This window comes from Bradyrhizobium sp. USDA 3315, assembly GCF_054056795.1.
Genome location: NZ_JBSRYP010000001.1, coordinates 2,428,067 through 2,485,737, shown reverse-complemented (window position 1 = coordinate 2,485,737; position 57,671 = coordinate 2,428,067). Strand labels below are relative to the sequence as shown.

Below are 57,671 nucleotides of genomic sequence, written 5' to 3'. Positions count from 1 at the left end.
GGCCATGGCTGGTTCGTCGATTCGACACCGTTTGACAATTTTGAGTTCCCCCACGCGCTCAATGCTTCCGGCTCCGATCTGCAGACCGATTCGTCGACGGCCGCAGCCGGTCATCTCGATCTATTGACCGCCGTGGTCCATGAGTTGGGACACGTGCTCGGCCTCCCCGACCTGACGTCGTCATCCGATGCCAACGACCTGATGTATATCAGTCTCACCGACGGCGAGCGGCGGCTCCCAACCGCCGCGGATGTCACGCAGGCCAACGTGGGATCGGCGAAGGCGATGCCCATGCAGAGCAACACATCCTCGACTCTGAACCGCGACGGCTTCGACTTCTCGTCGTTCACCCAGACGCCGTCGCAGGCCAGCACGAGCCACGCGGACCTGGCCGCGAACACCCAGACCTGGTCCGATCTGTTCAGCGGGCACGCCAATGCCGGCACCCCATGGTGGGTCGGCCATGAGGCGACGTTTGCCGCCATGGGCGGCACGCCGACCGACAACCACGCCCAGCTGCACCATGACCTGATCGTCTGACCGGGCACCGTATCGACTACACAACGCCTGCCGAAGCGTTCCGGCAGGCTTGCCTCAGATGGATGGGATCCGCGCTTCCGTCGACCCGGCAAACTTCAATCGCCTCATGATGTCCGCTTGGACATGTCCGATTCGTGACAACGGTCCCGTCAGCAGCGATACCGTCTCGTCGCGAACTGCGAATGGCTCGCGCGGCCGCGGAATCGAAAAAATCGCGGAAACCAGACAATCGTTGAGGTTGCACTAGCCGAAAAACACGTTATCGTGCAGACGTTGCACACGCAGCATCATTGCTTCGAATTTTTCACAAATCGTACGACGTATTCGCGGAGGACCGATGGCCGATCCGTTTCTTTCCGAAGTCCGCATGATGTCGTTCGGCTTTGCGCCCAAGGGTTGGGCATTTTGCAACGGCCAACTGCTTCCCATCGCTCAGAATCAGGCACTGTTCTCGTTGCTAGGTACGACCTATGGCGGGGACGGGCGCGTCACTTTTGGCCTGCCCGACCTTCGAGGTCGGGTGCCGATCAGTATGGGCCCCGGCTATACGCTCGGCCAACGCGGCGGCGAGGAGAGCCACACGCTCACGATCAACGAGATGGCGCAGCACAATCATTTGGCCAACGCCACCAACAGCAACGGTAGCCAGCCGCTCGATTCGGGGGCCTATCTCGGTGCCTTCAACAACGGCTACAGCACGTCGACGACCGACATCACCCCGCTCAATCCATTGACCGTGGGCAATGCCGGCGGCAGCCAGGCCCATCAGAACATGCAACCGTTCCTGACGATCAATTTCAGCATTGCCCTCCAGGGCATTTTCCCCTCGCAGAATTGACGAGAAGCGCCGATGTCAGAATCCTATTTAGGCGAAATCCGTATGTTCGGCGGCAGCTTTGCCCCGGTCGGATGGAATTTCTGTGACGGCAGCCTGTTGGCGATCTCCCAGTACGACGCGCTGTTCAATCTGATCGGCACCACCTATGGCGGCGATGGCCAATCCACCTTCGCGGTCCCCGATCTGCGCGGCCGTGTGCCAATCCACACGGGCACCGCCAGCAGCGGCACGACCTATGCCATGGGGCAGACTGGCGGCGTCGAAAACGTAACACTCACGACGCAGACGATCCCGCAGCATTCGCACGCCTTCATCGCCGCGAAGCAGACCGGCACCGCGTCGAACCCGCAGGGAAATATTCTCGATCAGACGACCGGCACAATCGCGATGTATATCGACGGCCAGCCGCCCGACGGGCCCATGGCAGGCGGAATGCTGACGAATACCGGCGGAAACCTGCCGCACAGCAATTTGCAGCCGCTGCTTTGCGTCACCTTCATCATTTCGCTGTCCGGCATTTTCCCGAGCCAGGGTTAGGAGCGCGACACCATGGCCGACCCCTTCGTCGCCGAAATCCGCATCTTTCCGTTCAACTTCGCTCCCAAGGGCTGGGCCTTCTGCAGCGGCCAGATCCTGCCGATCTCGCAGAACACGGCGCTGTTTTCGCTGCTCGGCGTCACCTATGGCGGCAACGGCACCTCGAATTTCGCGCTTCCCAACATGCAGGGCAACGCGCCGCTGGCGCCCGGACAGGGCCCGGGGCTGTCGCTGTATGACCTCGGCGAGACCATCGGCTCCCCCAATGTAACGCTGCTGCAAAACCAGATACCGCAGCACAACCACCCCGTGAACGTCGGTACGCAGGACACGGCCGACGTTCAAGTCCCGAGCCCGACCCGCATCCTCGGCAAATCGGCCAACGCGTTCGCCTACGTGCCCGGGAGCCCGGCGCCAACACTGACGCAGATGAACGCCACCATGATCGGCATGACGGGCGGCAACCTTCCGCACAACAACATGCAACCTTACCTCACGCTGAACTTCTGCATCGCACTGCAGGGCGTCTTCCCGGCGCGAGGCTGAGCTCGTTTTGGCTCTCGACGCGCCAGGCACCATCACGCCCGCCTTCGGCTGGGCGCGCGCGGCCGAAGTCGGTTGCGGCTTTCGCCGCCTGTCGGAGGCGGACCTGCCGTTCCTCGGCCGCCTTTATGCCTCGACGCGCGCCGAGGAACTTGCGCCGGTGCCGTGGAGCGAGGCCGACAAGGCTGCCTTTCTCGAGCAGCAATTCCGCGCCCAGCACGCGCACTACCAGCAGCACTATCCGAACGCCGATTGGCTGGTGATCGCGCGCCAGGGTGAAGACGTCGGCCGGTTCTATCTCGAACGCTGGCCGAGCCAGCACCGCATCATCGACATCGCCTTCCTGCCCGAGCATCGCGGCAGGGGCTACGGCGAAGCGTTGCTGCGCGACGCGATCGACGAGGCGAAGGCCGCCGGCAAGGACGTCTCGATCCACGTCGAGAAGCTCAACCTGGCGATGCGGCTCTACCGGCGGCTCGGCTTCATCACCGAGGAAGACAAGGGCGTTTACGACCTGATGCGCTGGCGGGCGGCAGAGCGTCAGGTGAAGATCGCTTGATAACCATTGCCGTCCGCGACCGGACCGATCGGCACCAGGAACATCTCCATCACGCCCAATGCCGGATGGCGCACCGGATAGATCGCCTGCGGCAGCCACGCGCCCTTCGGCGCCGTGAACAGCAGCGAGAATGCGCCACCCGGCCGGCCGCTGTTGCCCGCGGGCTCGACCTTGGCGAGCTTCAGCGGCACGACGCGATCCCTCTCCGCCTGCATCTCGAACTCCGCTTCCTGATGCGGCGTGAAGTCGTCAATATGCAGTTTCGCGAGATCGACGGTCGATGTCATGCGCACGTCCCTGTTGCTTTCGAGGTGTAACACACGCCGCGATGTTGCCGTCAAGATTTCTGTCGGTCATCCGATTTCGACCTGAAGCTTTCACCGTCATTCCGGGGCGCCCTCTGCTTCCAGGGGGAGGCAAGTAAACGCAAGACTCGGATGCAGCGCGCCGCGAGGATGCGGATGTATGACTCACGCGAGCGCCACATATTCGATGTCGTCCCGGGCAAGCCAACGGGTCGGCGCGAAGCGCCGCCCGATGACAGGCTCCGCGCGACCCGAGACCCATAACCACCGATGCCAATTGTTTAGCCAGCGCTCGGGCCACGGCTCACTTCAACAACGCAACCCTGTGGTTATGGGTCCCTGCTTTCGTGTTCGGTCCCGTGTGATTGGCGAGGGCCTGGATTGGCGCCAGGTAGCCGAGGCATTTGAGGCGGGTCCGATTGTAGTCGTGGACGAACTTGGCGATGAAGGCGTCGCGGTCGGCGTGGTTGACAAAGGTACGGCGCGCGCTGCCCCGTTTGTGTTCGCGGCCGATGGCTTCAGCGATGCGCCGGTTGAAGCGTTCGACGAGGCCGTTGGTTTGCGGGTGGTAGGGCTTGGTCAGGCGATGCTCGATTGCGCGCTGCTTGCAGAGCCGATCAAAGGGGTGGTCGCCGGAAGGCTTCCCGACCGGTTTGTTCTTCTTGTCGACGGCGAAGCGGTCGGTGAACTCGGCTCCGTTGTCGGTCAGGATGGTGTGAACACCGTGCGGAAAGTCGGCCAGGAAGCGTTCGAGGAAGCCGGTCGCGGTCGTTCCGTCTCGCCTGGAATGGATCTCGACGAAGAGGTATCGGGTGGCGCGATCGATCGCGACAAAGGCATAACTGGTGCGGCGTTGCAGCGCGGGCAGATACTTCACGTCGATATGAATGAAGCCGATGTTGGCGCTTTCGAAGACGCCGGCCCTGGGCTTGTCAGGCTTGGCAAGCCGGCTGATGCCGTTGCGCTGCAGGCAGCGGTGGATCGCGCTGCGGGACAGCTTGGCATTGATGCACCGCTGCATCACCTCGACGATATCGTCCAGCGGCAGCTGCAGCGATGTCCGCAGCTCACACACTGCCCGTTCCTCAAGGGCGGACAGGCTGGTCGTGAGGTGCTTCGGCCGATGCGAGCGATCCTCGACCGTGCTGCGACCGCGCCAGCGATAGATTGTGGTCTCGCTGACCCCCAGCTCGGCCGCCAATTGGGCGACCGACTTCCTGCTGCGCTGGATGTAGGCACGCGTCTTCGGTGTCGTCGTGGCGTTCGCATGCAGGCTCAGTTCCATGACGCGAAGCGCTCCATGATAAAAGCCACGCCTCGTTCTACACCGATTCCATCCAACCAATCAGCAGGGACCAAACACTTTCGCAGGGACGACAGCGGAATGGGCGGCGCGACCGTATCAAACCACCGGCCCAGAGCCCTGATGACGGCCCCGATTTCCTCCGCTAACCTCGCCGCAAAGGTCCGCCAGCAAGGCGGACCGTGTTGAGGGAGGACAGGCGCTTGCATCAAGGCCGTGTCGTATTCGGTGCCATGGACGAGGTCGTGTTCGGGCGGCCCGCGCGTGAGGCCATCATCGAGCAGCTGGACCGGATTGGCGCCGAGCGCGCCTTTCTGATGGTGTCGGGCACGCTGAACCGCGAGACCGATGAGATCGAGAAGGTTCGCGCGGCGCTTGGGCGCCGCTGCGTCGGCACCTTCGACAAGATGCCGGCGCATACGCCGCGCGCCGCGGTGATCGCGGCGGCGGAGCAGGCGCGCGGCGCGAAAGCGGATTTGATCGTCACGATCGGCGGCGGCTCGATCACCGACGGCGCCAAGGCGGTGCAGCTTTGCCTCGCCAACAATGTCACGACGTCCGACGGCATCGAGGCGATCCGCACCCATGGTGGCGTCTCGCCCGCGATGAACCCACCGACCGTGCGCCAGATCAGCGTGCCGACCACCATCGCCGGCGGCGAGTTCTCGTCGATCGCCGGCGTCACCAACGAGGCCAAGCGGCAGAAGGAGATGCTGCGCCATCCGCTGGTGATGCCGCGCGCCACCATCCTCGATCCGGAACTGTCGGTGCACACGCCGGAATGGCTGTTCCTGTCGACCGGCATCCGCGCCGTCGACCATTGCGTCGAAGGCATCTGCTCGCGCGAGGCGCATCCTTACGGCGACGCGCAGGCGCTGAAGGGGCTCGAGATGCTGGCAGCCGGCCTGCCGCGGGTGAAGGCCAACCCGAAGGATGTTTCGGCGCGAATGGATTGCCAGATCGGTACCTGGCTATCGACCGGCCCGCTCGCCTCGGGCGTGCCGATGGGTGCGAGCCACGGCATCGGCTACGTGCTCGGCGCCGAGTTCGACGTGCCGCACGGCTATACCTCGTGCGTGATGCTGCCCGCGGTGATGCGCTGGAACAAGCGCGACAATGCCGACCGGCAGGCGCTGGTCGCGGCCGCGATGGGGCAACCCGGCGCGGACGCCGGCGACGTGCTTGACCGCTTCATCCGCGACCTCGGCATGCCGCGCAGCCTGCAGGAGGTCCACGTCGGCCCCGAGCATTTCGACCGGATCGCAAAGCAAGCGATGCGAACGCCCTGGGTGCCGCGCAATCCGCGCAAGATCGACGATCCATCCCAGGTTCGCGAGATTCTGGAGATGGCTGCATAGAGCGCTTTCGAGCGAAGTGGGTACCGGTTCGCGTGAAGAAAACGCGTCAAACAAGAACAAGCACGATCAAGGGGGATCTGGAGTTCGATGTATACCGGCAAGCATGCTTACCTGCGCCCGCTGCAACCCGCCTTCATCATGGCCGGGACCGGCGAGACCGTCACCTATCGTGAGCTCGAGGCGCGCTCCAACCGGCTCGCGCATCTGTTCCGCAAGCAGGGCCTGCGTCGGCTCGATCATTATTCGATCTTCATGGAGAACAACAACCGCTACCTCGAGGCCTGCGGCGCCGGCGAGCGCGCCGGGCTCTACTTCACCTGCGTCAACTCCTACCTCACCGCGGGCGAACTCGCCTACATCCTGACCAACAGCCAGTCGCGGATCCTGATCACCTCGAAGCTGAAGCTCGACATCGCGCGCGAGGCGCTGAAGCAGTGTCCGCAGGTCGAGCTCTGCATCGTGGTCGACGGCGAAAGCGAGAGCGATCGCATTGTCGGACTGCGAGAGGCTACCGCAGGCCTACCGGCAACGCCGATCGCGGACGAATTTGCCGGCACCGCGATGCTGTATTCCTCCGGCACGACCGGCCGGCCCAAGGGTATCGTGCGGCCGCTGCCGGAGCAGCCGCCGTCGCAGAACCTGCCGCTGTTCGATTTCCTGACCAAGCTCTGGCACTACCGCGAGGGCATGGTCTACCTCTCGCCGGCGCCGCTCTACCACTCGGCGCCGCAAGCCGCGGTCAATCTCACTATCCGGATGGGCGGCACGGTCGTCATCATGGAGAGCTTCGATCCGGAGCGCTATCTGCAGCTGGTCGAGAAATGGGGCATCACCCACAGCCAGCTGGTGCCGACCATGTTCTCGCGTCTGCTGAAGCTGCCCGAGGAGGTTCGCGCCCGCTACGATCTGTCGACCCTCGAGATCGCGATCCATGCCGCCGCGCCTTGCCCGGCGCTGGTCAAGGACGACATGATCAAGTGGTGGGGTCCCATCATCCACGAATATTACGGCGCGACCGAGGGGCTCGGCTTCACCGCCTGCAACAGCGAGGAGTGGCTCGCGCATCGTGGCACCGTCGGCAGGGTCCTGCTCGGCGATCTGCACATCCTCGACGAGAACATGCAGCCCTGCCCCAGGGGAACGCCGGGCACGGTGTGGTTCAAGACCGCCACGCCATTCGAATATTTCAACGACCCCGCCAAGACCAGCGAGGCGCGCTCGGCCGACGGCAGCATGAGCACGGTCGGCGACGTCGGCTATGTCGACGACGACAACTTCCTCTATCTCACCGATCGCGCCACCTTCATGATCATCTCCGGCGGCGTGAACATCTACCCGCAGGAATGCGAGAATCTCCTGATCACCCATCCCAAGGTCGCCGACGCCGCGGTGTTCGGCGTGCCCAATGTCGATCTCGGCGAGGAGGTGAAGGCGGTGGTGCAGCCGGTCGAAGGCATCGCGCCGGGGCCGGAGCTTGCCGAGGAACTGATCGCGTTCTGCGCCGGCTCGCTGTCGCGCCAGAAGGTGCCGCGCTCGGTGGATTTCGAGGCCGAGCTGCCGCGGCTGCCGACCGGAAAGCTCTACAAGCGCCTGCTGCGCGACCGCTATTGGGGCAACAAGACCTCGCGGATCGTGTGAACGGGGCGATGCGTCGGGCCGAGCGAATGCAGCCGGAAGCGCTGGACAGCGCAACGGACTCGCCCGTCGCGCAGATTTCGCGCTATGCTCAACGATCGCAAGCCAGCTTCGCCGGAGGCCGTCATGCCGTCGCCCCAGCCGCGCGAGCCGGAGCCGGTACAGGCCGGAAGGCTCGAATTCACCGCCGCCGAGATCGGTGCGCTCGCCCACCTCTATCGCGGCGAGATCTACCGCAGTACGGTCTGGCGCACCCGCCTCGACAGCTCGACCAATTGGGCGGTGGTGACGACCGGGATCGCGCTGTCGGCGACCTACAGCAGTGCGGAGGCTTCGCCCTTGCCGATGGTGCTGGTCGGCCTGCTGGTGACGGTATTCCTGTTGTTCGAGGCGCGGCGCTACCGCTACTTCAACGTCTGGCGCGCCCGCGCACGGTTGCTCGAAACCGATTTCTATGCGCCGATGATCCGGGGCGAAGGTCCCTCGCCGAACTCGGCCTGGACCGAGCTGCTCGCCAACGACTACCGCAACCCGAGCTACCATATCAGCTATGTCCGGGCGATAGGCCGGCGGCTGCGCCGAACCTATGGCTGGATTTTCGCGATCCAGGCCATCGCCTATTACGGCAAGCTCGCGATCCATCCGCTGCCACTGACCACGATGAGCGAGATCTGGGACCGCGCCTCGATCGGCCCGATTCCCGGAGCCATCGTGGTTCTGGCCGGCGTCGCATTCCACTCCAGCTGGGCGCTGTTCGCGTTCGTCACCCATCGCATCGAGATCGCCGATCGGCGCACACGGCGCAATCTGATCGCAATGGGATGAGGCGGCGCGAGCCGCGTTGCCGGTGGCGGGCTTTTCCCCTAACCTCACCCCAACAAGAAAAGTCAGGGAGGACTTGCCGATGGAAGTGATCCCACTGCGTCAGGGCTTCGGCGCCGAACTGCGCGGCGTCACGCTGTCGGATGTTGCCGCCAGCGATGCCGCCTATGCGGCGGCGCGCGCGGCGTTCGAGGAACATTCGGTGCTGGTGTTCCGCGGCCAGGAGGTCAGCGACGACATCCAGCTCGCCTTCTCGCGCCGCTTCGGTCCGCCTGAGGTGACCAAGGTCGGCTCGATGGGCACCGGCTCGCATTTCGTGATCCTCTCGACCTTCGGACCCGACGGCAAGGTGGTTCCGTCTGACCATCGTCAGCAGCTGCGCGCCAGGGCCAACCAGCTCTGGCACACCGACTCTTCCTTCAAGCAGGTGCCGGCGCTGACCTCGATCCTGTCGGCGCGCATCATTCCTGAACATGGCGGCGAGACCGAATTCGTCTCGATGCGGCTTGCCTTCGAGCGGCTCGACAAGGACGCGGCAAGTCGGCTGGAGAACACGTTCGCCTGGCACTCCTACGCGCATTCGCGCAGCAAGGTGGCCACCGGCCTCGCAACGACTGAAGAAGTCAACGCGCTGCCGCCGGTATGCTGGCGGATGGTCTGGCGCAATCCCGTCAACGGCCGCGGCGCGCTGTATCTTGCCTCCCATGCCTATGGCGTCGAGGGCATGGATACCGAGGCCGGCAGGGCGCTGATCGAGCAATTGACCGAAGCCGCGACCGCGCCCGGCGTCAGCTATCTGCATCAATGGAAGCAGGGCGACGTCGTGATGTGGGACAACCGCGCCACCATGCATCGCGGCCGCCCCTGGCCGGCGCATGAGGGCCGTCTGATGATCCGCACCACGATCTCGGCGACCGAGGCCGATGGCGTCGCCAACATGCACCTGTCCTCGCCGCAAGCGGCGGAGTGAGCGTGATGTGGCACCAGTCATACCGTCATCCTGAGGAGCCGCGAAGCGGCGTCTCGAAGGATGAACGGCCCGGCTGGTGGCCGTGCATCCTTCGAGGCTCGCTCCGCTCGCACCTCAGGATGACGGAAGAAGAAATTGTGCGACACGTCGGCGACATACTGTCGCTGATTGCAGCCCGCTTCACGCCGCACACATCGGCATCGGCAACCGAATTCAAACGGAGTTTCGCCGCTGCATAGCAAAACAACCCGGGTTCCCCGCAATCACAGCCATTATTCCCGATCCGTGGAAATTTTAATGTTGTGGGGTCATCCGAATTGCCAATCCCCGCGCGATCCTCGCTGGTTGCCCGACAGCCTCACCGTGGTATCGTCGATGCCAATCGGCCATTGAGACCGAAATGTGGGAGGGGACCATGCGGAGCGTGCAAGCGCTGGCCGTCGCGGTGTTGTCTGTGCTGGTCATCAGCGACGTTTCACGCGCAGCCGAGCCGAAACCGGGCGGTATCTTCAGGATCTATCACCGCGACAGCCCCGGCAGCGCCTCGATCCACGAGGGCGCGACCTATTCGCTGAACGTTCCGTTCATGCCGATCTTCAACAATCTCGTCATCTTCGACCAGCACATCGCCCAGAACAGCACCAGCACGATCCGGCCCGAGCTTGCGGAGAGCTGGGCCTGGAGCGGCGACAACAAGACGCTGACCTTCAAGCTGCGCAAGGACGTGAAATGGCACGACGGCAAGCCGTTCACCGCAGCCGACGTCAAATGCACCTTCGACATGCTGATGGGCAAGTCGCAGCAGAAGTTCCGGCAGAACCCGCGCAAGTCCTGGTACGAGCAAGTCGAGGAGGTCACGACCAACGGCGACCATGAGGCGTCGTTCAAGCTGAAGCGGCCGCAGCCGGCGCTGCTGTCGCTGCTCGCCTCGGGCTACTCGCCGGTCTATCCCTGCCATGTGTCGCCGGCCGAGATGCGCACCAAGCCGGTCGGCACCGGCCCGTTCAAGTTCGTCGAGTTCAAGGCCAATGAGTCGATCAAGCTCACCAAGAACCCGGACTACTTCAAGAAGGGCCTGCCTTATCTTGACGGTATCGAGTTCACCATCATCCCGAACCGCTCGACCGCGATCCTCGGCTTCGTCTCCGGCAAGTTCGACATGACGTTCCCGACCGAGGTCTCGATCCCGCTGCTCAAGGACGTCAAGTCGCAGGCGCCCAATGCGGTCTGCGTGGTGGAACCGAACAACGTCTCCACCAACATCATCATCAATTCGACCGCGCCGCCGTTCGACAATCTCGACATCCGCCGCGCGCTGGCGCTGGCGCTCGACCGCAAGGCGTTCATCCAGATCATGTTCGAAGGCCAGGGCGACATCGGCGGTACCATGGAGCCGGCGCCGGACGGGCTGTGGGCGATGCCGAAGGAGATGCTGGAGCAGATCCCCGGCTACGGTCCCGACATCGAGAAGAACCGCGAGGAAGCCCGCAAGCTGATGCAGAAGGCGGGCTATGGCCCGGACAAGCACCTGCAGATCAAGGTCTCGACCCGCAACATCGCGGTCTATCGCGATCCCGCGATCATCCTGATCGACCAGATCAAGAGCATCTACATCGACGCCGAGCTCGACGTCGTCGACACCGCGCAATGGTTCCCGAAGATCGCCCGCAAGGACTATTCGCTCGGTCTCAACCTCACCGGCAATGCCGTCGACGAGCCCGACCAGTCGTTCTACGAGAACTACGCCTGCGGCTCGGAGCGGAACTACACCAACTATTGCAACAAGGAGATCGAGAAGCTGTTCGACCAGCAGTCGGAAGAGACCAACACCGACAAGCGCAAGAAGCTGGTCTGGGAGATCGACAAGAAGCTGCAGGAAGACGTCGCGCGTCCGATCATCTTCCATGCCCGCACCGGCACCTGCTGGCAGCCTTACGTGAAGAATGTCACGATCATGTCCAACAGCTCCTATAACGGCTATCGTTACGAAGACGTCTGGCTGGACAAGTAGGCGTAGCGTTTTCGGGCGAAGTGGATACCGGTTCGCGCAAAGAAAGCGCGTCGGAAGACAAGACACAGGCGGGATCAAGGAGAGAGCCAGGGTGTTTGCCTATATCGTGCGGCGGCTGTTCCTGATGCTGGTGACCCTGTTCGGGATCTCGGTCATCATCTTCGTGCTGCTGCGCGTCGTTCCCGGCAACATCGTCGACATCCTGTTCGACGCCGCGGGCTTCGTCGATCCCGCCGACAAGGCCAATCTCGAGCGCGAGCTTGGCCTCAGCCAGCCGATCGTGATCCAGTATCTGCACTGGATCGGCGGCCTGCTGCACGGCGATCTCGGCTATTCCTACGTCTCGGAAAAGCCGGCGCTGGAGGAAATCCTGCCGCGGATTCCGATCACGGCGCGGCTTGCCGGGTTGGCGCTATTGTTCTCCGCCTCGATCGGTATTCCGCTCGGTGTCATCAGCGCCGTCCACCAGGGCTCACGGCTCGATTATGCGCTGCGCGTCGTCAGCCTCAGCGGCCTGTCGCTGCCGTCATTCTGGCTCGGCCTCTTGATCCTGATGGCCTCGGTCTCGCTGTTCGGCACCATGCCGATCTTCAATCCGAACCCGAAGACCTGGCTCGAGGCGCTGACCATCTATGCCGTGCCGGCGATCGCGGTGGGCTTCCGCAGCGCGGCACTCACCATGCGCATCACCCGCTCCTCGATGCTGGAGATCCTGCGCCAGGACTATATCCGCACCGCGCGCGCCAAGGGCGCCTCCGAGGCCTCCGTGAACTATCACCACGCGCTGAAGAACGCGGTGCTGCCGGTCATCACCGTGATCGGCATCGAGGCCGCGTTCCTGATCGGCGGCCTGATTGTCACCGAGACCGTGTTCAACATCCCCGGCATCGCCCGTTTCCTGGTCGAGGCGCTGCGCTGGCGCGACTACCCGATCGTGCAGAACCTCGTGATGTTCATCGCCGTCGTGGTGGTCGTCGTGAATTTAATCGTCGACATGCTCTATGCGGCGATCGATCCACGTATCCGGTTTGGAGACTGAGCATGATCCGGAAAAGTGAGAACCGGTTTTCCCTGCGACAAACGCAAAGCGTTTGCGCTGAGATCATGCTCGACTAAAGAGGCCACGTGGCAACGATCAATTTCGACAGCGAATTGCGACGTGCCGGGGCCAACGCCACCGGTGGCTGGGGACGGTTTGCGTTCCTCGCGCAGCGCCATGTGCTCGGCACGGTCGGCCTCGTCATCATGCTGCTGTTCGTGCTGACCGCGATCTTCGCGAACGTCATCAGCCGCTACGATCCGCTCAGCGTCGATTCCGCGCACCGGCTGGCGGCGCCGTCTGCGCTGCACTGGTTCGGCACCGACTCCTTCGGCCGCGATGTCTGGAGCCGCATCATCCATGGTGCGCGGATCTCGCTTGCGGTCGGCATCGGCTCGACGACGCTCGGCGCCACGCTCGGCGTGATCGTGGGCCTCGCCTCTGGCTATCTCTCCGGCTGGGTCGACCTCGTGTTCCAGCGGGTGACCGACATCCTGCAATCGCTGCCGCTCTTGGTGCTCGCACTCGTCATGACCGCGGCGCTCGGTCCCTCGCTGCCGAACGTGATCCTGGCGATTGCAATTCCCCTGATCCCGACGGTCGCACGCGTGATCCGCGCCAACACGCTGGCGCTGCGCGAGCAGCCGTTCGTCGAGGCCGCCAAATCGATCGGCATGAGCGAGATGCGGATCGCGCTGCGCCACGTGCTGCCCAACACCATCGCGCCGCTGATCGTGCTCGCCACCGCGCAGCTCGGCTCGACCATCCTGACCGAAGCGTCGCTGTCGTTCCTTGGCCTCGGCATCCCCGAGCCTTATCCGTCCTGGGGTCGCATGCTGTCCGAATCCGCCGCCGAATATGTCCGCACCGCGCCATGGCTGGTGATCTTCCCCGGCATTGCGATCAGCCTTGCGGTGTTCGGCACCAATCTGTTCGGCGACGCGTTGCGCGACATTCTCGATCCGAGGCAGCGCGGCTGATGAGCGAGGCCAAGACGCTCGATACGGTTCTCGACGTGAAGAACCTGCAGACGGTGTTCTTCACCAACTCCGGCCTGTTTCGCGCGGTCGACGATGTCTCGTTCTCGGTCCGCCGCGGCGAGACGCTCGCGATCGTCGGCGAATCCGGCTGCGGCAAGAGCGTCAGCGCGCTGTCGATCATGCGTCTGGTGCCCGATCCGCCCGGCCGCATCGTCGGCGGCTCGGTGACGCTCGAGGGCACCGATCTGCTGAAGCTCGACGATGCCGCGATGCGCGACATCAGGGGCAACCGCATCTCGATGATCTTCCAGGAGCCGATGACCTCGCTCAATCCGGTGATGCGGATCGGCGACCAGATCATTGAGGCGGTGCGGCTGCACCAGAAGGTCAGCAGAAAGGAGGCCTGGAAGCAGGCGGTCGACATGCTGCGGCTGGTGCGGATTCCGGAGCCGGAGCGCCGCGCGCAGGAATATCCGCATCAGCTGTCCGGCGGCATGCGCCAGCGCGCGATGATTGCGATGGCACTGGCGTGCCGGCCGGCGCTCCTGATCGCGGACGAACCGACCACGGCGCTCGACGTCACCATCCAGGCGCAGATCCTGGCGCTGATCGTCGATCTGCAAAAGCGGCTCGGCACCGGGCTGATCCTGATCACCCACGACCTCGGCGTCGTCGCGCAAACCGCGCAGCGCGTGATCGTGATGTATGCCGGCAAGAAGGTCGAGGAGGCGACGGTCGAAGCTTTGTTCGAGACGCCGCTGCACCCCTACACGCGCGGACTGATGGCCTCGATGCCGGCGGTGATCGCGCTCGGCGCGAAGACCGATGCGCGGCTGACCGAAATCCCCGGCATGGTGCCGTCGCTGACCAAGCTGCCGCCCGGCTGCGCCTTCGCGCCGCGCTGCAAGCTGGCGGTCGACCGCTGCCGTCAGGAATATCCGCCGCTCGACGAGATCAAGAGCAATCACTGGGCCGCGTGCTGGCGCGCCGGCGAGATGGCGGAGGCGTCATGACCGAACAGCGCCCGCTCCTCGAGGTGACCGACCTCGTCAAGCACTACGCGGTGCGCGGCGGTGTGCTGCGCCGGCAGGTCGGCACCGTGCATGCGGTCGACGGCGTCAGCTTCTCGCTCGGCGCTGGCGAGACGCTCGGGCTGGTCGGCGAATCCGGCTGCGGCAAGTCGACGGTGGCGCGCACCGTGCTGCGGCTGGTCGAGCCGACCAGCGGCGTCATCAAGCTGGATGGCGAGGACATCGCGCCGCTCAGCAAGACCGCGCTGCGGCCGTACCGGCGCTCGATGCAGATCGTGTTCCAGGATCCGTTCGCCTCGCTCAATCCGCGCATGACGGCCGGCGACATCGTCGGCGAGCCCCTCATTGTGCATGGTCTTGCGACCGGCGCGAAGAAGCAGGAGCGCGTCGCGGAACTGTTCCAGCAGGTCGGCCTGCGGCCCGACCAGATGAAGAATTTCCCCCACCAGTTCTCCGGCGGCCAGCGCCAGCGCATCTGCATCGCGCGTGCGCTGTCGCTCGGGCCGCGGCTGATCGTCTGCGACGAGCCGGTCTCCGCGCTCGACGTCTCGATCCAGGCGCAGGTGATCAATCTGTTGATCGACCTGCAGCGCAAGCGGAACTTCTCATATCTGTTCATCGCGCACGATCTGGCGGTCGTCGCCCATATCAGCCACCGCGTCGCGGTGATGTATCTGGGCCGCATTGTCGAGATCGCCGACAAGCACGAGCTGTTCGCCAATCCGCGCCACCCCTACACCCAGGCGCTGCTCGCCTCGGTACCGATCGCCGACCCGAAGGCGAAACGCACCACTCCCCTGATCGACGGCGATGTCCCGAGCCCGATCAACCCGCCCTCAGGCTGCGCCTTCCACACCCGCTGCCGTTACGCGATGGATCGCTGCAAGACCGAACGCCCGGCGCTGCAGGCGGCCGGCCCGGCGCATCAGGTCGCCTGCTGGCTGAATGACGGGACCGGGCGCGAGGAATAGTCCCCGTCGTCCCTGCGAAAGCAGGGACCCATAGCCACAAATGTTCGCTGTTGCGCCGCGCTGTGGCCCCAGCGCGCTCCAACGATCAGCTTCGCTGGTTATGGGCCCCGGCCTGCGCCGGGACGACGGCGGTTATGCGGCGGCCTCGATCTCCACCACGATCTTCCCCGTCGTCACCTGCTCGCCCTCGGCGACATCGATCGACGATACCGTGCCCGCGACGCCGGCGGTGTGGACATGCTCCATCTTCATCGCTTCCAGCGTCATCACCGGCTGGCCGGCCGCGACCTTGTCGCCCGGCTTCACCAGCACCGCGACGACCCGGCCGTTCATGGCGGCGCGGACCTTGCCGTCACCGCCGGCCGCCGTCGCGCTTTCCGGCGGCGCGAGGGTGAGATCGCGCACCGACAGCGTGACGCCGCGATGCAGGATATAGAGCCGGTCGCCATCGCGCAGGAATTGGGCATGCTCCATCACCCCATCGTGGTGGAAGCGGATGCTGTCCCGGCTGAGCTCGTCGATCACGAAGCTGAAGCGATCGCCGTTGCGGGTCGCGATGTAGCTGCCGTCGCGCTCGCGGACAATCTCGATCTCCTGCACGCCGCGGCCGAGATCGATCCGCAGGCCGAGCGGGAATGTCGCTGCGAGCGACCGGCCGCGCTGCCATGGCGGTGCGTGCGGATTGGTGACGTAGAGCAGCAGCGCCGCAAGCGCGAGATCGCTGCCGCGATCGGGCCGCGGCGCCAGCAGCGCATCGCGGTTGTCGCCGATGAAGGCCGTGGTCGCCTCGCCCCTGGCAAAGACAGGGTAGCGCAGGCAGTCGATCAGGAAGCCCTGGTTGGTCGTGACGCCGAAGGCCGTGACCTGCTCCAGGGCACAGATCAGCTTGCCGCGCGCCTCCTCGCGGGTCGTGCCATGGCTGATAACCTTGGCGATCATCGAATCATAGAACGGCGGAATCTCCGAGCCGGACTGCAGCGCGTGCTCGACGCGGATACCGTCGGGCATCTGCCACCGCGCCATCGTGCCGGATTGCGGCATGAATTCGTGCGCGGCATCCTCCGAGCAAAGCCGGACCTCGATGGCATGGCCGGAGAACTTGATGTCCTCCTGGGTCAAGCCGAGCGGCGCACCACTGGCGACGCGCAGCTGCAATTCGACCAGATCGAGCCCGGTGATCGCCTCGGTGACGGGATGCTCGACCTGCAGCCGCGTGTTCATCTCCATGAAGTAGAAATTTCCGGCGCGATCGAGCAGGAATTCCAGCGTGCCGGCCCCCTCGTAGCCGATCGCCTTGACGGCCTGCACCGCGACCGCGCCCATCCGCGCGCGCAGCTCCGGCGTCACCGCCGGCGACGGCGCCTCCTCGACCAGCTTCTGGTGCCGCCGCTGCACCGAGCAATCGCGCTCGCCGAGATGGATGGCGTTGCCATGGCGGTCGCCGAACAGCTGGATCTCGATGTGGCGGGGATTGACGATCGCGCGCTCCAGAATGACGGTGGGATCGCCGAACGCGCCCTGCGCCTCCGACCGCGCACTGCGCAGCGCGTCGGGAAATGCCGCCGCGTCCTCGACCAGCCGCATGCCTCGGCCGCCGCCGCCGGCGACCGCCTTGATCATGACCGGAAAACCAATGGCCCTGGCTTCCGCCAGCATCACGGCATCGCTCTGGTCGGCACCCTGATAGCCGGGCACGCAGGGCACGCCGGCCCGCTGCATGATCTCCTTGGCGCCGGCCTTGTTGCCCATCGCAAGGATCGCTTCCGGCGACGGACCGATGAACACCAGACTCGCATCGCGGCAGGCCCGCGCGAAATCCTCGTTCTCGGCGAGGAAGCCATAGCCGGGATGCACCGCGCCGGCGCCGCTCGCCTTGGCGGCGGCGATGATCGCGTCGATCTTCAGATAGGATTGCGCCGGCAGCGCCTCGCCGATCCGCACCGCCTGGTCGGCCTCGCGCACATGCAGCGCGTCACGGTCGGCGTCCGAATAGACCGCGACGACGCCATGGCCGAGCCGCCGTGCCGATCGCATGATGCGCAGTGCGATCTCGCCGCGGTTGGCGATCAGGATCTTGAAGAACGGCGTCCGCTTCACGATTGCCCCGCTCATGGCCGCGCCACCGAGAACTGCATGCGCTGCGGGCTGCGCGCCTCGGCCTCGCGGCAGATCGAAAGCACCTCTGACAGCACCGTCCGCGTGTCGCGCGGATCGATCACGCCGTCGTCGAGCACCCGGGCGCTGGTCGAGAACACGTCCATCTGGCTGTCGAACACCCCGGTGATCTGCGCCTTCATCGCGTCCAGCTTCTCCTTCTCGATCGGCTTGCCGCGCCGCGCGGCGGCGGCCTCAGTCACGATCGCCATGGTTTCGGCGGCCTGCTCGCCACCCATCACGGCGGTCTTGGCGTTGGGCCAGGAGAAGCAGAAGCGTGGGTGGAAACCGCGGCCGCACATGCCGTAATTGCCGGCGCCGAACGAGGCGCCGCAATACAGCGTGATCTGCGGCACCGTCGCCGAGGTCACCGCCTGGATCATCTTCGAACCGTGCTTGATCATGCCGGCCTCTTCATAGGCCTTACCCACCATGTAGCCGGTGGTGTTGTTCATATAGAGGATCGGCGTGCGCGACTGGCAGCAGGCCTGGATGAAATGCGTCGCCTTGTTGGCGCCGGGCACGTCGAGCGGGCCATTATTGGTGATGATGCCGATCGCTTGGCCCTGGATGCGGGCTTGGCCGCAGACCGTCGCCGGACCGTAATTGGCGCCGAACTCGGTGAAGTCGGAATCGTCGATGAAGCGCGCGATCGCCTGGCGCATGTCGACGGGACGCTTGTGGTCCATCGGCATGATGCCGAGCAGTTCCTCCGCGTCGTAACGCGGCGGTTTGAACGCGGCCGGCGCCGGTGCCGGCCGGTCCCAAGGCAACTTGGCCATGATGTCGCGCGCGATGCGCAGTGCGTCGCGGTCGTCCTCGGCGAGATAATCGCCAAGGCCCGAAATCGAGGTGTGCATCTCGGCGCCGCCGAGCTCCTCCTCGGTCGCGATCTCGCCGGTGGCGGCCTTGAGCAGAGGCGGCCCGGCGAGGAAGGCGCGGGTGCGGCCGCGCACCATCACGATGTAGTCGGACAGGCCCGTCTGGTAGGCGCCGCCCGCGGTCGAGGAGCCGTGGGTGACGGTGACGACAGGAAGCCCCGCCGCCGATAGCCGCGCCAGGTTGCGGAAGATGTTGCCGCCACGGACGAAGTCCTCGACGCGGTAGCGCAGCAGGTTGGCGCCGGCGCTCTCGACCAGCTGCACATAGGGCAGCTTGTTCTCCAGCGCGAGCTCCTGCACCCGCAGCGTCTTGTCGAGGCCGTAAGGCTGCAATGCGCCCGCGTCGATGCCGGCATCATTGGCGCTGACCATGCAGCGGATGCCGGAGACGAAGCCGATGCCCGCGACCAGTCCGCCGCCGGGCACGCTCTTGTCCGCATCCGCTACGTCGAACATGTAACCGGCGAGCGTCGACAGTTCGAGGAAGGGCGAACCGGGATCGAGCACCAGCGCGACGCGCTCGCGTGGCAATAGCTGGCCGCGCTTGTGGAAGCGGTCCCTTGCCGCGGCGGAGGCTGCGCGCGTCCGCTCCTCCAGCGCGCGCATCCGGGCGATCAGCGCCAGCATGCCGTCGCGATTGCCCTGGAACACGGCGCTGCCGGTGGAAATCGTGTTCTCGATGATGGCCACTAGGCGCGCTCCACAAAATGCCCACTGTATTGCTGCCGCAGCTCGACCTTGCGCAGCTTGCCGGTCGCGGTCATCGGCATCTCCTCGAGGATACGCACCAGCTTCGGCACCTGGAAGCCACCGAGATGCCTTCTGCAATGCGCCTCGATGCCGGCCTCGTCGGCCACCGCGCCGGGCTTCAGCTTGACGAAGGCGGAGACCGCCTCGCCCCATTGCGGATGCGGCAGGCCGACCACGGCGGCGTTCTGCACGGCGGGATGCGCCAGCAACGTCTCCTCAACCTTGACGGAGGCAACGTTCTCACCGCCCGACTTGATCATATCCTTCTTGCGGTCGAGGAACAGCACCTCGCCGTTGCCGTCGATCAGGGCAAGATCGCCGGTATGGTGCCAGCCGAACTTGCGCGCCTCCTCGGTCGATTTGGGGTCCTTGTAGTAGCCCATCATCACATTGGGTCCGCGATGCACCAGCTCGCCGATCTCGCCGCGCGGCAGCAGGTTGCCGTTGTCGTCCATGATCGCGGTCTCGTTGACTATCAGCGATTCGCCCCAGTAATTGCCGAAGCGGTCGAGCTGCACCTCCGGGCGGGACATCGTCGTCGCCGGATACATCTCGGTCTGGCCGCTGGATAGCACGAAGTTCGGACAGAGATCGGCCATGGCGCGCTCGAGCAGCGGCTTGCCCATCGGCGCCATGGTGTAGATGCAGCAGCGCAGGCCTGACAGGTCGTAGTCGCGCCGGCGCGGATGGTCGAGGATCGCCTGATACATCAAGGACAGGCCGACGAACACGGTGAGCTTATCGCGCACGATCGCCTCCATGCACGCGACCGGATCGAAGCCGCGCATCAGCGCCATGCGGCCGCCGACCGAGAGATAGCTGAGCAGCGACACGTGGCCGGCGCAGTGGAACAGCGGAAACTGTCCGGTGATCCCGTCATCGCGCGAGAGCTGCATCTCGATACAATTGCTCATCACGGCCATGACAACGGCGAGGTGACAATGCATCGCGCCCTTCGGCCGCGAGGTCGTGCCTGACGTATAGATGATCATCGCGAGGTCGCGGTCGTTGATCTCGATGTCAGGCTCGATATCGGACTGTCCCTCCAGCAGACCGTTGAACTCCTGCAATCCGGTCTTGCCGGCATTGCCGGTCAGATCGATCGCGATCATCTCCATGCCGCGCGCTTCCAGTGCGGCGCGGCGGTCGGCCTGGGCATGAAGGGCGTCATCGATGATGGCGAAACGCACCTCGGCATGGCCGAGGATGTAGTCCATATCAGCCGGTCCGAGCATGGTGTTGATGGGCACCCAGACCAGCCCGGCGCGGTGAATGCCAAACAGCGCTTTGACGAATTCGACAGAGTTGTTGCAGATGGTCGAAATCTTCTCGCCCGGCTTCAGCCCGCGCTGCACCAGATGATTGGCGAAGCGATTGGCGTCGCGCTCGAGTTCGGTGAAGGTGACCTGCCTGCTGCCGTCGGTCAGCGCGATGCGATCCGGAAACCGCCGCGCGGCGCGCTTCAACAGGTCGCCGATCGCGACCCGGCCGATACGACCCGGCCCGGTGACGCCGCCGGTTGCTGCGAGATTGTGCATGCGTTTCTCCTCCCGGGCTCCGTCATTCCGGGATGCGCGAAGCGCAGAGCCGGAATCCAGAGGTGTGGCGCGAGATTCCGGGTTCACGCTTCGCGTGCCCCGGAATGACGGTCAGTGTCGCGTTCCAAAAATCTGCCGCGCTTCCGCCGGGCTCGCAATCTCGCGGCCGGCGCGGCGCGCGCAGGCGGCGAGGCCTTCGACGAGTTGCCCGTTCGACGTCACCTTGGTGCCGTCGCCGAGATAGAACGTATCCTCGAGCCCGCTGCGCAGATGGCCGCCGAGGTCGGCGGCGCGCTGGTGCAGCGGCCAGATCTCGGCGCGGCCGATCGCGGTGACCTGCCAATGCGCCTCCGGCGCCTTCAGCTTCAGGAGGATCGGCAACAGCTCCGGATCGGCCGGCATGCCCGAGGCGACGCCCATCACGAAATTGTATTCGAGCGGACCGGAATACATCCCGGTCTGCCGGTACATGCCAACGCAACGCACGATGCCGACATCGAAGCACTCGAATTCGGGAATGGTGCCGGCCGCCTTCATCACGTCGAGATAGTCCTGCACCTTCTCGACCGCGTTATCGAACATCATGGGCGGCCAGGCCCAGGTGTTGTCGGCCTTCACCTTCAGATAATTCAGCGAGCCGGCGTTGCAGGCGGCGATCTCGGGCCTGGTCTCGCGCACGCAATCGAGCGCGCCCTGGTAGTTCGGGCCAGAGGTACCGGTGGTGTGGTTGATGATCACGCCGGGGCAGGCCTCGCGGATCGCCTGCTGGATCTCCTTGCTGACGCCGACATCCCACGACGGCAGGTGGCCCTTGTTCGGCTCCTGCTGCCGCAGATGGATGTGCATGATGCTGGCGCCGGCGTTGAACGCGGCCTTGGCCTCGCGCGCCATCTGTTCCGGCGTCACCGGAACGTTGTGCTGCTTCGGGTCGGTAAGCACGCCGTTCAGCGCGCAGGTGATGACGGCCTTGTCGCTCATGGGTCTCTTGTCCGCTTTGCAGCGCACATGCGCTGCTGATTTCGCCATGATGAGAACTTTGCCTTCGCGCCATCTTGCGTTGACTGGCTAAGTGGATGCGCTCACGGCACAATCCGTCGCCAGCCGGTTAACACAAGACGCGGCACAAGCGTCATGCCTAACCTTGGTTCTAAGCAGAAGCGGCGCAACAAGCCGGCATCACGGGGAGAACGTCATGGTCTCGATCAACCGGCGCACATGGCTCACAGGCGCGGCAGGCGCGGGACTTGCCGCGGTCGCGGGTCTTAAGCCTTCGCTGGCCGACGACACGCCAGGCGTCACCGCGACCGAGATCAGGATCGGCAGCACCACTTCGCTCAGCGGCCCGGTGTCCGCGCTCGGCGTGCAGGCGCGCTGCCAGGAAGCCTATTTCAAGATGCTGAACGAGCAGGGCGGCATCGCCGGCCGGCAGATCAAGTACATCTACTATGACGATGCGTTCAACCCGGCGAAGACGGTCGAGCAGGTGCGCCGACTGATCGAAAGCGACAATGTCGCCTTTCTGTTCAACATGCTCGGCACCGCGCCGAACTCGTCGGTCGTCAAATACATCAACGCCGCCAAGGTGCCGCACTTGTTCCTGTCGGTGAATGGCGACAAATGGGGCGACTACAAGACCTATCCCTGGACCATGGGCTTTGCGCCGAGCGCGCGGACCGAGGCGCAGGCGTTCGTCAAATATGCACTGAGCCAGAACAAGAACGCGAAATTCGCGGTGCTCTACCAGAACGACGATCTCGGCAAGGATTTCGTCGCCGGGGCCAAGGACGTGCTCGGCGAACGGTTCGCGACCGCAGCCGTGGTGGCCTCGCACGAGGTTACCGATCCCACGATCGATTCCCAGATCGTTGCGCTGCGCGGCGGCAACCCAGATGTGCTGATCTCCGGCACCACGGCAAAGTTCTGCGCGCAGTCGATCCGCAAGATCTATGAGCTCGGCTGGAAGCCGATGCACTTCATCGCCAGCGGCGCCGCCTCGATCTCCTCGACCATCGCGCCTGTCGGCCTCGACAAGTCGCAGGGCACGATCTCGTCGGCCTATGTCAAGGACGTCGCCGACCCCGCCTGGGCCAATGATCCCGGCGTGAAGAACTTCCTCGCCTTCATGGAGAAGTACTTCCCCGACGGCAATCCGAAGGAAGGCTACAACCTCTACGCCTACACCGTGGCGCAGGTGCTGAAGATCGTGCTCGAGCAGTGCAAGGGCAATTTCACGCGCGACAACATCATGGCGCAGGCCAACAACCTGAAGGACATCGAGGTGCCGACGCTGTTGCCCGGCATCCGCGTCAACACCAGCCCGACCAATCATCACCCGCTGCAGCAGCTTCAGCTGCAACGAATCGAAGGTCCGGGCTGGCTGCGGTTCGGCGAGGTGATTCAGGGCGCGAATCTCTAACCGTCGTCCCGGCGAAAGCCGGGACCCATACCGCGTGATCTATCTGTGATGCGGGATGGCAGAGGCATTTTGAAACAATAACCGGCTGTGGTTATGGGTCCCGGCTCCCGTGCGCAATTGCGCACTAGGCCGGGACGACGATCTAAGTCAGCGCGCGCTCGCTCGCGGTTTGCCCGGTGCGGTAGATCGCAAGGTCCCGCGAGCCGGAGAAGATCGCGCGCGGCTTCAGGCCGTAGAAGCGGCGGATCGAGTGGCTGAAATGCGTGCTGTCGGGATAGCCGATATCCTGCGCGAGATGCGCGAGGTTGATGTCCTGGTTGGCGAAGTGCAACAGATGCCGCGCGCGCTTCCAGGCGCGGAAGGAGCGGAACGAGATCCCGGTCTCCTCCTTGAACAGATGCAGGAAGCGCGAGGGCGATAGCCCGGCTTCCGCAGCGCAGCCCGCCGCAGTCACCGGCTCGCCGGAGAACTGCCCGATGCGGCCGATCGCGCGCACGACACGCGGATCGAGCACGCGCTGCGGCAGCGCGTCGCCGAAGCACATGGTGTCGAACTCGGCATTCGCGATCGCATCGCGATGCTGCATCTCGGCGAGCGTCGCATAGGCGTTGCGAATGCGATTGGCGAACAGATGGGAGTCCGATCCTTGCAGACGGCGGGCGACGGCTTCGAGCGTGCCGTCGGGCACGCTTTCCGGCTCGATCGCGACGCAGATCGCCGAGCGATATTCGCTGGTGATGGTGTGGCGCAGGTTCGGCATCGTCACCGCGAGCTCGCCATGCGACTCGCGGCCTTCGCTGGTCGACAGATGCAAGCCGTCGCGGATCGCGACATAGACATGGAATGCACCGGGACAGCGCTCGCGCGGGCGTCCGAGCAGCCCGGCATAGAACACCCGTTCCGGCGTGATCAGCATCCGGTGACCGGATTGCTGGCTGGAGCTCTGGCACTTCGCGTCCACGATCGCGTCCATGGCGGTTCCTCCTCGCGCGGCTCTTTGGGCCGCTGCGGCGGAGCTACCATAACGCAAATTCGCACGCTGTCACTGCAACGAAACGTCGTCATTCCGGGGCCATGCGACAGCATCGAACCCGGAATCTCGAGATTCCGGGTCTGGTGCTAACGCACCATCCCGGAATGACGAGCGCTAAAGCCGCGCCCGCGGCGCAACGTTCTGTTCCTGACCGGCTTTTTGCTCCGCCGCGACCGCGCGCTGGTAACCGTCGCGCTGCTGCAGCCGCGCCCAATAGGCCGCGACATTCGGCCCGAAATCCTTGGCGAGGCCGATATTGCTGGCGAGACGGAGCGCATAACCGTTGGCGATGTCGGCCGCGGTGAAGCGTTCCGCGCAGAGGAATTCCGACTTCGCGGCGGCGGCCTCGACCGCGCGCAGGCGGCCCAGGAACCATTTTGCATAATCGCCCGAGACCTGCGGGTTGCGCCGCTCCTCCGGCTCAAGCTGGCTGTAGCGGAGCACCAGCGTCTGCGGGAAGGTCAGCGTCGCGTCGGAAAAATACATCCAGTTCAGGAACGCGCCATAGGCCGGCTCGTCGACGCCGACGATCAGCGGCGTCGGGCCGTATTTGGTGCCGAGATAATGGCAGATGCCGGAGGACTCCGTCATCCTGGTCTCGCCATCGATCATGAACGGGATGGTGCCGAGCGGATTGATGCCGAGATATTCCTTGGCGAACACGCGCGGCGGGAACGGCAGCATCTTCAGCTCATAGGCAAGCCCGAGCTCCTCCAGCATCCACAGCGGACGGAACGAGCGCGCGGCGTCGCAGTGATAGAGCGTGATCATCAGGCGTTTCCCTTTTGCTTCAGGCCAGGCAGCGTGCCCATCATCTTGCACAATACCATGAGCATGACCTCGTCGGCGCCGCCGCCGATCGAGGTCAGGCGGCTGTCGCGATAGGCGCGGCTGACCGGCGTCTCGTTGGTGAAACCCATGCCGCCCCAATATTGCAGGCAGGCATCGGTAAGCTCGCGGCCGAGCCGGCCGGCCTTCAGCTTGGCCATGGTCGCGAGCCGCGTCACGTCCTCGCCGGCCACCAGCGCCTCGCCGGCACGATAGATCAGCGAGCGCAGCAGCTCGACCTCGGTCTGCATTTCCGCGAGCTTGAAGTGCACCACCTGGTTGTCGAGGATCGAGCCGCCGAACGCCTTGCGGTTGCGAGTATAGTCGATGGTCTCGTTGATGATGAATTCATGCGCCTTGAGGCAGGCGGCCGCACCCCACAGCCGTTCCTCCTGGAACTGGATCATCTGGTAGGTGAAGCCATGGCCCTCCTCGCCGATCCGGTTGCGCTTCGGCACCCGGACATTGTCGAAGAAGATCTGTGCGGTGTCGGAGGAGCGCATGCCGAGCTTGTCGAGCTTGCGCGCGACCTGCACGCCCTTCGTCTTCATGGGCACGCAGATCAGCGACTTGTTGCGATGGATCGGGCCGTCGCTGGTGTTGGCAAGCAGGCAGATCCAGTCGGCCTGGGTACCGTTGGTGATCCACATCTTGCCGCCATTGATGACGTAGTCGTCGCCGTCGGAGCGCGCACTGGTCTTGATCGAGGCGACGTCGGAGCCGGCACCGGGCTCGGAGACGCCGATGCAGGCGACCTGATCGCCGGCAATCGCCGGGCTGAGGAATTCGCGCCGCACCTCGTCGGAGCCGAACCGCGCCAGCGCCGGCGTCGCCATGTCGGTCTGCACCCCGATCGCCATCGGCACGCCGCCGCAGGTGATGGCGCCTAGCTCCTCGGCCATCATCAGCGCGTAGGAATAATCCAGTCCCTGGCCGCCGAACTCGACCGGCTTGTTGAGGCCGAGGAAGCCAAGATCGCCGAGTTTCTTGAACAGCTCATGCGCCGGGAAGATGTCGGCCTTCTCCCATTCGTCGACATGGGGATTGATCTCGGCCGCGATGAACTTCTGTAGAGCGCGGCGCGGTTCGTCGTGGTCGGCGGTGAAGAGCATGTTCTCGAACTATCCTTTGTCATTCCGGGGCGATGCGAAGCATCGAACCCGGAATCTCGATCCATTACCTCTGGATTCCGGGTTCGCGCTGGCGCGCGCCCCGGAATGACCTTGCCTTCTCACCTCCCCCTGAAAGGGGGAGGTCGGCACGTTCGGCTATGCCGAGCGGGCCGGGTGGGGGTCAAACTAGCAGTCCGACTCGCGGCTTGACCCCCACCCTGCCCTCCCCCTTTCAGGGGGAGGGTTCACAATCCGCCTTTTCGCCGCGACCACATCATCACCTGACGCGATCACAACCCCATCTGCCGGCTCGCGAGGTCCTTCATGATCTCCTCGGTGCCGCCGCCGATGGCGTTGACCTTGACCTCGCGGTAGATGCGCTCGACCTTGACGCCGCGCATGAAGCCGGCGCCGCCGAAGATCTGCACCGCCTCGGAGGCGCAGTGCGCCATGGTCTGGGTCGCCTGGTTCTTCATCATGCAGATCTCGGCGACCGGGCTTTCGCCCTGGCCGAGCCGCCACGCCAGCATCTCCAGCATCGCCTGCGAGGCCGCGACCTTCTGCGCCATGTCGACGATCTTGTGCCTGATCACCTGGTGCTGGGCGATCGGTTTGCCGAACGTCTTGCGCTCCTTGGCGTAGGCGACCGCCTCGTCGAGGCAGACGCGCGCATAGGCGGTGCAGCTCGCCGCCATGCCCATGCGCTCGCTGTTGAAGTTCTGCATGATGATCTTGAAGCCCTGCCCCTCCTCGCCGATCAGGTTCCCGACCGGCACGCGGCATTCGTCGAAGTGAAGTGTCGCGGTATCTGACGCCCACCAGCCCATCTTCTTCAGCTTGGTGCGGGACAGGCCGGGCGTATTGCCTTCGATCAACAGCAGGCTGACGCCGCCGGGACCTTCGCCGCCGGTGCGCACCGCGACCGTCAGATAGTCGGCGCGCATGCCCGAGGTGATGAAGGTCTTCTCGCCGGAGACGACATAATGGTCGCCGTCACGCCGCGCCCTGGTGCGCAGGTTCGCGACATCGGAGCCGCCGCTCGGCTCGGTGATCGCGAGCGCGGAGATCTTCTTGCCAGCGAGCACGTCCGGCAGCACCCGCGCCTTAACCTCGGGCCGCGCGGCGCGCGCGATCGGCGGCGAGCCGATGGTGTGGCTCATCAGGCTCGAGGAGACGCCGCCGGCGCCGGCCCGCGCCAGCTCCTGCGAGGCCACGATCTTCATGAACTGGTCGGCGGCGATCCCGCCATATTCTTCCGGGAAGCCGAGACCGAGCAGTCCGATCGCAGATGCCTTGGCATAGAGCTCGCGCGGAAACTCGCCGTCTTCGTCCCATTGATGGGCATAAGGCTCGATTTCTTTGGCAACAAAGCGCCGCATCACCTCGCGAAAGGCCTCATGCTCGCCGGTGTAGAACGGGTTTGCCATCCGCGTGCTCCGTTGATTCTTCCCTCCGACGATGTCCGGATTTCTCCCGGTTCACTTGCGTCGAGTGGCTGCCATCGGCGCCGACGCCCGATCCGGCGATTTGCCAGCCACTAAACGCAAGACAGTATCCTTATACGCCCCCTCCACTGCCAATTCATGGCATCAATTGAGCCAGGAACAGGCGGCGCAAGACTGCCGTTCCGGAGGAGGGAAATTTGCCGGTTCGTTATTACGACTGGATCGCGCATCACCGCCGGCGCACGCCGGACAAGATGGCGCTTGTCGATCTCGCCAGCGGACGCCGCTTCAGCTATGCGGAGCTCGACGCCCGCGTGTCGCGGCTCGCGGCCTGGCTGCGCGATGGGCTCAAGGTTGCCCGCGGCGACCGCGTCGCGGTGCTGGCACTGAACACGACGGATACGCTGGAAGTGCAATTCGCCTGCTTCCGGATCGGCGCGATCTTCCTGCCGCTCAACACCCGCCTCACCGTTCCCGAGCTGCGCTACATCACCGGCGACGCCGCGCCGAAGGTGATGATCCACGACGACGATCTCGCCGAGACCGCGCTTGCGGTGGCAAAGCTCTGCAATGTCGCTGCGACCGTGAGGCTCGGCCCGGGCGGCGCCTATGAGACCGGCATTGCGGCAGCCGCGCCGCTCGAACGGTTCGAGGAGGTCATGCTCGATGACATCTCGACCATCATGTACACCTCGGGGACGACCGGCCAGCCGAAGGGCGCGATTATCACGCATGGGATGACGTTCTGGAATTGCGTCAATCTCGGCGGCCCCGCCTACATCTCGCCGGCCTCGGTGCTGCTGACGGTGCTGCCGCTGTTCCACACTGGCGGGCTGAATTGCTACACCAACCCGGTGCTGCATGCCGGCGGCACCGTGCTGATCATGCGCGCGTTCGATCCCGGCGAGGCGCTGAAGCTGATCGACGATCCCGCGCAGGGCATCAACGTCTTCTTCGGCGTGCCCGCGATCTACCAGTTCATGGCGCAGCACCCTTCCTTCGCTACGGCGGATTTCAGCCGCCTCGTCATTGGCGGCGTCGGCGGCGCGCCGATGCCGGTGCCGCTGCTCAAGACCTGGGAGGCGCGCGGCGTCGCGCTGCAGCAGGGCTACGGCATGACCGAGACCTCGCCGGCGGTGATGGTGCTCGACCGCGAGGATGCCGCGCGCAAGGCCGGCTCCTCCGGCAAGCCGGTGCTGCACACTGAGGTCCGCATCGTGCGGCCCGACGGCAGCGACGCCGCGGTCGGCGAGCTCGGCGAACTCTGGGTCAGGGGCCCGAACATCACGCCGGGCTACTGGAACAGGCCGGACGCCAATGCCTCCTCCTTCACCGACGGCTGGCTGCACACCGGCGACGCCACGCGGATCGACGAGGAGGGCTTCTACTACATCGTCGATCGCTGGAAGGACATGTACATCTCGGGCGGCGAGAACGTCTATCCGGCCGAGGTCGAGAGCGTGCTGCATCAATTGGCCGCCGTCGCCGAGGCCGCTGTGATCGGCATCCCCGACGAGCAATGGGGCGAAGTCGGCATGGCGATCATTGCCGTAAAGCCAAGCCATTCGCTGACCCCGGCCGAGGTCCACGCGCATTGTCAGGCCAATCTGGCGCGGTTCAAATGCCCGCGCCTGATCGAATTCATCGAGGCCCTGCCGCGGAACGCGACAGGCAAAATTCATAAGCCGACGCTCCGGCAACAATTCAACCGGCCGAAGCCAACCGATACCGCGGCGTGAGTCAAACGCGCGCCGCGCGTTCCGGAATTCGCCGCGACAAGGATTACCCCGTTGCCGTCTGCCGGGACCGGCTGCGGGTTCGTTGCGTAAGTCCCCAACCAAAATCAATCGAGGAAATTGCCTTTATGAAAACAACAACACTGTCGCTGCTGGCAGCCGCCACGGCGCTCTGCCTGCTCTCCACCCAGGCCGCCTTTGCACAAAAGAAATATGATACCGGCGCCTCCGACACCGAGATCAAGATCGGCAATGTCGAGGCCTATAGCGGTCCCGCCTCCGCCTACGGCGTCATCGGCAAGACCGAAGAAGCCTATTTCAAGATGATCAACGACCAGGGCGGCATCAACGGCCGCAAGATCAACTGGATCTCCTATGACGACGGCTACTCGCCGCCGAAGACCGTGGAGCAGATCCGCAAGCTGATCGAGAGCGACGAAGTGTTCCTGGTGTTCAACGCGCTGGGCACGCCGACCCAGACCGCGGTGCAGAAGTATCACAACGCCAAGAAGGTGCCGCAGCTGTTCCTCGCCACCGGCGCCAGCAAGTGGAACGATCCGAAGGATTTCCCGTGGACCATGGGTTTCCAGCCGAGCTATCGCGTCGAGGCGCGGATCTTCGGCAAGTACATCCTGAAGGCCAAGCCGGATGCCAAGGTTGCGATCTTCTATGCCAATGACGATTTCGGCAAGGACTACCTGGTCGGCTTGAAGGAGATCCTCGACAAGTCGAGCGTCAAGATCGTCGCCGAAGAGAGCTACGAGACCACCGAGCCGTCGATCGACTCCCACATCGTCAAGCTGAAGGACACCGGCGCCGACGTGTTCGTCAACATCTCGACGCCGAAATTCGCGGCGCAGGCGATCAAGAAGATCGCCGAGCTCAACTGGAAGCCGATGCAGGTGATGACCGACGTCTCGATCTCGATCGGCGCGGTCATGAAACCGGCCGGGCTCGAGGCCTCGGAAGGCGTGCTGTCGGCCGGCTATCTGAAGGACGCGTCCGATCCGCAGTGGAAGAATGATGAGGGCATGAAGAAGTTCATGGCCTTCGCCGAGAAGTACATGCCGGGCGCCAACCTCGCCGACGCCAATCTGGTCTATGGCTACGCCGCCGCGCAGACCATGGTGCAGGTGCTGAAGCAGGCCGGCGACAACCTGACGCGTGAGAACGTGATGAAGCAGGCCGCCAGCCTGAAGGATTTTGCGCCCGACACGCTGATCCCCGGCATCAGGATCAACACCAGCGCGACCGACTTCGCACCGGTCGAGCAGCTCAAGATGATGCAGTTCAAGAACGGGCAGTGGGAGCTGTTCGGTGACATCATCAGCGCCGAGACCGGCGGCTAGCGCGACGCGCACCGCCACCAAACATCAGCCATCGCGAAGCCGCCCATCCGGGCGGCTTCGTTGCTTTTTGCGGATCGCGGGTGAAGCCGAGCGACGCGCAAGCTATCTCACCGTCACCCTGAGGAGCCGCGAAGCGGCGTCTCGAAGGGTCGACGGCCGGGCTCTCTCCCGAGTCGATGCATACGGGCCGTGCATCCTTCGAGGCTCGCCCAGCGGCGTAATCGCGCCGCAAGGCTCGCACCTCAGGATGACGGACCTAACTCTGCCGTTGTCATCCCGGCAAGAAAATCGCGAACGGCTCATCGATCGTTCGACGCAAATGCTCGCGATAGGCGGCGTAGTTCGCGTCATCCGCCGACACCCGGCCGAGGCTGGGCTTGGGCACGTTCTTCACCGGCAGGAACGCGATCGGCGCGGCGACAGGCGTCAGCAGCGAGCCGCGGCCGGCAAGCAGCGTCGTGATGATGCCGTACATCTCGCCGGAATTGCGCGGGCGCGACACCGTGATCACGCGATGCTGGCCGTGCCTGTTGGTCACGAGATAGACGAAGCCGGATTCGTTGGGCACCGCGACTTCGCCGTACTGCGTATAGTCGGCGTCCTGCCGCTCGCCTTCGCGGAAGCCGAGCGATGACGACGCCTCGTCCCAGGTGATCTCCGTCCGATAGGCGTAGAGTGCGCCCTGCTCGCCGAACGACGGCCGCACCGTGATGTAGGTCCCTTCGATCCGCGCCACCGCGCGGCGCGAATAGGACCCGAGGCCGTCGGGTGCGATCCCGCCATTGGCGGGTGCGGCCACCGTGATCGTCTCCGGCAGCTTGCGCAAGGACACACCCAGCGCCTGCTCCAGCCGCACGGTGGTCGCCAGCGTGAACGGGCGGCGGCCGCCGAGCACCTTCTCCAGGGTCGAGAGGCTGAGCTTGGCCTGCTCGGCCAGCGTCTGCCGCGAGATGCGGCGGCGCGCGATTTCCTCGCGGATGGTCTCCGCGACCTGCTGGCTCTGCTCGGCGGATAGCTGCTTATCAGGCGTCGGCATCCAGATTCCTGCCCGGTTCCCCTTGATTCCGCGCAGTCTAGCAGACCGGACAATCCATCACCAAACCGCACAAATCCGCCTCCGCCGGCGGCGGGCCGCGCCGGACGGCGGCCAATCATTGCCGATCATTCTGCTCGCGCCAAAACCGCCGTTCTCCATGATCGCGAGGCAGCGAAAGCCTCGCTCGGGAGTGACGAAAATGACGATTTACGATGCATGTGAGAGCAGCCCGCAGATCCGCCTGTCGCGCAGGATGCGCATTGCGCTGTTCTTTCTGGTGGAAGGTGTGGCCGCGCTAGTGATCGGCTTTGCGGCGCTATTCCTGAGTTTCGATCCGGTGTGGTCGGCCGAACTGCCGCAACAGGCGGTGCTGCGGCCATCGGATGCGCGCTCCGGCTCGCTGCTGTTCAAGACCGATGACGGCTATCGGGATGCGCTGAGGCTCGGCATCGACGTGGACCTCACGGTGTCGGGTCCGACGGTCCGCGCCCGCGTCACGCAGATCTTCCGCAACCCGACCAAGGACTGGGTGGAGGCGACCTATGTCTATCCGCTGCCGGCTGGCGGCGCGGTCGACACGCTGAAGATGGTGGTCGGCGACCGCGTCGTGGTCGGCGACATCAAGGAGCGGCAGCAGGCTCGCGCGATCTACGAGCAGGCCAAGCAGAATGGCCAAAAGGCCGCGCTCACCGAACAGGAGCGGCCCAACATCTTCACCAATTCCGTTGCCAATATCGGCCCCGGCGAAACCGTGCTGGTGCAGATCGAATATCAGGAGCCGGTGCAGCAGAACGGCAACGAGTTCTCGCTGCGGGTGCCGATGGTGGTCGGCCCGCGCTACAATCCGCGCCCGGTGGTGCAAAGCGTCGATCTCCGCGCCGACGGCAACGGCTGGGGCGCCACGTCAACCGATCCCGTGCCGGACCGCGACCGCATCTCCCCCGAAGTGCTCGACCCTGCCACGAATGCGCCGGTCAATCCGACCAACATCACGGTGCATCTGAACGCCGGCTTCGCGCTCGGCGAGGTGACGAGCCATTTCCACCAGGTCAGGATCGAGAGCCCCGACAGCACCACGCGGCTCGTCAAGCTCGCCGAAGGCCCGGTGCCGGCCGATCGTGATTTCGAGCTGACCTGGAAGCCGGCCGCCGAGAAGGCGCCGTCGGTCGGGCTGTTCCGCGAGCATGTCGGCAATTCCGACTATCTGCTGGCCTTCGTCACCCCGCCGTCGGTCGAGCAGACGCAACAGAAGCCGTTGCCGCGCGAGGTGATCTTCGTGATCGACAATTCCGGCTCGATGGGCGGCACTTCGATCATCCAGGCCAAAGCGAGCCTGACTTACGCGCTCGGTCGCCTGCAGCCGACCGATCGCTTCAACGTGATCCGGTTCGACGACACCATGGACACGCTGTTCCCGTCGCCGGTCGCGGCAAACAGCACCAATATCGGCAACGCGACGGCGTTCGTCGGCGCGCTGCAGGCCCGCGGCGGCACCGAGATGGTGCCGGCGATGCGCGCAGCGCTGTCCGACACCAACCATGACGACGCCAATTACGTCCGCCAGGTCGTGTTCCTGACTGACGGCGCCATCGGCAACGAGCAGCAATTGTTCGAGACCATCGGCGCGCTGCGCGGCCGCTCGCGCGTCTTCATGGTCGGCATCGGCTCGGCGCCGAACACCTATCTGATGACGCGCGCCGCCGAACTCGGCCGCGGCACCTTCACCCATATCGGCTCGGTCGAGCAGGTCGACGAGCGCATGCGCGGCCTGTTCGCCAAGCTGGAAAATCCCGCGGTGACTAGCCTCTCCGCGAAATTCTCCGAGGCGACGGCCGACCTGACGCCGTCGGCACTGCCTGACGTCTATCGCGACGAGCCGCTGGTGCTGGCCGCCAAGCTCGACAAGCTGGCCGGCTCAGTCGAGATCAAGGGCCGCATCGGCGACCGCTCGTGGAGCGTGACGCTGCCGCTCGCGAATGCCGCTGAGGGCAAGGGCCTGTCGAAACTATGGGCGCGCCGCAAGATCGCCGATGCCGAGGTCGCGCGCACCACGCGGCAGGAGAGCCCCGAGGACGCCGACAAGACCATCCTCGCGCTGGCGCTGGAGCATCAGCTCGTGACGCGGCTGACCAGCCTTGTTGCGGTCGACAAGACGCCGAGCCGCCCGGAAGGCGAGCCACTGAGGTTGAGCGAACTCCCGCTCAACCTGCCCGCCGGCTGGGATTTTGCGAAGGTGTTCGGCGAGCGTCCGAGTCTGCCGGCCGTACCGGGCGAGCGGCGCGCCGACGGTGGCGACGGCAAGGTGCAGCTCGCTGCGCTGAAGCGGTCACCGGTCGCCACACAAGGTCCCGGCACGATCCAGCTGCCGAAGACCGCGACCGATGCGGAGCTGAAGATGATCGCGGGCGTGATCCTGCTCACGGTCAGTCTTCTCCTCCTGGTGTTCAACCGGCGTCAGACGTCGCCCCAATGACGTCGGATGAAAGGAGGAGGTGTCCCCCAGCCTCCTCCTTCAAGAGCGCGCGCGGCCTTCCACCCGTCCCCCAGGGGCCGCGCGCGCAACTCTTCCTCAACCCGCAATGTCATTCCGGGGCGATGCGCAGCATCGAACTATGGTGCGCGCTTGCGCACCTGAGAATCTCGAGATTCCGGGTCTGGTCCTTCGGACCATCCCGGAATGACAGCAACAGGCGCAACAATGCCCCGCTTCATCCCAGCCCTCGGCTTCGCCCTCATCGGCCTGATCCTGTTCGGCCAGGGCGCCTATATCCATGCCAAGGCGCTGCTCGCGCAGGTGCTGCTGGAGCGCGCCTTCGCGCAGAGCATCGCGACCGGCCAGCCGGTGAAGCCGTGGAACTGGGCCGATACCTGGCCGGTGGCGCGGATCGAGGTGAAGCGCCTGCACGCTTCCGCGATTGCGCTTGCCGGCAGCAGCGGCCAGGCGCTGGCGTTCGGCCCCGGCCATGTCGAACAAACTGTCGATGCCGGCGAGCGGGGCGTCGCGGTCTATTCCGCGCACCGCGACACGCATTTTCGCTTTCTGAGGGATGTCACAATCGGCGACGAGATCGACGTCACGCGCAGCGACGGCAAGATGTTTCGCTATCGGGCCGATCGCAGCTCGGTGGTCCGATTCGATCAATCCGGCATCGATCCGATGACTGACCGACATGAACTGGTGCTGTCGACCTGCTGGCCGTTCGACGCGCTGACATCGGGGTCCGAGCGTTACTTGCTGCACGCGACCTTGATCGAAACGGATTCGCGCCCGCGCGAATCGGGTTCCTGATAGGCAATCAATTTTGCGCCTGCCGGGATATTGCGCGCGGTGCCCTGACCTGCGCCAGCATGAGTTGCTACCCCCTTTCCCTCGCCATAAAAACAATGAAAAATCGCGCGCCTCACGGTGATCCGCCGTGGCCAGAGGAAACAAAGACAACAAGGATAAGGGCAGGCTCCATGGAAGCTTTCGCAAGCACCGCGTCTCATATGTCCCACGAATGGGCGCCGCCCGCTGACGCCAGTGATATCGTCAAGAGCATCCACGCGATGCTGCATCCGCGCAACATCGTGCTGGTCGGTGCCACCGACAAGCCCGGCAACTACGCCGAACGGATCTGGAACAATCTGGTCAAATACGGATATGCCGGCGGCCTCTATCCGATCAACGCCAAGCGCGAAGCGATCTGGGGCGTCACCTGCTACAAGGACTTCGCCAGCGTTCCCGAGAAGCCCGACCATGTGCTGGTGCTGGTGCCGGCCCGGTTTGCGGTGCAGGTGATCCGCGATGCGGCCGCGGCCGGCGCGCGCTCGGCGACCATCGTCACCTCCGGCTTCAGCGAGCTGCAGGATGAGGAGAGCCAGCGCCTCGCGGTCGAGCTGAAGCAGGCGATCAAGGAGACCGGGCTCGCCGTCACCGGCCCCAACTGCCTCGGCAATCTCAGCGCCGGCGAGAACCTGTTCACCAATATCGACGACCGCATCGTCACCATGGAGCAGGGCGCGGTGGCGATCGCCGGCCAGTCCGGCGCGATCGTGATGGCGATCCGCCAGGCGCTGGAGGATCGCGGCGTCGGCGTCGGCTACATGGTCACGACCGGCAATGAATCCGGCCTCGAGACCCCGGACCTGATGAGCTACTTCGCCGCCGATCCGAGCATCCGCGTCATCGTGGTCTATCTCGAGGGCGTCAGGAACACGAAGGTATTCCGCGATGCCTGCAAGGCTGCGCGCGCCGCCGGCAAGCCGGTGATCGCGCTCAAGCTCGGCGCATCCGAAGGCGGCCGCGCCGCGGCGATGGCGCATACCGGCGCGCTCGCCGGCTCGATCGAGACCTTCGATGCGATCTCGACCCGCGAAGGCGTGATCCGGGTGCGCGGGCTGGATGAACTGATCGAGACCACCGAGTGCTTCGTGCATGCCGATCCGCCGAAGGGCAATCGCCTCGCGGCGGTATCGCTGTCGGGCGGCAAGCGCGGCCTCCTGATCGACGCGTTCTATTCCGCCGGGCTGAACTTCGCGCCGCTGAGCCCGAACGCCTCGGAGCAGCTGGCAAAAATGCTCGGCCCCGGCAGCATCGTCGGCAATCCGCTCGACGCCGGCTTCGCCGCGGTGGTCGATCCCTCCGTCTACATGAAGTCGATCAAGATCATGATCGACGATCCCGACACCGATATCGTCATCATCGATGCCGAGCTGCCGAAGGCGCCACACGAGCTGCGCGAGCGAAATCTGCGCATCGTCAACGAGATGGCGGGCCAGGCCAACAAGCCGGTGATCTATATCAGCGCGATGTCGATCGGCTTCACCGAATTCACCAAAGGACTGCGCAAGTCGCTGCCCGATATCGCAGTCATGCAGGGCCTTGACCGCGCGGTCGGCGCGATCAAGTCGTTGATCGAATATGCCGGCCTGCGCAAGGAAGTGCCCGATATCGCCTCGAGCTCGACGGCATCTGCGCGCGCGGTGCTGGAGAAGACGCTGAAGGCCGCCAACGGCGCCGCCGCGCTCGACGAGGTTGCCTCGAAGAAGCTGCTCAAGGCCTATGGCATCCCGATCTCAAAGGAAGAGGTCGCGCAGACCGCGGCGGAGGCCGTGAAGATCGCCAAGCAAATCGGCTTCCCGGTGGTCGCCAAGGTGGTCAGCCCCGACATCCTGCACAAATCCGATATCGGCGGCGTGGTGCTGAACCTTGCCAATGCGGCCGAGGTGAAGAAAGCCTTCAACGACATCACCGCGCGGGTGAAGAAGCTGAAGGGCAAGCCGAAGCTCGAGGGCATCCTGATTGCGCAGCAGGTCAAGGCCGACCTCGAGCTCGTGGTCGGCGCCTCGCTCGACGCCGAGATGGGCCCCGTCGTGCTGTTCGGCACCGGCGGCGTCGACATCGAGCTGATGAAGGACGTCGCGCTCGCCGGCGCGCCGCTCGACGCCGCCGAGGCGAAGGAGCTGATCGCCAGGACCAAGGCCGGGGTCAAGATGAAGGGCTATCGCGGCAAGCCCGCGCTGCACGAGCCGTCGGCAGTGAAGGCGCTGGTCGGGCTCTCCAACCTGATGGCGGACGCCAACGGCCGCATTGCCTCGATCGACGTCAACCCGTTCCTGATCAACAGCAAGCTCGGCGTCGCCGTCGACGGCCTGATCGTGCTGAACAACGCCGCCGCGAACAAGGCCGCGGGGCATTAGGCTCGGCGCATGCCCGGCCCCTCACCGTCACCCTGAGGTGGCCGCTCCTTCAGCGGTCCTCGAAGGGCGACGGCCCGGCTGGTGGCCGTACATCCTTCGAGGCTCGCTCAGCGGCGCAATTGCGCCGCAAGGCTCGCGCCTTAGGATGACGGGACAGCGCGCAAACAGCTCGAGAGCGCCGCGCTCTAAAAGCTCGCGCCCCATTGCCGCGCGGTCTGCATCACCCAGTCGCGATAGAGTGTCAGCGGCGTCACGCCGGTGATGCCGCCGCAGCCGGCGGCGCCGTTCGGTCCCGTCGACCAACTCACCACGCCGACGATTGCGGGACCGCCCTGCTTGTCCTCGAACACCGGCGCGCCGGAATCGCCGGTGCAGGCCCCGAGCCCTTCGCGCAAACCCTGCCCGACCGGATCGACAAGCCGGATCTGCAACGTGCCGGGCTTGCCGCTCGCGATCAGGCCGGCGACGCGGGTGGCGCCGCCGCTCTTGCCGTCACCACGCACGGTGACGCCGACGCCCGCGATGGTGAAGCGGCCGCCGACCTGGATCGGAATGTTTGGCATGCTGAGCGCGGCCGGCGCCTTGCCTGCGGCCGGCGCCGCGAGCTGCAGCAGCGCGACATCGGCGGTCGCGACATGATTGGTCATCGCCTGCATCCGAAAGCCGGGATGGATCGCAACCGTCCTGACGTCCTGCAGCTTCGGCTGCCTGTCCGCGCCATATTCGACAATCTTGTAATCGGCACCGGGCTGCACGCAATGCGCCGCGGTCAGCACGACCTTCGGCGCGATCAGCGCGCCGGTGCAGAAATTGCCGCGCGAGCCGACGATGGTGACGACGGAGCGCGCAACGCCATCCGTCGACGGCGCGCCGCCGCCGACGATGGCGAAAGCCGGAGGGCAGACCAGCGACACGAGAACGGCGAGGATCAGGCGGGATGTCTTCATCGGCGAAGCAATAGCCCGCTCCGCGCGGGTCGCCAAGCGCCGAACGAGCACCGAACAAGCGCCGGATCGGGCTGGTCCCGGTCTGCGATCCGTGTTAGCCGCTCCTCAAGCAACGCATCATTGGGCAGGAAGGCATGATCGAGGCAGTGATCTGGGATTTCGGCGGCGTGTTGACCACCTCGCCGTTCGAGGCGTTCGCGCGCTATGAGACCGAGCGCGGCCTGCCGATCGACATCATCCGCCGCACCAACGCCGCCAACCATCTCGAGAACGCCTGGGCCAAGTTCGAGCGCGCCGAGATCGATATCGACGCATTCGACGCGCTGTTCGCCACGGAATCGAAGGCGCTCGGCGCCGAGGTGCGCGGCAAGGACGTGCTGCCGCTGCTCTCCGGCGACCTGCGCCCCGAGATGGTCGAGGCGCTGAAGCGCATCAAGGCGAAATTCAAGACCGGCTGCATCACCAACAACTTGCCGGCGAACGCGATCGGCAGCCGCAGCGGACGCACGCTCTATGTCGCCGAGGTGATGGCGCTGTTCGACCACGTCATCGAGTCCGCGAAGATCGGCCTGCGCAAGCCCGACCCACGGATCTACCAGATGATGGTGGAGACGCTGCAGGTGAACCCGAAGAACTGCGTTTATCTCGACGATCTCGGCGTCAATTTGAAGCCGGCGCGCGAGATGGGCATGACCACGATCAAGGTCGCGAATGCCGCGCAGGCGATCGGCGAGCTTGAAGCCGCGACCGGCCTCACGCTGAGGTGAAGCGGGCTACGCGCCTATTCATGCCGCATTCACGCGGCGGCTTCTAATTGTCGGCCTCCCCCCGGGTCACGGCGCGATCGCATCGTGACCCCTTTTCTGGTCTGAGCATGACGTTCCGGAAAACCGACGTCCACTTCTCCGGATCATCCCTGCGGAGGCACTTCCCATGAAACGTCTTGTCGTCGCCCTCGTCTCGGCTGGCTCGCTGCTGCTCTCGGCTGCAGCGCTCGCGCAGACAACGCCGGCCCCCACAACAGCGCCGGTGGCAGCTCCCGCGCAACAGAGCGCGTCGACGGCGGCGCCCGTGCCCGGCGCGAAGCGCGCGGCCTGCCAGAGCGCGGCGAAGGCGTTGAAGGGCCAGGAGCGGCACGACCAGATGCAGCTCTGCATGGCGCAGGCGCGTCTCGACTGCCTGAAGCAGGCCATCGACCAGAAGATCACGGGCCCTCAGCGCAAGGATTTCGTGAAGAGCTGCGCGGGTTGACGGTAGCCGGGCTACGAGATTCTTCTCCTTCCCCCTGAAAGGGGGAAGGTCGGGATGGGGGTCAGCCGCAGACGCCGGCGTTGATGGAGAGAGTAGATCCCCACCCGCTTTGCTCTGGCGAGCAAAGCGACCTCCCCTTTTCAAGGGGAGGTTCGAACTACACGCTAACGAGCGTAGCCCGTATTGCGCTTGGCGGAAATACCCCGGAACCATGCGCTAACCCCATGCCTTTGCGGGCCAAACGAGCCTTGTGCTTTGTCCGCAACGGGCGCAGAACAGGTCCGAGTTCAAGGCAAATTCGGAGCTGATCCTCGTGGCTGACACCAGGCCCACCGCCTCGATCGAGGCCGTGGAAAGCGGCCTCGCCGCGCAAGGCTATATTGCGAGCCGGCAGATCGCGACCGCGGTCTATCTGTCGCAGCAGATCGAGAAGCCGATCCTGGTCGAGGGCCCTGCCGGCGTCGGCAAGACCGAGCTGGCGAAGGCGATCGCCGCATGGCGCGGCATGAAGATGATCCGCCTGCAATGCTATGAGGGCCTCGACGAGGCCAAGGCGCTGTATGAGTGGAAATATGCCAAGCAGCTGCTCTACACCCAGATCCTGAAGGACAAGCTCGGCGAGGTGCTCGGCGGCGCACAGTCGCTGGCGGCTGCGCTCGACCAGCTCCACACCTTCGGCGACGTGTTCTTCTCCAAGGAATTCGTCGAGCCACGGCCGCTGTTGCAGGCGCTGGAGCAGCCGGCCGGCTGCGTGCTCCTGATCGACGAGATCGACAAGTCGGATGCCGAATTCGAATCGCTGCTGCTGGAAATCCTCTCGGACTTTCAGGTCACGATCCCCGAGTTCGGCACCGTCTCCGCGGTGGCGCCGCCGACCGTGATCCTGACCTCGAACAGCGAGCGCGATCTTGGCGATGCCTTGAAGCGGCGTTGTCTGCATCTGCACATCGGCTTCCCCGAGCAGAAGCTGGAGGAGCGCATCGTCGAGAGCCGGGTGCCCGGCATCTCGCAGACGCTGCGCAAGCAGATGGTCGGTTTCATCCACGAGATCCGCTCGCTCGACCTGAAGAAGCTGCCATCGGTCAGCGAGGCGATCGACTGGGCGCGCGTGCTGGTGCTGCTGCAGGCGAGCGAGCTCGACCACGAGATCGTCAGGGACACGCTCAACGTGCTCCTGAAATACGAGGCCGATATCGAGGCCGCGACGCCGCAGATTTCGTCCTTTATCGCCAAGGCGTCGCGCCAGGGCGTGTTCAGCTAAACCAAGATGCGCGAGAACCTGCATCGCTTCTTTCGTGCGGCGCGGGGAGCCGGGGTCCGGGTCTCGCCCGCCGAAAGCATCGATGCGATGCGGGCGGTCGCCCAGGTCGGCTTTGCCGATCGCGACATCCTGCGCGACACCTTCCTGCTGACGCTGGCCAAGACCCAGGACGAGAAGCGCGCGCTCGGCGAATGCTTCGACCTGTTCTTCAGCCAGCCCGAGCCGCAGCAGGAGAACGCCGAGCAGAGCAAGACCGACGACGCCAGCCAATCCGGCGCCAACCCGTCGGCCGACGAGCATGGCGATGCGTCGGGCGGCGCCGCCAGCGAGAATGTCGGGCCGCTGGCGCAGATGCTGCTGTCGCAGGATCGCTCCGCGATATCGAGCGCGATCGCCAACGCCTCCGGCGCCGCCTCGCTGCCGGATATCCGCTACTTCACCCAGCGCGGCATCTTCCAGACCCGCATCCTCGACGCGATGGGGATCCAGCGCCTGCGCGACGACATCGACGGCCTGACCACGCGCAATCCCGCGCTCGCCGAACGGCTGCAGGAGGCGCTCAACGGCCTGCGCGGCACCGTTCGCGACGCGGTCTCGCAGGCCCTGCTGCTCTACGGGCGCGAGGAAGCGGAGAATCTGCGCAACGAGATCCTGCGCAACGCGCCGCTGGCGCGGATCGAGCCGCGGCAGGTCGAGCAGATGCGCGCGCTGATCCGCCAGATCGCGCGCCGGTTGCGCGAGCGCTACTCCAAGCCGCGCAAGCGCCAGCGCCGCGGTCATCTCGACGTCCGCCGCACGCTGCGCCGCAACGCGGCTTGGGGCGGCGTCCCCTTCCTCACCGCCTGGAAGCGCAAGCATCGCGACCGGCCGAAGATCGTCGCGCTGTGCGACGTTTCCGGCTCGGTCGCCCGCGTCTCGGACTTCTTCCTGCTCCTGATCCACAGCCTGCACGAGGTGGTCGACGACGTCCGCTCATTCGCCTTCTCGGGCCACCTGATCGAGGTCAGCGACATCCTGGAATCGAAATCGCCGGAAGAGGCGATGAAGGAGATCATGTCCAAGGTCGGCTTCGGCTCGTCCGACTACGGCAATTCCTTCGCCGATTTCGAGGACAATTGGATGAGCGCGATCACGCCGCAGACCACGGTGATCGTGCTCGGCGACGCCCGCAGCAACAATCTCGATCCGCGCGCCGACATCCTGCGCCGGATCGGCGAGCGCTCCAAGCGGCTGGTCTGGCTCAATCCCGAGAGCCGCATGGTCTGGGGTTTTGGCGATTCCGAGATGCCGCGCTACGCGACCTTCTGCAGCGTGTTGCGGCAGTGCGCGACCGCGCAGCAGCTCGAGCGTGCCGTGTCGGATATCGTCGCGACCTATCAATAGGCCGCCAGCCGCGCTTTAGATGGCAAGCGACTCGCCGTGGAACAGCCACCCGACGAACGCAGCCAATGTCAGCGCGATCGAGGCGAAGATGCCGACCAGCTTGATCGTCGTGATCGCCTTCAGGATCGAGACCGATCGCGCCGCCGCATGCGGGTCGCCGTGCAGCAGCAGCCATACCAGGAGACAATCCTCGATCAGGTCGCTGAGCAGGTACACCGCCGGCACGACCAGGCCGAGCCACGCAGCGGACGGGTAGATCCGGCTGAGCCAGTGCGATGACGCCGCGCCCATCGCGCCCGCCAGCGCCAGCATGACGATCAGGTCGAGCGGAAACAGGATCGGAAAGACATATTTCATCCGCAGATCGGACTGCACCAGCTCGCCAAGCTGGTCGCCGGTGTAGCTCAACGTCTTCTCCGGAAAGCGGGTGCGGAACCTGCTTGCGAAGACGCGATCGGAATAGCTGCCGACCCACCAGAACAGTCCGAACGCCGCCACCACAAGTCCTAGGAGAATGGCCGTCACGAGAGCTTGAGGGCTCATGCCGACCCGTTCCTGTTGTCGCTGAGGAAGCTGCTGCAGGCAGCAGGAAAGATGATCGCGTGCACCGCGGAGTCCCTGAAAGGGAGAAAATGCCGACGCATATAGCAATGATCGACGAGCAGATTTCCATCTTTTCCGAAGTGTTGCAATTGAATTCTGGGAGCGCCGTTGGCGGCCGACTCAACGCATCGCAAACGGAATTGGATCTCTCGTGGCCGGGCATCCGCGAGCTGAAGCGACGCCGTCCTTGGCGCAGCTTTGCCGGCCGTGGCGAGATTCAATTCGAGAGCCAACGGCAGGCAGCGTCGACGCGCATCGCGCTTCGGCTACCCGGCACCACCGGCGGTCACGCCGCCGCCACAGAACCGTCTTCAATTGGAGATTGAATTTTCACCACGTTCTGCCGTACATAGAGGCCACGAATTTTCACGGCGGCCGCGAGGGCAACGGATGCCGAAAGATATTGTGATTTGTTGCGACGGCACCGGCAACGAGATCGGTGACAATATTTCCAACGTGCTGAAGCTGTTCCGCGTCGCCGACAAGAATGACCGGCAGCGGATCTATTATCATCCCGGCCTCGGCACCATCGGCCTGCAAAACGCCTGGGGCCGCTTCAAGCAGCAGATGCGCGGCCTGTTCGGGCTGGCCTTCGGCGCCGGTCTCGACCAGGACACGCTCGGCGCCTACCTGTTCCTGTGCCGAACGTGGGAGCCAGGTGACCGGGTCTGGATGTTCGGCTTCAGCCGCGGTGCCTACACGGTGCGCGTGCTCGCGGCCTTCGTCCATGTGATGGGCCTGCTGCCCGTCGACCAGCTCGACCTCGCGAGCTACGCCTTCGGCACCTACAAGAAGGCCAGCTCCGACGCCCAGAAATCCGACGGCACGTTCGACTATGCTCCATTGAAGGAAGCCTGGCATTTCAGCCAGATTGCCGGCGGCCGCAACATCGCCATCGAGTTCGTCGGGGTCTGGGACACCGTGGCCTCGATCATCGTGCCGCGACAGGACAATTTCCTGTTCGACCTCCAGACGCTGCTGTTCACCCGCACCAATTCCAGCGTCAAACGGTTCCGCCAGGCGATCTCGATCGACGAGCGCAGGCGCATGTTCCGGCTCAATCGCTGGATCGAGCCGCAGAAATTTCGCTCGGATCCATTTGATCCGGCAACGGAGGTGGAGCAGGACATCCGCCAGGTCTGGTTTGCCGGCGTGCACTCCGACGTCGGCGGCGGCTATCCGGAAGACCAGAGCGGGCCGTCGAAGTTTCCGCTGATCTGGATGCTCGAGCAGGCCAAGGCAGCCGGGCTGCACATGGATCAGGCGCTGATCGATCATCTCGCTTGGGGCATGCCGTTGCCGCCGCACAAGCACGAATATGTGCCGCCGAGCGCGACCGCTCCGCTGCACAATTCGCTGACCGCCGCCTGGGAAATCCTGGAATGGATTCCGAAGAGCGACAAATGGAAGGAATGGCCGGAACGGAAATCCTTCCTCGGCTTCTATCTGCCGCGCGGCGAGCCGCGGCCGATTGCGGACGGCGCGACCATCCATGCCTCGGTGTTGGAGCGCATGGAGAAGGATCCGGCCTACAAGCCGATCAATATGCCGAAGACCTACAAGGTCGAGCCGATGACGCCGCCCCCGGCGCCACCCGCGCCGACGGCTTGACGGCCAGAGTTGAATTTATTTGAGGCCGGGCAACGGCCTCTGCTTCACCTCGCCCCGCATGCGGGAGAGGCATAGGCCGCCTTTGGCGGCCGTTCTCAAGAACGCCGAAGCGGAGCTTCGGCTATGACGCATCGCTAGATGCGTTCCGGGTGAGGGGAGTCTCCGCAAACGCAACTATCACGGTATGCGCGGAGAAGGCCCCTCACCCCACCCTCTAAGAGCGAGCTTCGCTCGTCTCGACCCCGTAAGCACGGGGAGAGGGAGCGTAGCGCCGTCGCATTCGACCTAATCTCGCCACGCGCTACGTATCGATCGCGTCCTTGATCCGCTTGCGGCTGAGCGGCAGCTCGCGCAGCCGCTTGCCGGTTGCGTGCGCGATGGCATTGGCAAGCGATGCGGCGGCCGGGCCCTGCCCGGTCTCGCCGCTGCCGAGGAACGGCTGGCCGGGACGGTTGATGATATGGACGGCGATGCTGTCGGGCACCGCATTGAAGCGCAGGATCGGGTAGGTCTGCCAGTCGATGCTGGTGATCCTTGTCTCGTCGAAGGTGACGCTTTCATAGAGAGTCCAGCTCGTCGACTGCACGATCGCGCCCTCGATCTGGTTGGTGATGCCGTCCGGATTGACGACCTGGCCGGCGTCGACGGCGGCGACCGCGCGCACCAGCCGGGCCCGCCCGGTTTCGCGATCGACCTCGACCTCGGATGCAATGGCGCAATAGGCGGCGAGATTCTTGTAGCGCGCGAAAGCGAAGCCGTAGCCGCGATTTCGCGGCGGCTGCTGTCCGCGCGTCCAGCCGAATTCCTCCGCGGCCTTCTCGACCACCGCGCGGCCGCGCTGATCGTCGAGATGCCTGAGCCGAAACTCGACCGGATCGGCGCCGGCGAGAGCGGCCAGTTCATCCATGAAGCTCTCGGTCGAGAACACGTTGTGATAGGCGCCGAGCGCGCGCATCGCGGAGATCCGCAGCGGCATCGCGGGGATGAAATGATGCATCACATGCGCGTTCGGAAAATTGTAGATCGGGATCGCGTTGCGATCGCCGCCACCCTCCGGCAGCGGCAACGGCTTTGGTGCCGGCACCGCGAATGATCGCGCCATGTGCTGGGCCGCAAGCAGCGCGCCGGCGCCGCCCGGCCGCATCGAATGGGTATTGCTCCACACCGCGAAATTCCAGTCGGCAATCTTGCCGTCGGCCGTGAGCGACGCGCTCAATTTCGTCACCATCGCCGGACCATACGGCTCCCAGCCGTGCTCCTGCTCGCGCATCCACTGCACCCGAATCGGGCGCCCTGGTAGCGCCCGGGCGATCAGCGCGGCGTCGGCCGCGGCATCGTCGGCGCCATTGCGGCCGTAGCAGCCGGAGCCTTCGACATGGATCAGGCGGACGCTGGTGGGCGTCATACCGAGCATCTCGGCGATCGCCTGCCGGTCGGGATAGACGCCCTGCGTGTGCGTCCACACCGTCATCGCGCCATCGACGAATTGCGCGACCGCGCAGGACGGCCCGATCGAGCCGTGCGACTGGTAAGGTCGCGTGTAGGTCGCTTCGAGCGACCGCGCGCCGCTCACCGTGGGATCATTCCGTTGGAAGATTGCAAAGTCCTGCGACGGCAGCGCAGTCAGCACATTTACCAGATCGTGCTGATTCGGCAGCTTCGCATTCTCCCGCCACTTCGCCGCGGCGGCCAGCGCCTGCATGGCCTTGACCGCCGAAAATTCCTTGTCCGCCACCACGGCCAGGAAGTTGCCGTCGCGCACGATTTGAATCACGCCGGGCATTTTCTCGATCGCGGCCGTGTCGCATTCCACGAGCTGCGCGCCGTAGCTCGGCGGGCGCACCACGCGCGCATGCACCATGCCGGGAAGCCGCATGTCCTGCACATAGGCGGCGCCGCCCGTGACCTTGGCCGGAATATCGACTCGCGGTACCGGCTGGCCCATCACCTTGCAGCTCGCCGGATCCTTCAGGCTCGATGTCGGTTGCGCCTGGACGTGCAACATGTCCGCGGCGACAAGCTCGCCATAGCCCAGACGCCGGCCATCGGGAGCAACGACGGCCGCATTCTCGGTTCGCAAGCCGTCGGGCGGCAAGCCGAAACGCTTTGCCGCCTCGGCCACCAGCAACATGCGCGCCTGCGCCGCGGCATGCAGGATCGCCGTGCCGCTGTCCTGCATCGAATGACTGCCCGATGTGTAACCCTCATTCGCCGTGAGCTTGGTGTCGGCGGTGATCACCTTCAGCGCATCGAAGGGAATATCGAGCTGCTCGGCCGCAATCTGCTGGAACGCGGTGCGGAATCCCTGGCCGAGTTCGGCCTTGCCCGTGAAGGCCGTGACCTGGCCATTGGCATCGATACGGATCCAGGAATCCAGATTGGGCGTTTTGGCCAGGCTGCCCGGCAACGCCGGGCCCTGCGCAGCCTTCTGCTCCTGCGCCACCGCATGGCGCAGCGAGAAGCTGACGATCAGCGCGCCGCCGCCGGCCAGCACACTGCGGCGATCGAGAACCACCGGTACGGTCATCGGACGCTCCTGTCGCTTGCGGCGTCGGCCGTATCCATCAACCTGGCGGCGCGGTGCACCGCGCGCAGGATGCGCATATGGGTGCCGCAGCGGCAGAGATTGGGCTCCAGCTCGGCGCGGATCTGCGCATCCGATGGCTTCGGGTTGCGCATCAGCAGCGCCTGCGCGCGCATCATCATCCCGGCGATGCAGTAGCCACACTGCGCCGCCTGCTCCTCCATGAAGGCGCGCTGGATCGGCGCCGGCGCGGCCACGGTGCCGAGCCCTTCGAGCGTCGTCACCTGCTTGCCCTCGACCAGGACCAGCGGCGTGACGCAGGACAGCACCGCCTTGCCGTCGACGATCACCGTGCAGGAGCCACATTGCCCGAGCCCGCAGCCGAACTTGGCGGCATTGAGCGCCAGATCATTGCGCAACACATAGAGCAGCGGCGTATCCGGCTCCGCATCGACCTGATGATCCCTGCCATTGACCTTCAATGTCATCATGGCTTGCCTCGCTGTCTGGATTCCGCCGGCGTGTCGCGCGCCGCAAGCGACGTCGCCTGCACCGCCCGCGCATCGCGCACCGCCTTGTCGAGATTGGCCCACGCCGGCCGCTTGCCGAACCGCTCGCGCAGATAGGCCGTGAGCGCGACCATCTGCGCATCATCGATGCTGCTGGCGAAGCCCGGCATGATCGGGCTGCGCTCGCCTTCGACGGCGCCAACGCCCGACAGCACGATATTGAGGAGGTTACGCGGGTCGGGGCTTGCGATCGCCGTGCTGAGCGCGAGATTCACGCCGCCATAGGGCAGCGCGCGGTTGCCCTCATGGCAGGAGGCACACGCCGCGGCATAGATCGCTGCGCCGGCCGCATGGGTCTGTGCCGCATCATCGGAAGACGATTGTGCGACGACGTCGGCCGGCCGTTTGCGATCCGGCGCCGGCGCGCCCGAGATATCGGCCATGTACACGGAGATGGCCCGCACGTCGCTGTCGGGCACCGTCGCCAGATTGCCGACCACTTCGGCCATCGGCCCGCGCGCGGTGCCATGATCGGCCTGCCAGCCGTGGCGCAAATAGGCGTAGAGCGCGTCGGCGGTCCAGCGCACCGGGGCGTGCGAGGTGTCGTTCAGCGCGTAGGCGTGCCAATTGTCGACCTCGCCGCCCGCGAACTGCGCATTGACACGCTCGGCGCCGAGCGCGTTGCGCGGCGTGTGGCAGGCGCCGCAATGCGCGAGCCCCTCCACCAGATAGGCGCCGCGGTTCCATTCCGCGCCCTTCGCCGAGTCCTGAGGGGCATCGCCGCTGCGCAGATACAGCAGCTTCCACCCTGCAATCAGCGGTCGATAGTTCAACGGAAACGAAAGCTGATTCGCCGGCGGCGACGCGTGGACCGGCTGTCGCGTCATCAGGAACGCATAGAGTGCCCGGTCGTCCGCATCCGAGACGTTGGTGAAATGGTCATAGGGAAAGGTCGGGTAGAGATGCTGGCCATCGCGCGCCACGCCCGAGCGCATCGCGCGGACGAACGCCTCTTCCGGCCAGCGCCCGATGCCGGTTTCGGCATCCGGCGTGATGTTGGATGAGAAGACGATGCCGAACGGCGTTGGAACCGGGAGCCCGCCGGCATAAGTCGCGCCGCCCTGCACGGTGTGGCAGGTGTTGCAATTGCCGATCGCGGCGAGTTCGCGGCCGCGTTTGACCACATCAGGGTCGAAGGTATCGGCCCGCGGCGGCGCAATCGCGGCAATCTGCGGCCGCCAGGCGACGGCAAAGGCTGCCGCCGCGCCCGCGACCAGCACGATCGCGGCAATGCCTGTGATGATCCGCAGCTGACCAGTCATGCTGAATTGAGTTTGTTGTTGGGACGTGTATTAACACCTTTCATTCCGGTATCGTTCGGCCAGAAGACCTCGATCACCGCCTGTTGACCTCAAGGAATCCTGGAAAATCCCAAAGGGATCGCGCAAGGGATCATGACCGCCCAGCCCGCCCTCGATCGCGCCTCCGCCCCGTCTCGCGATGCGCTGTCCGTGCTCAGTTCCGTGTTCGGCCTGTCGGGCTTCCGCGGCGCGCAGGAAAACATCATCCGTCACGTCACCGATGGCGGCAATTGCCTGGTGCTGATGCCGACCGGCGGCGGCAAGTCGCTGTGCTACCAATTGCCGTCGCTGCTGCGCGACGGCTGCGGCATCGTGGTATCACCTTTGATTGCGCTGATGCGCGACCAGGTCGCGGGCCTCACTGAAGCCGGCGTCAACGCCGCGGTGCTGAACTCGACGCTGTCCTATGAGGAAGCCTCCGAGGTCGAGCGGCGGCTGCTCGCCGGCGATCTCGACCTGCTCTATGTGGCGCCGGAGCGGCTGCTCACGCCGCGCTGCCTCAGTCTGCTCGGCCAGGCGCAGATCGCACTGTTTGCGATCGACGAGGCGCATTGCGTCTCGCAATGGGGCCATGACTTCCGCCCGGAATATATCGGCCTGTCCGCACTCGCCGAGCGCTTCCCCAAGGTGCCGCGCATCGCGCTGACCGCGACCGCGGACGCGCTGACCCGGAGAGAGATCGCCGAGCGGCTGCAGCTTACCGACGCACCGCAATTCGTCGCGAGCTTCGACCGGCCCAATATCCGCTACGAGATCGTCGACAAGCAGAATGCGACCACGCAGCTGAAGAATTTCATCAAGGAGCGGCATGCCGGCGACGCCGGCGTGGTCTATTGCCTGTCTCGCGCCAAGGTCGAGGACGTCGCGGCGGCGCTCAGCGAGGCCGGCATTCCGGCGTTGCCCTATCATGCCGGGCTCGATGCCGGCGTGCGCGCCCGGCACCAGGACCGCTTCCTCAACGAGGACGGGCTCGTGATCGTCGCCACGATCGCCTTCGGCATGGGGATCGACAAGCCCGATGTGCGCTTCGTCGCGCATCTCGATCTGCCGAAGAGCATCGAAGCCTACTACCAGGAGACCGGGCGTGCCGGCCGCGACGGCAAGCCGTCGGCGGCATGGATGGCCTACGGCCTGTCCGACATCGTGCAGCAGCGCCGCATGATCGATGAATCGACCGGCTCCGACGCCTTCAAGCGCGTCTCGGTCGGCAAGCTCGACGCGCTGGTCGCGCTGGCTGAAACGGTGCATTGCCGCCGGCAGCGCTTGCTCGGCTATTTCGGCGAGACCCGCGCGGAGGATAGCTGCGGCAATTGCGACAACTGCCTGACGCCGCCGCGCGTCCGCGACGGCAAGGTGCTCGCACAAAAGCTGCTGTCCTGCGTCTACCGCACCGGCCAACGTTTCGGCGCCATGCACCTGATCGACGTGCTGGTGGGGCGGCTGACCGAACGGGTCAAGCAGTTCAACCACGACCAGCTGTCGGTGTTCGGCATAGGACGCGAGCTCAACGAGAAGCAATGGCGCGCGGTGCTGCGCCAGCTAGTGGCGATGGGCCATCTGCGTGCCGACAGCGACGCCTTCGGCGCGCTTGTTCTGACCGACAGCGCCCGCGGCGTGCTGAAGGGCGAGACCGCGGTGATGCTGCGCGAGCAGCCGGAAGGCGCGCGCAACCGCGCGGTCCGCGGCAAGTCGCGCCGCGGCGAGCTCGTGCCCGCGGCCGACAGCCCGGGTGGCGTCGCAAATCCCGCCCTGCACGCGGCGTTGCGCGCCTGGCGCTCGGACGTCGCGCGCCAGCGCGGCGTCCCGGCCTATGTCGTGCTGCACGATTCCACCATCGACGGCATCGCCGCGATGCGGCCGGACACGCTCAGCGAGCTGCGCAACATCGCAGGGATCGGCGACAAGAAGCTCGAGCATTACGGTGACGAACTGATCCGCATCGTGAAGACGACAGGAGCGTGACCGGTCCTCTCTACGCCGAAGCGACGACAGTCGCTTTGGCCGGCGCTGAGACCGAGGGAGCCGCAGCTCAACGCTGGTCAGCGAGACAGCATTTCTTGTATTTCTTGCCGCTGCCGCACGGGCATGGGTCGTTGCGCCCGACATGGCGCAAGGGATTCCTCACGGGTTCGGTGTGGCTCCACAATGTATCGAGATCGTCCCCAAAGGGGGCATCCAGATCGTCGAAGGTCTCGTTGTAGCCGTAGTCGGTCCCTTCCATTTCCTGGACCGCATCCTTGATATAGCCGAGGCCAACTTCCTCGAATCGTGCGATTTCCTCGGGTCGCTGCTCGGCATCGACGAGCATCTCGTCGAACTCGCGGCGTTCTGTCATCCAATCGGGTATACGCCCGTCATCGAAAGCGCGATACGCCAAGGGCGCCAGCTCGCGCAGCCCCAGGAGGGCAATTGCCTGCTGCCACGCGTACCAGGCATGGTTCTCGTCATCCGCCAGGTTTTGCTCGTGGAATGCTTTGAGCAGGCGCTGCATGCGCTCCCGCCCGATCATCCCATTCCATGTGAGGAAGGTGGCCGCGCCGAGAACCTGCTCGCGCGCAAATTGATCGACGGACTGATCCACGACCAGACTCAACAAGGCGTCGACATCCCCGTCAAAGACACCCGCAACAATGCGCGCCATGCTTTCGGTCAGGCAGTCACCCAACAGGTCATCAAGTTCGCTTTCGGGTCTGCGCAGCAGTCGCAGCAGGTCGCGGCAAACATCCGTGTCACGAGCTCCACCGAGGATGTAGACACCTCGGAACAGCAGCCTGGCCTCATCGTCGGACAGTTCCTCGCCGTTCCCTGCCCGGGCGACGATGGCGCGCAGCGCGGGGGCCGCTTCTTCCATTCTGATCAGGCACATTCCGACTGCGGCCGCAGGCAATTGTTTCTCGGTCGCGACGCCCTCAAGATAGTCTTCGATCGGCCCCAAATCGCCCCGCTCGAAGATAGCTTCTACTTCTTCCTTCTTCATGGGACCTCGATCTTTGCCGACAGATGAACGGTCACGACAGAACAACTACCCGATCACCGCTTATCCTCATCCTCTCCCAGAGACAGCATAGGAGCTATTCGCTGGACGGCAATACGCTTGCTTGCGGGCCACGCCGCCCTCGCCCTAATCTTTGCCCACCGCGTCCAACGAGGCGCGGACAAGACATAACGATATAGGGAAGAGACGGCCCATGGCTCAGGAGAGCACCGCGCGCAAAACTGTGCGCCCTGCCGAGACCGGAACGTTCGATGCCGTGGTGATCGGCGCCGGGTTCGCCGGCATGTACATGCTGCATCGGCTGCGCGGACTCGGCTTCACCGCGCGGGTCTATGAGGCCGGCGGCGGCGTCGGCGGCACCTGGTACTGGAATCGCTATCCCGGCGCGCGTTGCGACGTCGAGAGCCTGCAATATTCCTTCTCGTTCTCCGAGGAACTCGATCAGGACTGGAGCTGGTCGGAGAAATATTCTCCGCAGCCCGAAATTCTCGCTTACGCCAATCACGTCGCCGATCGCTTCGACCTGCGCGGCCAGATCGTGTTCGACACCCGCGTCACCGCGGCGACCTTCGACGAGCAGGCAGGCGCATGGCTGATCGAGACCGACCGCGGCGACAGGGTCACTGCAAAGTTCTGCATCATGGCGGTCGGCTGCCTGTCGGCGCCGAACCGGCCGGCTTTCCCAGGCATGGCGGATTTCCGCGGGCCGATCTATCACACCGGCGAATGGCCGCATGAGGGCGTCGACTTCACCGGCCTGCGCGTCGGCGTGATCGGCACCGGCTCATCGGCGATCCAGTCGATCCCGATCATCGCGCAGCAGGCCTCCGAGCTCACCGTGTTCCAGCGCACCGCGACCTGGTCGGTGCCGGCGTGGAACGAGCGGCTGTCGGCGGAATATCTGAGGGAAGCCAAGGCGCATTATCCGGAGCTGCGCGCCAAGGCCCGTGCGCGCCCGACCGGCTTCTATTTCCAGTTCAACGCCCAGCCCGCCTTGCAGGCGAGCGAGCGGGAGCGCGAGCAGCAATACGAAGAAGCGTGGCAGCGCGGCGGCCTGCCCTTCCTCGGCGCGTTCGGCGATCTCCTGTTCGAGAAGGCCGCCAACGACACCATCGCCGATTTCGCGCGCGAGAAGATCCGCGGCATCGTCAAGGATCCCGCGACGGCCGAGCTGCTGTGCCCGCGAAACGTGTTCGGCTGCAAGCGGCTCTGCGTCGACACCAATTACTTCGAGACCTACAATCTGCCGCATGTGAAACTGGTCGACGTGTCGACGACGCCGATCGATCGCTTCACGACGGAAGGCATTGTCGTCGACGGCACCGAATACAAGTTCGACGCGATCGTCTCCGCCACCGGCTTTGCCGCCATGACCGGCTCGTTCGACAAGATCGCGATCACCGGCCGCGGCGGGCAGACGCTGGCCGAGAAATGGCGCGCGGGCCCGCGTGCCTATCTCGGCCTTGCCTCCGAGGGCTTTCCGAACCTGTTCATGATCACCGGGCCCGGCAGCCCGTCGGTGCTCGCCAGCATGATCCAGGCGATCGAGCAGCATGTCGATTGGCTGGCGGATTGCATCAGTCATATGCGCGACATCGGCGCCGGCACGATCGAGGCGGTCCGCGACGACGAGGACGCCTGGGTCGCCCATGTCAACGACGTCTCCACGGTCTCGCTGCGCTCGACCTGCAGCTCGTGGTATGTCGGCGCCAACATCCCGGGCCGTCCCCGCGTGTTCATGCCCTATATCGGCGGCTTCCCGATCTATGTGCAGAAGTGCAATGAGGTGATGAACTCGGGTTACGACGGCTTCGTGCTGCAGGGTGGGCGCAACGGCAATGCACCGCCGCAGGTGCGCTTCACCGAGCGCTGGCAGGTACCGCTCGACATTGAGGTGATCTCGCCGGCCGCGGTTGCCGCGAAGCGGGTTCCCGTGGTCTGAGTGCCGGCGGTATCCCCGCCGGGATTGCGCATGATAGTGTCGCGCCAGTCCGCGCTTGGCATCGCGGAGCGCACGGGGGACGATGGCCGACACGGCATTGCAGGGACTGGTCGAGCGGATCGGCGCGGATCACGTCGTGCGCCGGCTTGGGATCGAGGCCGCGCATGAGAAGCAGCTGTTCGGCCAGGGCACGCTGCTGTTCAATGTCGAGAACTGGAAGCTGGCGCCGCGGATCATCGAGACTGCGCTCAAGGTGATCGGCCTCCACGGCCGCGCGCGGCGTAATGCCGATAGGGTCGAAGTGCGGCACAATCTGGTGACGTCGGCGCGCCTGCCGGCGGCCTTCGACGGCTTCGCCATGCTTCAGCTCAGCGATCTCCATGCCGACATCAGCCAACGCGCGATGCGGCATCTGATGGACATCGTGAGCGATATCGCCTGCGATATCTGCGTTCTCACGGGCGACTACCGCGGCAAGACGTATGGGCCGTTTGAAACGAGCCTCGCGTTGATGCGGGATCTGTGCGCGCGGATCAAACCGCCGCTCTACGGCATCCTCGGCAATCATGACAGCATCCGCATGACGCCGGCGCTGGAGGCGATGGGCATCAGGATGCTGTTCAATGAGCAGGAGCCGATCACGCGCGATGGCGCGACGATCCATCTCGCCGGCGTCGACGACGCGCATTTCTACCGCACCGACGACATCGCAAAGGCTGCCGCGGCGATCCCGCGCGACGCATTCTCGATCCTGCTGGCGCATACGCCGGAATCCTACCGCGCGGCAGCCGCGGCCGGCTTCGACCTGATGCTGAGCGGCCATACCCATGGCGGCCAGCTCTGCCTGCCCGGCGGCATCGCGATCAAGCTGGAGGCGCGGCTGCCGCGCCGGATGGGCAGCGGCGCCTGGCGGTTCGGTGAACTTGCCGGCTACACCTCGGCCGGCGCCGGCACCAGCCTCGCGCCGGTGCGGCTGAATTGCCCGGCCGAGATCACCGTGCATACGCTGCGGCGGCTCGGTTGAGCTCCGCCCGTACCTGGCAGGCGCCCATTGCCAAAATATCGAAAACAACCCCATGCAAAGGAGCCGGCGGCTGCCCGGACGCGCAGCCGCAGGTAAAATCGTATGGTCGACAGCGGAGAAAGCGGTAGCGGAGGTCTCAATTGCCCTTCTTCGCGTTCGCGCTCTGCTCGTTCACCGTGCAGGTGATCAGCAATGTGTAGCCGCGCGCATTCTTGGCAATCTCGGCGGTTTCCTTCTTCATCTCCTCGCGCCACTCGGCGGTCCGGTACGCCACCGCGCTGTTGTCGAGAAAGTCGCGCAGCGCGCCGGTCTTGATCGCGAAATTGATGTTCTCCGGGATGGTCCCCGTCGCCCGCGCCATCCTGACCGCGTCGAGTTTGGCAGCCACCACGCCGACCACCGCGCCGGTGAGGTCGAACAGCGGACCGCCGCTGTTGCCCGGCTGCACGGCGGCGCTGATCTGCAGATGACGGGTATCGTTGAGGATGCCGCTCAGCGAAGAGACAATGCCCGTGGTGACCGTGAAATCGGATGTCAGCAATCCGTGATAGGGATAACCGATCGCCACCACGCCGTTGCCGACCAGGATGGGGTTTTGCCTGAGGCTGACGACATCCTTGAACGGGGTCGGCGCCTGCAGCAACGCGAGATCATTGGTCTCGTCATCGGACACCAGGCGCAGCTTGACCGGCGCCTCGCCGCTCAGGTTGCCCGTGATCTCGCTGCAGCCGCCGACGACATGGTGATTGGTGACGACGTGGCCGCTGCTGCTGACCACAAAGCCGGTCCCCGTCCCCGATCTCGCCTGCTTCGCCGGCGGCGCGCTGGGTGCTGCCGCCTGCTGCGGCGGCGCCGCCGCAGGCTTTGTCGCGACCGCGAACTCGCCGGCATTGGAGACGCCGTTCTTCTTCACCGAGACGACGCAGTTGAGCAGTGCCGGCAGCAGCTGCGCGGTCTGATTGAGGTTGAACTGAAACAATTGTCCCTGCGCGAATGCCGTCATCTGGCGCGCCTTGCGGAACTGGTTGATCAGGCTGGAATTCACCGGCATCTCAACATTCACGAGCTGGGTGCCGAGCGGCATGCCGTAGACGTTGAACGCCGGCTGGCCGTCAAAGGTCAGCGCCAGCGGAAAGGCCTCGCCCGGCGTCAGACGCCAGCTGTCATGGGCAAAGCCGAGCCGCCAGCTGCCATTCTCGGCGATCGACACCATGAAGAAGATGCCGCTTTGATAGGTGGTGCCCGCCGAGCAATGGGTGAAGGCGCCATTCTTGTCGTTGGTGAAAGCACCGCCCTTCCAGTTGCCAACCGTGATCGAGCCGTAGGGACCGCGGGCGCTCGACGGAGTTGCAGACGCAAACAGCCACGCGGCCGCAACGACCGCCCAGATCGCAACTCTCATGACGCGCACTCCCCCAGCCACAACCCATCATAGGAGGCGGCGAAATTCATCCGCAAGTGATGCGCGGCTTGGTCTTTGGTCCTGCGGCCACGCAAGTCCGCCGCGGATGAGGCGATCGCCACATCCTCAGGTTACAGAACCTATGTTCCTATTATGTTCCTATGTCAACCGAGGTACTGGCCGTATTTAAGCCCCGTGTCCCAAGTTGAATCTTGGAGTGTCTTAATTCCGATTAAGCGAACGAAAACCGTAACTTGGCCGATGTTCTCGGCAAGACTACTGAGTCGCACGCCAGATGTTCTGGCTTTTGCAATCCGCCAAGTGTTCTCCCTCCACAGGGCAGAAGTGTTACCGGGGTTCTCCGTGGGTGAACGGAGTTCCAGCCTCCGCTACCGTCCCCCTTAGCATTCCGCATGGAATAAGCCCGCCATCGCAGGGTTGGAAGCTGAGGGAGGTCGAGCAAGCCATGGAAAGCGAAAGCGCGCCTTCAGGGCCGGGTGAAGCCGCATGGGAAGCGTGGACATTCGATGAGCCCGTCATCGTCGCGCTAGCCATTTGGGCCGCGCTATTGGTGGCCCACGTCATCGCGGCGTCGGTGTATTATTGGCGGGAGCGGCGCAGCCCGGAATGGTTGGCCGTTCTTGCGATCTTGGCCTACTGGCCAATCCTGGTGTCGATCATAGGTCTTGGCCTTGTTCTAAAATATCTGATCCGACCGCTGATCGGACAAGTAAAACTGTTCCGGCGAAAGTCCGATATCAAAGGCGTCGTTGAGTAAGGCCGCCTCAGTTGGCGGCCTCTCCGTTTTATGATCTCGATCCATCGGCGCAAGCTCGATTCAAATCGCTCGCGCACTTCTGCTTCCGAGTTAGCCGTCACGCCAAATGAGAGCGGCGCGTCCCTTCCTGTGGTTGCGATCCATTCTCCGCAAGCTCGCGGCTGAATCTCCGGCACAATCCCCTGCTTGGGGCTGAAACATAGGCAAATGCAGCCCCGGTCGAAGCGCCTTCTGATACGACACCATGACGTCGGAAGAGATGCGAGCGATGGCAGCGCAGTGTGATGATGTGGCCTTGAAGCTACTCGCTCCCGAGCGCGCCATTGTCCGGAACATCGCAGCCCAATCGCGTATGCTGGCACACCAATCCGAGATGGCGACGTAGAGAGTGGCGATCAATCAGGCCCTCCAGCGAAACTGTTCCCCGTGACGCCCTCAAGGAAACGGCCCCAGCGCGTTGGAACGAACGCTGAGGCCGCCTTGCCGCGCCGCTGAGAATAAGGCGGCCCCGGCACGTAGCTAGCGCCGGGGCCAGAGGGATTGTCATTCCCATGAGAACTCGACCCTGCGCCCAATAGGTCTGTTCCCGCATTTGCATAGGAAAGTCAGCATGCGTTTCATCGCAGATGCGATGCGGCACTCAAGCAAACGGCCCCAGCACTCGGGCAAGGAGGCTGA

The 57,671-nt window shown here is 64.9% G+C and carries 48 protein-coding genes (1 of these 48 cut by a window edge); 30 read left to right on the top strand and 18 right to left on the bottom strand.

Annotated features, from left to right (window positions below; genetic code table 11):
- The 5 genes from ACVIYL_RS11390 to ACVIYL_RS11370 all read left to right on the top strand — a co-directional run.
- A protein-coding gene (locus tag ACVIYL_RS11390; RefSeq protein ID WP_456778572.1) for a cadherin domain-containing protein crosses the window boundary here: on the top strand, positions 1 to 540 show its 3' portion. 7,446 nt of this gene lie to the left of the window's left edge; the window shows 540 of its 7,986 coding nt (coding positions 7,447–7,986); the start codon falls outside the window, past its left edge; its stop codon occupies positions 538 to 540.
- Between the two features lie 337 nt (positions 541 to 877).
- Positions 878 to 1,378, top strand: coding sequence for a phage tail protein (locus tag ACVIYL_RS11385; protein WP_225162022.1), 501 nt, complete (start codon positions 878 to 880; stop codon positions 1,376 to 1,378).
- 12 nt (positions 1,379 to 1,390) lie between these two features.
- Positions 1,391 to 1,915: a phage tail protein gene (locus ACVIYL_RS11380; RefSeq protein ID WP_076834878.1), complete on the top strand. Its 525-nt coding sequence runs from the start codon at positions 1,391 to 1,393 to the stop codon at positions 1,913 to 1,915.
- Positions 1,916 to 1,927: 12 nt separating this feature from the next.
- Entirely contained in the window at positions 1,928 to 2,461 is a 534-nt protein-coding gene (locus ACVIYL_RS11375; RefSeq protein WP_057021215.1) for a phage tail protein, read from the top strand.
- Positions 2,462 to 2,468: 7 nt separating this feature from the next.
- Complete coding sequence (locus tag ACVIYL_RS11370) at positions 2,469 to 3,017, top strand: N-acetyltransferase family protein (protein WP_456778571.1); 549 nt, start codon at positions 2,469 to 2,471, stop codon at positions 3,015 to 3,017.
- On the opposite strand, the gene ACVIYL_RS11365 is transcribed toward ACVIYL_RS11370, so the two are convergent.
- Together ACVIYL_RS11365 and ACVIYL_RS11360 are read right to left on the bottom strand one after the other, a co-directional pair.
- Entirely contained in the window at positions 2,999 to 3,304 is a 306-nt protein-coding gene (locus ACVIYL_RS11365; protein WP_456778570.1) for a DUF6916 family protein, read from the bottom strand. The genes ACVIYL_RS11370 and ACVIYL_RS11365 overlap by 19 nt on opposite strands.
- A gap of 322 nt (positions 3,305 to 3,626) precedes the next feature.
- The gene (locus ACVIYL_RS11360) at positions 3,627 to 4,607 is read right to left on the bottom strand and encodes an IS481 family transposase (RefSeq protein WP_456778569.1); all 981 of its coding nucleotides are present in this window, start codon (positions 4,605 to 4,607) and stop codon (positions 3,627 to 3,629) included.
- Positions 4,608 to 4,828: 221 nt separating this feature from the next.
- On the opposite strand from ACVIYL_RS11360, the gene ACVIYL_RS11355 reads away from it, so the two are divergent.
- The 9 genes from ACVIYL_RS11355 to ACVIYL_RS11315 all read left to right on the top strand — a co-directional run bounded on the left by ACVIYL_RS11355 (position 4,829) and on the right by ACVIYL_RS11315 (position 15,442).
- Positions 4,829 to 5,983, top strand: a complete 1,155-nt coding sequence (locus ACVIYL_RS11355) for an iron-containing alcohol dehydrogenase (RefSeq protein ID WP_456778568.1) — start codon at positions 4,829 to 4,831, stop codon at positions 5,981 to 5,983.
- A gap of 87 nt (positions 5,984 to 6,070) precedes the next feature.
- Positions 6,071 to 7,621, top strand: coding sequence for an AMP-binding protein (locus tag ACVIYL_RS11350; RefSeq protein ID WP_456778567.1), 1,551 nt, complete (start codon positions 6,071 to 6,073; stop codon positions 7,619 to 7,621).
- Between the two features lie 123 nt (positions 7,622 to 7,744).
- Entirely contained in the window at positions 7,745 to 8,443 is a 699-nt protein-coding gene (locus ACVIYL_RS11345; RefSeq protein ID WP_456778566.1) for a DUF2270 domain-containing protein, read from the top strand.
- Positions 8,444 to 8,522: 79 nt separating this feature from the next.
- Positions 8,523 to 9,410: a TauD/TfdA dioxygenase family protein gene (locus tag ACVIYL_RS11340; protein ID WP_456778565.1), complete on the top strand. Its 888-nt coding sequence runs from the start codon at positions 8,523 to 8,525 to the stop codon at positions 9,408 to 9,410.
- A gap of 415 nt (positions 9,411 to 9,825) precedes the next feature.
- Positions 9,826 to 11,421, top strand: coding sequence for an ABC transporter substrate-binding protein (locus ACVIYL_RS11335; RefSeq protein ID WP_456778564.1), 1,596 nt, complete (start codon positions 9,826 to 9,828; stop codon positions 11,419 to 11,421).
- A 91-nt stretch (positions 11,422 to 11,512) separates the two neighbouring features.
- Complete coding sequence (locus ACVIYL_RS11330; RefSeq protein WP_456778563.1) at positions 11,513 to 12,460, top strand: ABC transporter permease; 948 nt, start codon at positions 11,513 to 11,515, stop codon at positions 12,458 to 12,460.
- Positions 12,461 to 12,546: 86 nt separating this feature from the next.
- Positions 12,547 to 13,440, top strand: coding sequence for an ABC transporter permease (locus ACVIYL_RS11325; RefSeq protein WP_016848340.1), 894 nt, complete (start codon positions 12,547 to 12,549; stop codon positions 13,438 to 13,440).
- A complete protein-coding gene (locus tag ACVIYL_RS11320; RefSeq protein ID WP_092078998.1) occupies positions 13,440 to 14,453 on the top strand; it encodes an ABC transporter ATP-binding protein in 1,014 nt (337 codons plus the stop codon). The genes ACVIYL_RS11325 and ACVIYL_RS11320 overlap by 1 nt, the downstream gene beginning before the upstream one ends.
- Entirely contained in the window at positions 14,450 to 15,442 is a 993-nt protein-coding gene (locus ACVIYL_RS11315) for an ABC transporter ATP-binding protein (protein WP_456778562.1), read from the top strand. Before ACVIYL_RS11320 ends, ACVIYL_RS11315 begins: the two co-directional genes overlap by 4 nt.
- A 132-nt stretch (positions 15,443 to 15,574) precedes the next feature.
- On the opposite strand, the gene ACVIYL_RS11310 is transcribed toward ACVIYL_RS11315, so the two are convergent.
- The 4 genes from ACVIYL_RS11310 to ACVIYL_RS11295 form a co-directional block, all read right to left on the bottom strand.
- Positions 15,575 to 17,554, bottom strand: a complete 1,980-nt coding sequence (locus tag ACVIYL_RS11310; protein ID WP_456778561.1) for an acetyl/propionyl/methylcrotonyl-CoA carboxylase subunit alpha — start codon at positions 17,552 to 17,554, stop codon at positions 15,575 to 15,577.
- Positions 17,551 to 19,167, bottom strand: coding sequence for an acyl-CoA carboxylase subunit beta (locus ACVIYL_RS11305; RefSeq protein WP_456778560.1), 1,617 nt, complete (start codon positions 19,165 to 19,167; stop codon positions 17,551 to 17,553). Before ACVIYL_RS11305 ends, ACVIYL_RS11310 begins: the two co-directional genes overlap by 4 nt.
- Positions 19,167 to 20,765: an AMP-binding protein gene (locus ACVIYL_RS11300; RefSeq protein WP_456778559.1), complete on the bottom strand. Its 1,599-nt coding sequence runs from the start codon at positions 20,763 to 20,765 to the stop codon at positions 19,167 to 19,169. Before ACVIYL_RS11300 ends, ACVIYL_RS11305 begins: the two co-directional genes overlap by 1 nt.
- 111 nt (positions 20,766 to 20,876) lie before the next feature.
- The gene (locus ACVIYL_RS11295) at positions 20,877 to 21,743 is read right to left on the bottom strand and encodes a BKACE family enzyme (protein ID WP_057021261.1); all 867 of its coding nucleotides are present in this window, start codon (positions 21,741 to 21,743) and stop codon (positions 20,877 to 20,879) included.
- Positions 21,744 to 21,957: 214 nt separating this feature from the next.
- Between ACVIYL_RS11295 and ACVIYL_RS11290 the strand changes: the two genes are divergently transcribed.
- Positions 21,958 to 23,181 (top strand): ABC transporter substrate-binding protein, encoded by a 1,224-nt coding sequence (locus ACVIYL_RS11290; protein ID WP_456778558.1) that lies wholly within the window; start codon positions 21,958 to 21,960, stop codon positions 23,179 to 23,181.
- Between the two features lie 142 nt (positions 23,182 to 23,323).
- On the opposite strand, the gene ACVIYL_RS11285 is transcribed toward ACVIYL_RS11290, so the two are convergent.
- The 4 genes from ACVIYL_RS11285 to ACVIYL_RS11270 form a co-directional block, all read right to left on the bottom strand.
- Positions 23,324 to 24,154, bottom strand: a complete 831-nt coding sequence (locus ACVIYL_RS11285; protein WP_057021202.1) for a helix-turn-helix domain-containing protein — start codon at positions 24,152 to 24,154, stop codon at positions 23,324 to 23,326.
- Between the two features lie 174 nt (positions 24,155 to 24,328).
- Entirely contained in the window at positions 24,329 to 24,985 is a 657-nt protein-coding gene (locus tag ACVIYL_RS11280) for a glutathione S-transferase family protein (protein ID WP_057021201.1), read from the bottom strand.
- On the bottom strand, positions 24,985 to 26,154 hold the full coding sequence (locus ACVIYL_RS11275) for an acyl-CoA dehydrogenase family protein (RefSeq protein WP_456778557.1): 1,170 nt from the start codon (positions 26,152 to 26,154) through the stop codon (positions 24,985 to 24,987). The genes ACVIYL_RS11280 and ACVIYL_RS11275 overlap by 1 nt, the downstream gene beginning before the upstream one ends.
- Positions 26,155 to 26,444: 290 nt before the next feature.
- Complete coding sequence (locus tag ACVIYL_RS11270) at positions 26,445 to 27,581, bottom strand: acyl-CoA dehydrogenase family protein (protein ID WP_456778556.1); 1,137 nt, start codon at positions 27,579 to 27,581, stop codon at positions 26,445 to 26,447.
- Between the two features lie 215 nt (positions 27,582 to 27,796).
- On the opposite strand from ACVIYL_RS11270, the gene ACVIYL_RS11265 reads away from it, so the two are divergent.
- Positions 27,797 to 29,338 carry an acyl-CoA synthetase gene (locus ACVIYL_RS11265; RefSeq protein WP_456778555.1) on the top strand — a complete coding sequence of 514 codons (1,542 nt, stop codon included), beginning with the start codon at positions 27,797 to 27,799 and terminating at the stop codon, positions 29,336 to 29,338.
- Positions 29,339 to 29,463: 125 nt separating this feature from the next.
- Positions 29,464 to 30,684 (top strand): ABC transporter substrate-binding protein, encoded by a 1,221-nt coding sequence (locus tag ACVIYL_RS11260; protein ID WP_028341508.1) that lies wholly within the window; start codon positions 29,464 to 29,466, stop codon positions 30,682 to 30,684.
- 271 nt (positions 30,685 to 30,955) lie between these two features.
- Here the strand turns inward: ACVIYL_RS11260 and ACVIYL_RS11255 are convergent, their stop codons facing one another.
- The gene (locus ACVIYL_RS11255) at positions 30,956 to 31,720 is read right to left on the bottom strand and encodes a helix-turn-helix domain-containing protein (RefSeq protein ID WP_456778554.1); all 765 of its coding nucleotides are present in this window, start codon (positions 31,718 to 31,720) and stop codon (positions 30,956 to 30,958) included.
- Between the two features lie 253 nt (positions 31,721 to 31,973).
- Here ACVIYL_RS11255 and ACVIYL_RS11250 point away from each other — a divergent pair, with 253 nt between their 5' ends.
- The 3 genes from ACVIYL_RS11250 (at position 31,974) to ACVIYL_RS11240 (ending at position 37,402) form a co-directional block, all read left to right on the top strand.
- Positions 31,974 to 34,193: a marine proteobacterial sortase target protein gene (locus tag ACVIYL_RS11250; RefSeq protein ID WP_456781809.1), complete on the top strand. Its 2,220-nt coding sequence runs from the start codon at positions 31,974 to 31,976 to the stop codon at positions 34,191 to 34,193.
- A 225-nt stretch (positions 34,194 to 34,418) separates the two neighbouring features.
- Complete coding sequence (locus ACVIYL_RS11245; protein ID WP_253605127.1) at positions 34,419 to 35,009, top strand: class GN sortase; 591 nt, start codon at positions 34,419 to 34,421, stop codon at positions 35,007 to 35,009.
- 170 nt (positions 35,010 to 35,179) lie between these two features.
- A complete protein-coding gene (locus ACVIYL_RS11240) occupies positions 35,180 to 37,402 on the top strand; it encodes an acetate--CoA ligase family protein (protein WP_456778553.1) in 2,223 nt (740 codons plus the stop codon).
- A 185-nt stretch (positions 37,403 to 37,587) separates the two neighbouring features.
- On the opposite strand, the gene ACVIYL_RS11235 is transcribed toward ACVIYL_RS11240, so the two are convergent.
- Complete coding sequence (locus ACVIYL_RS11235; protein WP_456778552.1) at positions 37,588 to 38,349, bottom strand: S1 family peptidase; 762 nt, start codon at positions 38,347 to 38,349, stop codon at positions 37,588 to 37,590.
- A 134-nt stretch (positions 38,350 to 38,483) separates the two neighbouring features.
- Between ACVIYL_RS11235 and ACVIYL_RS11230 the strand changes: the two genes are divergently transcribed.
- The 4 genes from ACVIYL_RS11230 (at position 38,484) to ACVIYL_RS11215 (ending at position 42,244) form a co-directional block, all read left to right on the top strand.
- Positions 38,484 to 39,116, top strand: a complete 633-nt coding sequence (locus ACVIYL_RS11230; RefSeq protein ID WP_168857640.1) for an HAD-IA family hydrolase — start codon at positions 38,484 to 38,486, stop codon at positions 39,114 to 39,116.
- Positions 39,117 to 39,282: 166 nt separating this feature from the next.
- Entirely contained in the window at positions 39,283 to 39,600 is a 318-nt protein-coding gene (locus ACVIYL_RS11225; protein ID WP_456778551.1) for a hypothetical protein, read from the top strand.
- 313 nt (positions 39,601 to 39,913) lie between these two features.
- Entirely contained in the window at positions 39,914 to 40,861 is a 948-nt protein-coding gene (locus ACVIYL_RS11220) for an AAA family ATPase (protein ID WP_456778550.1), read from the top strand.
- A gap of 6 nt (positions 40,862 to 40,867) precedes the next feature.
- A complete protein-coding gene (locus ACVIYL_RS11215; protein WP_456778549.1) occupies positions 40,868 to 42,244 on the top strand; it encodes a vWA domain-containing protein in 1,377 nt (458 codons plus the stop codon).
- A 15-nt stretch (positions 42,245 to 42,259) separates the two neighbouring features.
- Here ACVIYL_RS11215 and ACVIYL_RS11210 read toward each other — a convergent pair whose 3' ends face one another.
- The gene (locus ACVIYL_RS11210) at positions 42,260 to 42,787 is read right to left on the bottom strand and encodes a hypothetical protein (RefSeq protein ID WP_456778548.1); all 528 of its coding nucleotides are present in this window, start codon (positions 42,785 to 42,787) and stop codon (positions 42,260 to 42,262) included.
- A gap of 107 nt (positions 42,788 to 42,894) precedes the next feature.
- Here ACVIYL_RS11210 and ACVIYL_RS11205 point away from each other — a divergent pair, with 107 nt between their 5' ends.
- Both ACVIYL_RS11205 and ACVIYL_RS11200 read left to right on the top strand, forming a co-directional pair.
- On the top strand, positions 42,895 to 43,173 hold the full coding sequence (locus ACVIYL_RS11205; RefSeq protein WP_225643036.1) for a hypothetical protein: 279 nt from the start codon (positions 42,895 to 42,897) through the stop codon (positions 43,171 to 43,173).
- A 64-nt stretch (positions 43,174 to 43,237) separates the two neighbouring features.
- The gene (locus ACVIYL_RS11200) at positions 43,238 to 44,458 is read left to right on the top strand and encodes a DUF2235 domain-containing protein (protein WP_456778547.1); all 1,221 of its coding nucleotides are present in this window, start codon (positions 43,238 to 43,240) and stop codon (positions 44,456 to 44,458) included.
- A gap of 301 nt (positions 44,459 to 44,759) precedes the next feature.
- Here ACVIYL_RS11200 and ACVIYL_RS11195 read toward each other — a convergent pair whose 3' ends face one another.
- The 3 genes from ACVIYL_RS11195 to ACVIYL_RS11185 are packed head-to-tail and all read right to left on the bottom strand — an operon-like array spanning position 44,760 to position 48,813.
- Positions 44,760 to 46,985, bottom strand: a complete 2,226-nt coding sequence (locus ACVIYL_RS11195; RefSeq protein WP_456778546.1) for a molybdopterin cofactor-binding domain-containing protein — start codon at positions 46,983 to 46,985, stop codon at positions 44,760 to 44,762.
- Complete coding sequence (locus ACVIYL_RS11190; protein WP_076834854.1) at positions 46,982 to 47,473, bottom strand: (2Fe-2S)-binding protein; 492 nt, start codon at positions 47,471 to 47,473, stop codon at positions 46,982 to 46,984. The genes ACVIYL_RS11195 and ACVIYL_RS11190 overlap by 4 nt, the downstream gene beginning before the upstream one ends.
- Complete coding sequence (locus tag ACVIYL_RS11185) at positions 47,470 to 48,813, bottom strand: cytochrome c (RefSeq protein ID WP_456778545.1); 1,344 nt, start codon at positions 48,811 to 48,813, stop codon at positions 47,470 to 47,472. Before ACVIYL_RS11185 ends, ACVIYL_RS11190 begins: the two co-directional genes overlap by 4 nt.
- Positions 48,814 to 48,945: 132 nt before the next feature.
- On the opposite strand from ACVIYL_RS11185, the gene recQ reads away from it, so the two are divergent.
- Positions 48,946 to 50,814: a DNA helicase RecQ gene (gene recQ, locus ACVIYL_RS11180; RefSeq protein ID WP_456778544.1), complete on the top strand. Its 1,869-nt coding sequence runs from the start codon at positions 48,946 to 48,948 to the stop codon at positions 50,812 to 50,814.
- A 67-nt stretch (positions 50,815 to 50,881) separates the two neighbouring features.
- Here the strand turns inward: recQ and ACVIYL_RS11175 are convergent, their stop codons facing one another.
- Positions 50,882 to 51,829 (bottom strand): DUF1186 domain-containing protein, encoded by a 948-nt coding sequence (locus tag ACVIYL_RS11175; protein WP_456778543.1) that lies wholly within the window; start codon positions 51,827 to 51,829, stop codon positions 50,882 to 50,884.
- A gap of 211 nt (positions 51,830 to 52,040) precedes the next feature.
- On the opposite strand from ACVIYL_RS11175, the gene ACVIYL_RS11170 reads away from it, so the two are divergent.
- Both ACVIYL_RS11170 and ACVIYL_RS11165 read left to right on the top strand, forming a co-directional pair.
- Positions 52,041 to 53,789: a flavin-containing monooxygenase gene (locus ACVIYL_RS11170; protein ID WP_456778542.1), complete on the top strand. Its 1,749-nt coding sequence runs from the start codon at positions 52,041 to 52,043 to the stop codon at positions 53,787 to 53,789.
- Between the two features lie 82 nt (positions 53,790 to 53,871).
- On the top strand, positions 53,872 to 54,813 hold the full coding sequence (locus ACVIYL_RS11165; RefSeq protein ID WP_456778541.1) for a metallophosphoesterase: 942 nt from the start codon (positions 53,872 to 53,874) through the stop codon (positions 54,811 to 54,813).
- A 136-nt stretch (positions 54,814 to 54,949) separates the two neighbouring features.
- On the opposite strand, the gene ACVIYL_RS11160 is transcribed toward ACVIYL_RS11165, so the two are convergent.
- Complete coding sequence (locus tag ACVIYL_RS11160) at positions 54,950 to 56,215, bottom strand: S1C family serine protease (protein ID WP_225643048.1); 1,266 nt, start codon at positions 56,213 to 56,215, stop codon at positions 54,950 to 54,952.
- A gap of 466 nt (positions 56,216 to 56,681) precedes the next feature.
- Here ACVIYL_RS11160 and ACVIYL_RS11155 point away from each other — a divergent pair, with 466 nt between their 5' ends.
- Positions 56,682 to 56,993: a hypothetical protein gene (locus ACVIYL_RS11155; protein ID WP_456778540.1), complete on the top strand. Its 312-nt coding sequence runs from the start codon at positions 56,682 to 56,684 to the stop codon at positions 56,991 to 56,993.
- The last annotated feature ends 678 nt before the right edge of the window (positions 56,994 to 57,671 follow it).

Bases quoted from the DNA above. Each gene is read 5' to 3' on its own strand.
- ACVIYL_RS11385 (WP_225162022.1), top strand. From the start codon at position 878: ATGGCCGATCCGTTTCTTTCCGAAGTCCGCATGATGTCGTTCGGCTTT.
- ACVIYL_RS11380 (WP_076834878.1), top strand. From the start codon at position 1,391: ATGTCAGAATCCTATTTAGGCGAAATCCGTATGTTCGGCGGCAGCTTT.
- ACVIYL_RS11375 (WP_057021215.1), top strand. From the start codon at position 1,928: ATGGCCGACCCCTTCGTCGCCGAAATCCGCATCTTTCCGTTCAACTTC.
- ACVIYL_RS11365 (WP_456778570.1), bottom strand. From the start codon at position 3,304: ATGACATCGACCGTCGATCTCGCGAAACTGCATATTGACGACTTCACG.
- ACVIYL_RS11360 (WP_456778569.1), bottom strand. From the start codon at position 4,607: ATGGAACTGAGCCTGCATGCGAACGCCACGACGACACCGAAGACGCGT.
- ACVIYL_RS11350 (WP_456778567.1), top strand. From the start codon at position 6,071: ATGTATACCGGCAAGCATGCTTACCTGCGCCCGCTGCAACCCGCCTTC.
- ACVIYL_RS11345 (WP_456778566.1), top strand. From the start codon at position 7,745: ATGCCGTCGCCCCAGCCGCGCGAGCCGGAGCCGGTACAGGCCGGAAGG.
- ACVIYL_RS11340 (WP_456778565.1), top strand. From the start codon at position 8,523: ATGGAAGTGATCCCACTGCGTCAGGGCTTCGGCGCCGAACTGCGCGGC.
- ACVIYL_RS11335 (WP_456778564.1), top strand. From the start codon at position 9,826: ATGCGGAGCGTGCAAGCGCTGGCCGTCGCGGTGTTGTCTGTGCTGGTC.
- ACVIYL_RS11320 (WP_092078998.1), top strand. From the start codon at position 13,440: ATGAGCGAGGCCAAGACGCTCGATACGGTTCTCGACGTGAAGAACCTG.
- ACVIYL_RS11315 (WP_456778562.1), top strand. From the start codon at position 14,450: ATGACCGAACAGCGCCCGCTCCTCGAGGTGACCGACCTCGTCAAGCAC.
- ACVIYL_RS11310 (WP_456778561.1), bottom strand. From the start codon at position 17,554: ATGAGCGGGGCAATCGTGAAGCGGACGCCGTTCTTCAAGATCCTGATC.
- ACVIYL_RS11300 (WP_456778559.1), bottom strand. From the start codon at position 20,765: ATGCACAATCTCGCAGCAACCGGCGGCGTCACCGGGCCGGGTCGTATC.
- ACVIYL_RS11295 (WP_057021261.1), bottom strand. From the start codon at position 21,743: ATGAGCGACAAGGCCGTCATCACCTGCGCGCTGAACGGCGTGCTTACC.
- ACVIYL_RS11290 (WP_456778558.1), top strand. From the start codon at position 21,958: ATGGTCTCGATCAACCGGCGCACATGGCTCACAGGCGCGGCAGGCGCG.
- ACVIYL_RS11285 (WP_057021202.1), bottom strand. From the start codon at position 24,154: ATGGACGCGATCGTGGACGCGAAGTGCCAGAGCTCCAGCCAGCAATCC.
- ACVIYL_RS11280 (WP_057021201.1), bottom strand. From the start codon at position 24,985: ATGATCACGCTCTATCACTGCGACGCCGCGCGCTCGTTCCGTCCGCTG.
- ACVIYL_RS11275 (WP_456778557.1), bottom strand. From the start codon at position 26,154: ATGCTCTTCACCGCCGACCACGACGAACCGCGCCGCGCTCTACAGAAG.
- ACVIYL_RS11270 (WP_456778556.1), bottom strand. From the start codon at position 27,581: ATGGCAAACCCGTTCTACACCGGCGAGCATGAGGCCTTTCGCGAGGTG.
- ACVIYL_RS11260 (WP_028341508.1), top strand. From the start codon at position 29,464: ATGAAAACAACAACACTGTCGCTGCTGGCAGCCGCCACGGCGCTCTGC.
- ACVIYL_RS11255 (WP_456778554.1), bottom strand. From the start codon at position 31,720: ATGCCGACGCCTGATAAGCAGCTATCCGCCGAGCAGAGCCAGCAGGTC.
- ACVIYL_RS11250 (WP_456781809.1), top strand. From the start codon at position 31,974: ATGCGCATTGCGCTGTTCTTTCTGGTGGAAGGTGTGGCCGCGCTAGTG.
- ACVIYL_RS11245 (WP_253605127.1), top strand. From the start codon at position 34,419: ATGCCCCGCTTCATCCCAGCCCTCGGCTTCGCCCTCATCGGCCTGATC.
- ACVIYL_RS11240 (WP_456778553.1), top strand. From the start codon at position 35,180: ATGGAAGCTTTCGCAAGCACCGCGTCTCATATGTCCCACGAATGGGCG.
- ACVIYL_RS11235 (WP_456778552.1), bottom strand. From the start codon at position 38,349: ATGAAGACATCCCGCCTGATCCTCGCCGTTCTCGTGTCGCTGGTCTGC.
- ACVIYL_RS11230 (WP_168857640.1), top strand. From the start codon at position 38,484: ATGATCGAGGCAGTGATCTGGGATTTCGGCGGCGTGTTGACCACCTCG.
- ACVIYL_RS11225 (WP_456778551.1), top strand. From the start codon at position 39,283: ATGAAACGTCTTGTCGTCGCCCTCGTCTCGGCTGGCTCGCTGCTGCTC.
- ACVIYL_RS11215 (WP_456778549.1), top strand. From the start codon at position 40,868: ATGCGCGAGAACCTGCATCGCTTCTTTCGTGCGGCGCGGGGAGCCGGG.
- ACVIYL_RS11210 (WP_456778548.1), bottom strand. From the start codon at position 42,787: ATGAGCCCTCAAGCTCTCGTGACGGCCATTCTCCTAGGACTTGTGGTG.
- ACVIYL_RS11205 (WP_225643036.1), top strand. From the start codon at position 42,895: ATGATCGACGAGCAGATTTCCATCTTTTCCGAAGTGTTGCAATTGAAT.
- ACVIYL_RS11200 (WP_456778547.1), top strand. From the start codon at position 43,238: ATGCCGAAAGATATTGTGATTTGTTGCGACGGCACCGGCAACGAGATC.
- ACVIYL_RS11195 (WP_456778546.1), bottom strand. From the start codon at position 46,985: ATGACCGTACCGGTGGTTCTCGATCGCCGCAGTGTGCTGGCCGGCGGC.
- ACVIYL_RS11190 (WP_076834854.1), bottom strand. From the start codon at position 47,473: ATGATGACATTGAAGGTCAATGGCAGGGATCATCAGGTCGATGCGGAG.
- ACVIYL_RS11185 (WP_456778545.1), bottom strand. From the start codon at position 48,813: ATGACTGGTCAGCTGCGGATCATCACAGGCATTGCCGCGATCGTGCTG.
- recQ (WP_456778544.1), top strand. From the start codon at position 48,946: ATGACCGCCCAGCCCGCCCTCGATCGCGCCTCCGCCCCGTCTCGCGAT.
- ACVIYL_RS11175 (WP_456778543.1), bottom strand. From the start codon at position 51,829: ATGAAGAAGGAAGAAGTAGAAGCTATCTTCGAGCGGGGCGATTTGGGG.
- ACVIYL_RS11170 (WP_456778542.1), top strand. From the start codon at position 52,041: ATGGCTCAGGAGAGCACCGCGCGCAAAACTGTGCGCCCTGCCGAGACC.
- ACVIYL_RS11165 (WP_456778541.1), top strand. From the start codon at position 53,872: ATGGCCGACACGGCATTGCAGGGACTGGTCGAGCGGATCGGCGCGGAT.
- ACVIYL_RS11160 (WP_225643048.1), bottom strand. From the start codon at position 56,215: ATGAGAGTTGCGATCTGGGCGGTCGTTGCGGCCGCGTGGCTGTTTGCG.
- ACVIYL_RS11155 (WP_456778540.1), top strand. From the start codon at position 56,682: ATGGAAAGCGAAAGCGCGCCTTCAGGGCCGGGTGAAGCCGCATGGGAA.